57 protein-coding genes (1 of these 57 only partly in view) are annotated in these 54,303 nt (G+C 72.2%); 34 read left to right on the top strand and 23 right to left on the bottom strand.

Going from position 1 to position 54,303, the window contains the following annotated elements; translation table 11 throughout:
- The 3 genes from VQ02_RS21685 to VQ02_RS21675 form a co-directional block, all read left to right on the top strand.
- Positions 1–80: the final stretch of an aminotransferase gene (locus VQ02_RS21685; protein WP_048446292.1), read on the top strand. The gene continues 1,078 nt to the left of window position 1, outside the view; only the last 80 of its 1,158 coding nucleotides appear in the window; its start codon lies beyond the left edge, outside the window; it ends in the stop codon at positions 78–80.
- 81 nt (positions 81–161) lie between these two features.
- On the top strand, positions 162–683 hold the full coding sequence (locus tag VQ02_RS21680; protein ID WP_083469355.1) for a DUF4112 domain-containing protein: 522 nt from the start codon (positions 162–164) through the stop codon (positions 681–683).
- A 34-nt stretch (positions 684–717) separates the two neighbouring features.
- A complete protein-coding gene (locus tag VQ02_RS21675) occupies positions 718–1,908 on the top strand; it encodes an ABC transporter permease (protein ID WP_048446291.1) in 1,191 nt (396 codons plus the stop codon).
- Between the two features lie 310 nt (positions 1,909–2,218).
- Here the strand turns inward: VQ02_RS21675 and VQ02_RS21670 are convergent, their stop codons facing one another.
- The gene (locus tag VQ02_RS21670; RefSeq protein WP_048446290.1) at positions 2,219–2,674 is read right to left on the bottom strand and encodes a cupredoxin domain-containing protein; all 456 of its coding nucleotides are present in this window, start codon (positions 2,672–2,674) and stop codon (positions 2,219–2,221) included.
- 288 nt (positions 2,675–2,962) lie between these two features.
- Between VQ02_RS21670 and VQ02_RS21665 the strand changes: the two genes are divergently transcribed.
- From VQ02_RS21665 to VQ02_RS21645, 5 genes are all read left to right on the top strand, one after another.
- Positions 2,963–4,588: an ABC transporter substrate-binding protein gene (locus VQ02_RS21665; RefSeq protein ID WP_048446289.1), complete on the top strand. Its 1,626-nt coding sequence runs from the start codon at positions 2,963–2,965 to the stop codon at positions 4,586–4,588.
- Positions 4,589–4,847: 259 nt separating this feature from the next.
- Positions 4,848–5,825: an ABC transporter permease gene (locus tag VQ02_RS21660; RefSeq protein WP_048446288.1), complete on the top strand. Its 978-nt coding sequence runs from the start codon at positions 4,848–4,850 to the stop codon at positions 5,823–5,825.
- Positions 5,826–5,829: 4 nt separating this feature from the next.
- Positions 5,830–6,681, top strand: coding sequence for an ABC transporter permease (locus VQ02_RS21655; protein WP_048446287.1), 852 nt, complete (start codon positions 5,830–5,832; stop codon positions 6,679–6,681).
- Entirely contained in the window at positions 6,678–8,309 is a 1,632-nt protein-coding gene (locus VQ02_RS21650) for an ABC transporter ATP-binding protein (RefSeq protein ID WP_048446286.1), read from the top strand. The genes VQ02_RS21655 and VQ02_RS21650 overlap by 4 nt, the downstream gene beginning before the upstream one ends.
- A 12-nt stretch (positions 8,310–8,321) precedes the next feature.
- Positions 8,322–9,113, top strand: a complete 792-nt coding sequence (locus tag VQ02_RS21645; RefSeq protein WP_048446285.1) for a VOC family protein — start codon at positions 8,322–8,324, stop codon at positions 9,111–9,113.
- Between the two features lie 153 nt (positions 9,114–9,266).
- Here the strand turns inward: VQ02_RS21645 and VQ02_RS21640 are convergent, their stop codons facing one another.
- Both VQ02_RS21640 and VQ02_RS37405 read right to left on the bottom strand, forming a co-directional pair.
- Entirely contained in the window at positions 9,267–9,548 is a 282-nt protein-coding gene (locus VQ02_RS21640; RefSeq protein ID WP_048446284.1) for a hypothetical protein, read from the bottom strand.
- A 68-nt stretch (positions 9,549–9,616) separates the two neighbouring features.
- Positions 9,617–9,772, bottom strand: coding sequence for a hypothetical protein (locus VQ02_RS37405; protein ID WP_157080742.1), 156 nt, complete (start codon positions 9,770–9,772; stop codon positions 9,617–9,619).
- Positions 9,773–10,063: 291 nt separating this feature from the next.
- On the opposite strand from VQ02_RS37405, the gene VQ02_RS21635 reads away from it, so the two are divergent.
- Positions 10,064–10,375, top strand: a complete 312-nt coding sequence (locus tag VQ02_RS21635) for a hypothetical protein (RefSeq protein ID WP_245239808.1) — start codon at positions 10,064–10,066, stop codon at positions 10,373–10,375.
- Positions 10,376–10,558: 183 nt separating this feature from the next.
- Here the strand turns inward: VQ02_RS21635 and VQ02_RS37400 are convergent, their stop codons facing one another.
- From VQ02_RS37400 to VQ02_RS21625, 3 genes are all read right to left on the bottom strand, one after another.
- Positions 10,559–10,768, bottom strand: coding sequence for a hypothetical protein (locus VQ02_RS37400; protein ID WP_157080741.1), 210 nt, complete (start codon positions 10,766–10,768; stop codon positions 10,559–10,561).
- Positions 10,769–10,888: 120 nt separating this feature from the next.
- Complete coding sequence (locus VQ02_RS21630) at positions 10,889–11,392, bottom strand: Ros/MucR family transcriptional regulator (RefSeq protein WP_048446283.1); 504 nt, start codon at positions 11,390–11,392, stop codon at positions 10,889–10,891.
- 570 nt (positions 11,393–11,962) lie between these two features.
- Positions 11,963–12,547 carry a DUF2147 domain-containing protein gene (locus VQ02_RS21625; protein ID WP_048446282.1) on the bottom strand — a complete coding sequence of 195 codons (585 nt, stop codon included), beginning with the start codon at positions 12,545–12,547 and terminating at the stop codon, positions 11,963–11,965.
- Between the two features lie 210 nt (positions 12,548–12,757).
- Here VQ02_RS21625 and VQ02_RS21620 point away from each other — a divergent pair, with 210 nt between their 5' ends.
- From VQ02_RS21620 to VQ02_RS21605, 4 genes are all read left to right on the top strand, one after another.
- On the top strand, positions 12,758–12,955 hold the full coding sequence (locus VQ02_RS21620) for a hypothetical protein (RefSeq protein WP_048446281.1): 198 nt from the start codon (positions 12,758–12,760) through the stop codon (positions 12,953–12,955).
- Positions 12,956–13,116: 161 nt separating this feature from the next.
- Positions 13,117–14,940: a cation:proton antiporter domain-containing protein gene (locus tag VQ02_RS21615; RefSeq protein WP_048446280.1), complete on the top strand. Its 1,824-nt coding sequence runs from the start codon at positions 13,117–13,119 to the stop codon at positions 14,938–14,940.
- A 99-nt stretch (positions 14,941–15,039) separates the two neighbouring features.
- Positions 15,040–15,285, top strand: a complete 246-nt coding sequence (locus tag VQ02_RS21610) for a hypothetical protein (RefSeq protein ID WP_048446279.1) — start codon at positions 15,040–15,042, stop codon at positions 15,283–15,285.
- Between the two features lie 74 nt (positions 15,286–15,359).
- Positions 15,360–15,572 carry a hypothetical protein gene (locus tag VQ02_RS21605; RefSeq protein ID WP_048446278.1) on the top strand — a complete coding sequence of 71 codons (213 nt, stop codon included), beginning with the start codon at positions 15,360–15,362 and terminating at the stop codon, positions 15,570–15,572.
- 78 nt (positions 15,573–15,650) lie between these two features.
- On the opposite strand, the gene VQ02_RS21600 is transcribed toward VQ02_RS21605, so the two are convergent.
- From VQ02_RS21600 to VQ02_RS21585, 4 genes are all read right to left on the bottom strand, one after another.
- A complete protein-coding gene (locus tag VQ02_RS21600) occupies positions 15,651–15,908 on the bottom strand; it encodes a hypothetical protein (protein ID WP_048446277.1) in 258 nt (85 codons plus the stop codon).
- Between the two features lie 161 nt (positions 15,909–16,069).
- Positions 16,070–16,852: a MetQ/NlpA family ABC transporter substrate-binding protein gene (locus tag VQ02_RS21595; protein ID WP_048446276.1), complete on the bottom strand. Its 783-nt coding sequence runs from the start codon at positions 16,850–16,852 to the stop codon at positions 16,070–16,072.
- Positions 16,853–16,890: 38 nt separating this feature from the next.
- Entirely contained in the window at positions 16,891–17,556 is a 666-nt protein-coding gene (locus tag VQ02_RS21590; protein ID WP_048446275.1) for a methionine ABC transporter permease, read from the bottom strand.
- The gene (locus tag VQ02_RS21585; protein ID WP_083469354.1) at positions 17,546–18,733 is read right to left on the bottom strand and encodes a methionine ABC transporter ATP-binding protein; all 1,188 of its coding nucleotides are present in this window, start codon (positions 18,731–18,733) and stop codon (positions 17,546–17,548) included. The genes VQ02_RS21590 and VQ02_RS21585 overlap by 11 nt, the downstream gene beginning before the upstream one ends.
- A gap of 278 nt (positions 18,734–19,011) precedes the next feature.
- Here VQ02_RS21585 and VQ02_RS21580 point away from each other — a divergent pair, with 278 nt between their 5' ends.
- Positions 19,012–19,851: an aldo/keto reductase gene (locus VQ02_RS21580; RefSeq protein WP_048446274.1), complete on the top strand. Its 840-nt coding sequence runs from the start codon at positions 19,012–19,014 to the stop codon at positions 19,849–19,851.
- A 30-nt stretch (positions 19,852–19,881) separates the two neighbouring features.
- On the opposite strand, the gene VQ02_RS39360 is transcribed toward VQ02_RS21580, so the two are convergent.
- Positions 19,882–21,813: a Hint domain-containing protein gene (locus tag VQ02_RS39360; RefSeq protein ID WP_048446273.1), complete on the bottom strand. Its 1,932-nt coding sequence runs from the start codon at positions 21,811–21,813 to the stop codon at positions 19,882–19,884.
- A gap of 666 nt (positions 21,814–22,479) precedes the next feature.
- On the bottom strand, positions 22,480–22,959 hold the full coding sequence (locus VQ02_RS21570) for a MarR family winged helix-turn-helix transcriptional regulator (RefSeq protein ID WP_048446272.1): 480 nt from the start codon (positions 22,957–22,959) through the stop codon (positions 22,480–22,482).
- 188 nt (positions 22,960–23,147) lie between these two features.
- Between VQ02_RS21570 and VQ02_RS21565 the strand changes: the two genes are divergently transcribed.
- Complete coding sequence (locus VQ02_RS21565) at positions 23,148–23,573, top strand: organic hydroperoxide resistance protein (RefSeq protein ID WP_048446271.1); 426 nt, start codon at positions 23,148–23,150, stop codon at positions 23,571–23,573.
- Between the two features lie 86 nt (positions 23,574–23,659).
- On the opposite strand, the gene rdgB is transcribed toward VQ02_RS21565, so the two are convergent.
- The 4 genes from rdgB to VQ02_RS21545 form a co-directional block, all read right to left on the bottom strand.
- Positions 23,660–24,292, bottom strand: coding sequence for an RdgB/HAM1 family non-canonical purine NTP pyrophosphatase (gene rdgB / locus VQ02_RS21560; protein WP_048446270.1), 633 nt, complete (start codon positions 24,290–24,292; stop codon positions 23,660–23,662).
- Positions 24,292–25,005 carry a ribonuclease PH gene (gene rph, locus VQ02_RS21555; RefSeq protein ID WP_048446269.1) on the bottom strand — a complete coding sequence of 238 codons (714 nt, stop codon included), beginning with the start codon at positions 25,003–25,005 and terminating at the stop codon, positions 24,292–24,294. Before rph ends, rdgB begins: the two co-directional genes overlap by 1 nt.
- A 180-nt stretch (positions 25,006–25,185) precedes the next feature.
- Positions 25,186–25,569: a hypothetical protein gene (locus VQ02_RS21550; RefSeq protein ID WP_245239807.1), complete on the bottom strand. Its 384-nt coding sequence runs from the start codon at positions 25,567–25,569 to the stop codon at positions 25,186–25,188.
- Positions 25,570–25,649: 80 nt separating this feature from the next.
- Complete coding sequence (locus VQ02_RS21545) at positions 25,650–26,306, bottom strand: hypothetical protein (RefSeq protein ID WP_048446268.1); 657 nt, start codon at positions 26,304–26,306, stop codon at positions 25,650–25,652.
- 269 nt (positions 26,307–26,575) lie between these two features.
- Between VQ02_RS21545 and hrcA the strand changes: the two genes are divergently transcribed.
- From hrcA to VQ02_RS21505, 8 genes are all read left to right on the top strand, one after another.
- Positions 26,576–27,679: a heat-inducible transcriptional repressor HrcA gene (gene hrcA / locus VQ02_RS21540; protein ID WP_048446267.1), complete on the top strand. Its 1,104-nt coding sequence runs from the start codon at positions 26,576–26,578 to the stop codon at positions 27,677–27,679.
- Positions 27,680–27,800: 121 nt separating this feature from the next.
- A complete protein-coding gene (locus VQ02_RS21535) occupies positions 27,801–29,627 on the top strand; it encodes a DEAD/DEAH box helicase (protein ID WP_083469353.1) in 1,827 nt (608 codons plus the stop codon).
- Between the two features lie 69 nt (positions 29,628–29,696).
- Positions 29,697–30,497 (top strand): tellurite resistance TerB family protein, encoded by an 801-nt coding sequence (locus VQ02_RS21530; RefSeq protein WP_048446266.1) that lies wholly within the window; start codon positions 29,697–29,699, stop codon positions 30,495–30,497.
- Positions 30,498–30,571: 74 nt separating this feature from the next.
- Positions 30,572–31,276 (top strand): septum site-determining protein MinC, encoded by a 705-nt coding sequence (gene minC / locus VQ02_RS21525; protein ID WP_048446265.1) that lies wholly within the window; start codon positions 30,572–30,574, stop codon positions 31,274–31,276.
- Positions 31,277–31,391: 115 nt separating this feature from the next.
- Positions 31,392–32,207, top strand: coding sequence for a septum site-determining protein MinD (gene minD, locus VQ02_RS21520; protein ID WP_048446264.1), 816 nt, complete (start codon positions 31,392–31,394; stop codon positions 32,205–32,207).
- Positions 32,204–32,473 (top strand): cell division topological specificity factor MinE, encoded by a 270-nt coding sequence (gene minE, locus VQ02_RS21515; RefSeq protein WP_048446263.1) that lies wholly within the window; start codon positions 32,204–32,206, stop codon positions 32,471–32,473. The genes minD and minE overlap by 4 nt, the downstream gene beginning before the upstream one ends.
- A gap of 93 nt (positions 32,474–32,566) precedes the next feature.
- Positions 32,567–33,130: a hypothetical protein gene (locus tag VQ02_RS21510; protein ID WP_048446262.1), complete on the top strand. Its 564-nt coding sequence runs from the start codon at positions 32,567–32,569 to the stop codon at positions 33,128–33,130.
- A gap of 367 nt (positions 33,131–33,497) precedes the next feature.
- Positions 33,498–33,941 (top strand): DMT family transporter, encoded by a 444-nt coding sequence (locus VQ02_RS21505; RefSeq protein WP_048446261.1) that lies wholly within the window; start codon positions 33,498–33,500, stop codon positions 33,939–33,941.
- A gap of 8 nt (positions 33,942–33,949) precedes the next feature.
- Here VQ02_RS21505 and VQ02_RS21500 read toward each other — a convergent pair whose 3' ends face one another.
- Positions 33,950–34,186: a hypothetical protein gene (locus VQ02_RS21500; protein WP_048446260.1), complete on the bottom strand. Its 237-nt coding sequence runs from the start codon at positions 34,184–34,186 to the stop codon at positions 33,950–33,952.
- 232 nt (positions 34,187–34,418) lie between these two features.
- Here VQ02_RS21500 and VQ02_RS21495 point away from each other — a divergent pair, with 232 nt between their 5' ends.
- From VQ02_RS21495 to VQ02_RS21480, 4 genes are all read left to right on the top strand, one after another.
- Positions 34,419–35,411: a Gfo/Idh/MocA family protein gene (locus VQ02_RS21495; protein WP_048446259.1), complete on the top strand. Its 993-nt coding sequence runs from the start codon at positions 34,419–34,421 to the stop codon at positions 35,409–35,411.
- 420 nt (positions 35,412–35,831) lie between these two features.
- Positions 35,832–36,101, top strand: coding sequence for a hypothetical protein (locus tag VQ02_RS21490; RefSeq protein WP_048446258.1), 270 nt, complete (start codon positions 35,832–35,834; stop codon positions 36,099–36,101).
- Positions 36,098–37,297: a glycosyltransferase family 4 protein gene (locus VQ02_RS21485; protein ID WP_048446257.1), complete on the top strand. Its 1,200-nt coding sequence runs from the start codon at positions 36,098–36,100 to the stop codon at positions 37,295–37,297. The genes VQ02_RS21490 and VQ02_RS21485 overlap by 4 nt, the downstream gene beginning before the upstream one ends.
- 4 nt (positions 37,298–37,301) lie before the next feature.
- Positions 37,302–38,132 carry a WecB/TagA/CpsF family glycosyltransferase gene (locus VQ02_RS21480; protein WP_053080486.1) on the top strand — a complete coding sequence of 277 codons (831 nt, stop codon included), beginning with the start codon at positions 37,302–37,304 and terminating at the stop codon, positions 38,130–38,132.
- On the opposite strand, the gene VQ02_RS21475 is transcribed toward VQ02_RS21480, so the two are convergent.
- The 4 genes from VQ02_RS21475 to VQ02_RS21460 all read right to left on the bottom strand — a co-directional run bounded on the left by VQ02_RS21475 (position 38,062) and on the right by VQ02_RS21460 (position 45,215).
- Positions 38,062–40,035: a right-handed parallel beta-helix repeat-containing protein gene (locus VQ02_RS21475; protein ID WP_048446255.1), complete on the bottom strand. Its 1,974-nt coding sequence runs from the start codon at positions 40,033–40,035 to the stop codon at positions 38,062–38,064. The two genes, VQ02_RS21480 and VQ02_RS21475, sit on opposite strands and share 71 nt — an antisense overlap.
- An 81-nt stretch (positions 40,036–40,116) precedes the next feature.
- A complete protein-coding gene (locus VQ02_RS21470; RefSeq protein ID WP_048446254.1) occupies positions 40,117–43,215 on the bottom strand; it encodes an efflux RND transporter permease subunit in 3,099 nt (1,032 codons plus the stop codon).
- 105 nt (positions 43,216–43,320) lie between these two features.
- On the bottom strand, positions 43,321–44,562 hold the full coding sequence (locus tag VQ02_RS21465) for an efflux RND transporter periplasmic adaptor subunit (RefSeq protein ID WP_425339916.1): 1,242 nt from the start codon (positions 44,560–44,562) through the stop codon (positions 43,321–43,323).
- Positions 44,559–45,215, bottom strand: a complete 657-nt coding sequence (locus tag VQ02_RS21460; RefSeq protein WP_048446253.1) for a TetR/AcrR family transcriptional regulator — start codon at positions 45,213–45,215, stop codon at positions 44,559–44,561. Before VQ02_RS21460 ends, VQ02_RS21465 begins: the two co-directional genes overlap by 4 nt.
- 138 nt (positions 45,216–45,353) lie before the next feature.
- Between VQ02_RS21460 and VQ02_RS21455 the strand changes: the two genes are divergently transcribed.
- The 4 genes from VQ02_RS21455 to VQ02_RS21440 all read left to right on the top strand — a co-directional run bounded on the left by VQ02_RS21455 (position 45,354) and on the right by VQ02_RS21440 (position 49,547).
- Positions 45,354–45,533, top strand: a complete 180-nt coding sequence (locus VQ02_RS21455) for a hypothetical protein (RefSeq protein WP_048446252.1) — start codon at positions 45,354–45,356, stop codon at positions 45,531–45,533.
- A 642-nt stretch (positions 45,534–46,175) separates the two neighbouring features.
- Positions 46,176–46,829, top strand: a complete 654-nt coding sequence (locus tag VQ02_RS21450; RefSeq protein WP_048446301.1) for an ABC transporter ATP-binding protein — start codon at positions 46,176–46,178, stop codon at positions 46,827–46,829.
- Positions 46,830–46,908: 79 nt separating this feature from the next.
- The gene (locus VQ02_RS21445) at positions 46,909–48,150 is read left to right on the top strand and encodes a KpsE/RkpR family capsule polysaccharide export protein (protein ID WP_048446251.1); all 1,242 of its coding nucleotides are present in this window, start codon (positions 46,909–46,911) and stop codon (positions 48,148–48,150) included.
- A 170-nt stretch (positions 48,151–48,320) separates the two neighbouring features.
- Entirely contained in the window at positions 48,321–49,547 is a 1,227-nt protein-coding gene (locus VQ02_RS21440; protein ID WP_048446250.1) for an MFS transporter, read from the top strand.
- Between the two features lie 189 nt (positions 49,548–49,736).
- Here VQ02_RS21440 and VQ02_RS21435 read toward each other — a convergent pair whose 3' ends face one another.
- Positions 49,737–51,128 carry a TAXI family TRAP transporter solute-binding subunit gene (locus VQ02_RS21435; protein WP_048446249.1) on the bottom strand — a complete coding sequence of 464 codons (1,392 nt, stop codon included), beginning with the start codon at positions 51,126–51,128 and terminating at the stop codon, positions 49,737–49,739.
- A gap of 105 nt (positions 51,129–51,233) precedes the next feature.
- Between VQ02_RS21435 and VQ02_RS21430 the strand changes: the two genes are divergently transcribed.
- Together VQ02_RS21430 and VQ02_RS21425 are read left to right on the top strand one after the other, a co-directional pair.
- A complete protein-coding gene (locus VQ02_RS21430; protein WP_083469358.1) occupies positions 51,234–51,755 on the top strand; it encodes a RecX family transcriptional regulator in 522 nt (173 codons plus the stop codon).
- A gap of 92 nt (positions 51,756–51,847) precedes the next feature.
- Positions 51,848–52,273, top strand: a complete 426-nt coding sequence (locus tag VQ02_RS21425) for an OsmC family protein (protein WP_048446248.1) — start codon at positions 51,848–51,850, stop codon at positions 52,271–52,273.
- A gap of 46 nt (positions 52,274–52,319) precedes the next feature.
- Here the strand turns inward: VQ02_RS21425 and VQ02_RS21420 are convergent, their stop codons facing one another.
- Positions 52,320–53,324, bottom strand: a complete 1,005-nt coding sequence (locus VQ02_RS21420; protein WP_083469352.1) for a 2-hydroxyacid dehydrogenase — start codon at positions 53,322–53,324, stop codon at positions 52,320–52,322.
- Positions 53,325–53,609: 285 nt separating this feature from the next.
- Between VQ02_RS21420 and VQ02_RS21415 the strand changes: the two genes are divergently transcribed.
- Positions 53,610–54,209 (top strand): SH3 domain-containing protein, encoded by a 600-nt coding sequence (locus VQ02_RS21415; RefSeq protein ID WP_048446246.1) that lies wholly within the window; start codon positions 53,610–53,612, stop codon positions 54,207–54,209.
- Positions 54,210–54,303 lie beyond the last annotated feature (94 nt).

The raw sequence follows: 54,303 nt of genomic DNA, 5'->3' as shown, positions 1-54,303 counted from the left end.
TCTGCTTCGCCAAGCGGGACGACACCCTCGACCGGGCCCTCGACCGCTTGCGCGGCCTCGCGCCGGGGCGCGCGGCCTGATGCGGGGCCTCCTTGTTGAACCGGGGCGCCGGGGCCACATCCTCGAGCATGAGCACCACGCACACGCTCCGGAGCCCCGGGATGACCTCTTCGCAGACGGCCGGCCGCGTCCCGCCCTTCGGGGCCGGCTCCTTCGGCAAGGGCAGCGACTTCAAGGACACCCGCTTCCAGGACGAGGCCCTCGGGCTTCGCGCCAAGGCGGGCGACGCCCTGGCCGGCTCCTCGCCCGAGCAGGTGATGGCGCGCCTGGAGCTGCTCGCCCACATCCTCGACACCGCGATCATGCTGCCGGGCAACCGCCGCATCGGCCTCGACGCGATCGTCGGCCTGATCCCGGTGATCGGCGATGCGATCACCACGGCGATCTCGTCCTACATCGTCTGGGAGGCCCGCCGCCTCGGCGCGCCGCGCTGGCTGATCGCCCGCATGGCGGCGAACGTGGCGATCGACGGCGTGGTGGGCGCTGTGCCGCTGGTCGGCGACCTGTTCGATGCCGCCTTCAAGGCCAACCGCCGCAACGTGCAGCTGCTGCGCCGCCACCTCGAGCGCAGCGGCGCCCTGCGGCCGAGCGTGATCGACGGCGTCGCGACCCGGCTCGACTGAGCCGACTTGTGCCGACCCTGCCCGGGGGCGCCGCATGAACGAGCGCCCCCGCGGTCCCGAGCTCGACGCGATTCCCGTGACCTCGCCAGCGGCCGCGCCGGTGAGCCTGCCGCTGCCCGGGCCCACGGGCACCGGGCGGCTGTCGCCGCTCAACCGCCGTCGCCTCGCGAATTTCCGGGCGAACCGTCGCGGCTACTGGTCGTTCGTGCTGTTCTGCCTCCTGTTCGTCACCAGCCTGTTCGCCGAGTTCATCGCCAACGACCGGCCGATCGTCGCGTCCTACAAGGGCGAGATCCTGTTTCCCATCGTGGTCGACTATCCGGAGGAGAAGTTCGGCGGCTTCCTGGCCCGGACCGATTACCGCGACCCTGTGATCGCCAAGGAAATCGCCGAGCACGGCTGGGCCCTGTGGCCGCCGATCCGCTTCTCCTACAACACCCACAACCTCGACCTGCCGGTGCCCGCCCCCGCCCCGCCGACCTGGCGCCTCACGGACGCGCAGTGCCGGGCGATCGCGGAGAAGACCGGCGGCACGACCTGCCGCGACATCGAGTGGAACTGGCTCGGCACCGACGACCAGGGCCGCGACGTCGTCGCCCGGCTGATCTACGGCTTCCGGCTCTCGGTGCTGTTCGGGCTCACCCTGGCGCTGGTCTCCTCGGTGATCGGGGTGCTGGCCGGGGCGGTGCAGGGCTATTTCGGCGGCTGGGTCGACCTGGTGTTCCAGCGGGTGATCGAGATCTGGACCGCGATCCCCTCGCTCTACCTGCTCATCATCATCTCGTCGATCATCACGCCGAGCTTCTTCGTGCTGCTCGGCATCCTGCTCCTGTTCTCCTGGGTGTCGCTGGTCGGCGTGGTGCGGGCGGAGTTCCTGCGGGCGCGCAACTTCGAGTACGTGCGCGCCGCCCGCGCGCTCGGGCTCTCGAACGCCCGCATCATGTTCCGCCACCTCCTTCCCAACGCCATGGTGGCGACGCTGACCTTCCTGCCGTTCGTGCTGAACGGCTCGATCACGACGCTCACCTCCCTCGACTTCCTCGGCTTCGGCCTGCCGCCGGGCTCGCCATCCCTCGGCGAGATGCTGGCCCAAGGGAAAGCCAACCTGCAGGCGCCCTGGCTCGGGCTCACCGGCTTCGCGGTGATCGCCGTGACCCTGAGCCTGCTGATCTTCGCCGGAGAGGCGGTGCGGGACGCGTTCGATCCGAGGAAGACGTTCCGGTAAGGGCAGCGCCTGCGCCGGCTTGGCTCGGGAGGATGATGTGGCCAGGGGAGATGATACGTCTGCTCCCCTGAGCGCCTGTTTGGCTTGCTGGACAGTATGAACCACCCTCTTCGTCATTCCGGGGCCGCGAAAGCGGAGGCCGGAGTGCCGAGGGCACGCCCAGAAACTCAGGTGGTGTCGAATGAGGCGAATTGCGTACCGCTCTATTCTGAACATCCTGCGGTTCTGGATTCCGGGCTCCGCTTTCGCGGCCCCGGAATGACATGCAGGGTGTCAACTCTGTGAAATACGATCAAACAGGCTCTGATACTCACTTCGCCGGGTCGACCAGCGTCAGCTTGCCGGTGAACGGCTTGTCCTGCTTCGACGTGGCGGTGCAGCCCCAGGTGTACTCGCCCGGCGCGATGGTGCGCAGGCGGATCTCGCCCTTGCCGTTCGGCTTGATCAGGTAGGCGTCGTTGCTCGCGACGTGAACCACGTCGCCGTCGTGGTGCAGCACGTTCTTGTTCTGGAAGATCTGCGGCGCGGTGAGCGAGACCTGCTCGTTCGACTGGTTGGTCACGTGCAGGTCGACGTTGCTCTGGGCCGGGAGGCGCAGCTCGGCCGGGGCGCAACGCGGCACGCCGTTCTCGGACGTGATCGTCACCTCGACCGGGGGCATGGCGTCGGTCTTCGGCGGCGGCAGGTCGTTGGCGGCGCGGGCCCCGCCCGACAGGGCGGCGGCGAGGAGGGCGGCGACTGTGGCGGCGCGGATGGAGATCGTCATCGAGGGTCGGGCTCCTGTCGAGGGGGACGGACGGCGTGAGGCGAGAACGCCAGGTCGCGCCCGATGTTTCCTTGCCCGCCCCCATCAGCCCGCGGCGCGATGCCCGCCGCGATGGATCCGGAGGCTCACGGTCTCGCGCAGGGCGAGCAAGGGACGACAATTCTCTCCGGTGGCGGCCTGCGGGAGACGAAGCATCTCGGGACGAAGCGGAATTTGCCACGCTTCGTCCATTGCGCCGGCGCTGCGTTGCAGCAAGGATGGCGCCCGAACGACGACAGGGACCCACCGATGATCATCGACCGCCGCGAAGCCCTCAAGCGGGCCGGCCTCCTCGCGCTCGGGACTGCGGCCTGGACGCCAGCGGCGCTGACGCGGGCGGTCCTCGCCCAGGGGGCTGCCCAGGCGCCGCGGCGCGGCGGCGTGCTGACGGTGCAGCTCAACGGCGAGCAGCGAGTGCTCAACCCGGCGATCCGCGCCTCGACCGGCGTCTACGTCATCACCTCGAAGATCGTCGAGCCGCTGGTTGACCTCGACCAGGACGGCAAGCCCGCGGGCGTGCTCGCGACCTCCTGGGAGGCCGCACCCGACGGCAAGACCGTGACGTTCCGGTTGCGCCAGGGCGTGACCTGGCACGACGGCAAGCCCTTCACGAGCGCCGACGTGCAGTACACGGCGATGGAGCTGTGGAAGAAGTACCTGAACTACGGCACCCAGCTGCAGCTCTACCTCGAGGCCGTCGACACGCCCGACCCGCACACCGCGGTCTTTCGCTATTCCCGGCCGATGCCGCTCAACCTGCTGCTGCGGGCCCTGTGCGACCTCGGCTACGTCGCGCCCAGGCACGTCTTCGAGGGCACCAACGTGCTCGAGAACCCGGCCAACACCGCGCCGATCGGCACCGGCCCGTTCAAGTTCGTGTCCTACGAGCGCGGCCAGCACGTCATCGCGGAGCGCAACCCGAGCTACTGGCGCGAGGGTTTTCCGTACCTCGACCGGATCGTGTGGCGCTTCATCATCGACAAGGCCGCGGCGTCCGCGGCGCTCGAGACCGGCCAGGTCCAGCTCTCGACCTACAACGCCCTGGCGCTCGCCGATCTCGACCGGCTGAAGTCCGATCCGCGCTTCACCGTGTCGAGCAAGGGCCTGGAGGCCAACGCCTTCAACAACACGCTGGAGTTCAACACCCGCCGCAAGGAGCTCGCCGACGTGCGGGTGCGCCGGGCGATCGCCCACGCCATCGACGTGCCGTTCTTCATCGAGAACTTCATCTACGGCCTCGGCAAGCCGGCCACCGGCCCGATTCCGTCCTCCTCGACCGCGTTCTACCCGAACAACCCGGCCCCCTACGCCTTCGATCCGAAGAAGGCGGCCGCCCTCCTCGACGAGGCCGGGTTCAAGCGCGGGGCCGGGGGCACCCGTTTCTCGCTCAAGCTCGTGCCGATCATGAACGGCGAGGACGTGCCGCTGCTCGCCACCTTCATCCAGCAATCGCTCCAGGCGGTCGGGATCAAGGTCGACATCGTCAACCTCGACACGGCAGGCGCCCTCTCCACCGTCTACCGCGACTGGAACTTCGACCTCGCCACCGGCTGGCACCAGTACCGGGGCGATCCGGCGGTCTCGACCACCGTCTGGTACCGCTCCGGCTCGCCGAAGGGCGCGCCCTGGACCAACCAGTACGGCTGGCAATCCGACCTCGTCGACCGCCTCACCGACGAGGCGGCGAGCGAGCTCGACCCGGAGAAGCGCAAGGCGCTCTACGCCCAGTGGGTGAAGGCGGTGAACGACGAGATCCCGGTCTGGATGATGACCGAGCGCACCTTCCTGTCAGCGACGAGCAAGCGCGTGCACGGCGACCACAACACCCCGCGCTGGGGCTCGGGCGACTGGCACGACGCCTGGATCGAGGCGTGATGGGCTGGCCCCCTCTCCTCTCCCCGCAAGCGGGGAGAGGGCTGCGTCCCCGTCCAGGGGATGAAGCGAGCCGCGAACCGCAGGTTCGCCGCGAGGGTGAGGAGGAGGTGCCGGAGATGTCTCGTCCGGAGAGCCCCCCTCACCCTCGCTTCGGCTCTGCCTCTGGTGGCTTCACCCCCGACAAGGGGGGTGAAGCCCTCTCCCCGCCCGCGGGGAGAGGAGAAGGGCGGAGTGTTTCGTTCGATCTCCGCTCGACTCCATGACCATCCTCCTCCTCGCGCTTCGCCGCCTCGCTGCCAGCCTGCCGACGCTCCTCGTCATCCTGGCGGGGCTCTTCCTGCTGCTCCAGCTCGCCCCCGGCGACACCGTCGACGCGCTGATGGCCCAGATGGGCGGCGGCGATCCGGCGACGGCGGAAGAGCTGCGGCGCTATTACGGCCTCGACCTGCCAGCCGCCGCCCAGCTCGCCCGCTACCTCTGGCGGCTGGTGCAGCTCGACCTCGGCCAGTCGGCGATCTACGGCAAGCCCGTCGCCACGGTGATCGCCGAGCGGCTGCCCGTGACCCTGCTGCTGATGGGCGCCTCCCTCACCCTCGCCTTCGCCGGCGGGACGCTGCTCGGCATCCTGGCGGCGCGGCGGATCGGGCAGTGGCCCGACACCCTGATCTCGACGTTGGGCCTGATGTTCTACGCCACGCCCTCGTTCTGGTTCGGGCTGATGGGGATCGTGCTGTTCGCGATCCGTCTCGGCTGGCTGCCGGCCGGCGGGTTCGAGGAGGTGGGCGCCGGCTACATGGGTCTCACCCGGATGCTCGACATCGCCCGCCACCTCGTGCTGCCGACCCTGACCCTGGCCCTCGTCTTCCTCGCCACGTACCTGCGGATCATGCGCGCCTCGATGCTGGAGGTGATGAGCCTCGACTATGTCCGCACCGCCCGGGCGAAGGGCCTTGGCGAGACCGGCGTGATCGTCCGCCATGCCCTGCGCAACGCGCTCCTGCCGATGGTGACCCTGGTGGGGCTCCAGGCCGGCACGATGCTGGGCGGCTCGGTGGTGGTCGAGAGCGTGTTCGCGCTGCCCGGCCTCGGGCGCCTCGCCTACGAATCGGTGGTGCAGCGCGACCTCAACACCCTGCTCGGCATCGTGTTCGTCTCGGCGCTCCTCGTCATCACGGTGAACTTCGTGGTCGACCTCGTCTACGGCCGGCTCGATCCGCGCATCGCGGCGGGGCGCTGACGCGATGGCGGCCCTTCGGCGGTACCTGCGCAACCCGGCGGCGCTCCTCGGCGCGCTCCTGCTCCTCCTCGTCGTCGCGGTGGCGCTCGCCGCGCCGGTGCTGTTCCCGAAGGATCCCCTGAGCCTCGCCGGCCGGCCGCTGCAATGGCCCTTCGCCAATCCCAAGGTCTGGCTCGGCACCGACGCCAGCGGCCGCGACATCGCCGCCCAGGTCTTCCATGGCGCCCGGGTGTCGCTGCTGATCGGCCTCGTGGCGGCGGTGATCGCCATCGCGATCGGCATCGCGGTCGGCGCGGTGGCGGGCTTCTACGGCGGGATCGTCGACGACGCCCTGATGCGGGTGACGGAGGCGTTCCAGACCCTGCCGAACTTCCTGCTGCTCCTCGTGCTCGTGGCGGTGTTCGGCTCGGACATCACCACCGTCACGGTGGCGATCGGACTCGTCTCCTGGCCGGCCCCGGCCCGGCTCACCCGGGCCGAGTTCCTGACCTTGCGCAACCGCGAGTTCGTTCAGGCCTGCCGGGTGCTCGGCATGGGCGACGCCCGCATCATCGCCCGGGAGATCCTGCCCAACGCCCTGCCGCCGGTGATCGTCTACGCCAGCGTGGTGATGGCGGTGGCGATCCTGCTCGAGAGCGCGCTGGCCTTCCTCAACCTCTCCGACCCGAACGTCGCCTCCTGGGGCAACCTGATCGGGGCCGGCCGGGGCGTGCTGCGCACGCAATGGTACGTCTCGGCGATCCCCGGACTGGCGATCCTGCTCACGGTGCTGGCGGTGTCCCTGGTCGGCCAGGGCCTCAACGACGCCCTCAACCCGCGCCTGCGCGGCCCCGCCCCGGTGAAGGCCGCACCATGACCGAGCCCCTCCTCTCGATCGAGAACCTCTCGGTCCGCCTGCCGCAAGGGGCCGACCGCAGCCACGCGCTCTCCGGCGTCTCTCTGTCGCTCGCCGCCAACGAGATCCTGTGCGTCGTCGGCGAGAGCGGCTCGGGCAAGTCGGTCCTCGCCAACACGGTGATGCGCCTGCTGCCGCCGGGCGTCACCCCCGACGCCGGTCGGGTGCTGTTCTCCGGCCGCGACCTCGTCGGCGCCTCCGAGGCCGAGATGCGGCGCCTGCGGGGCGCGGCGATCGGCATGGTGTTCCAGGAGCCGATGACGGCCCTGAATCCCCTGCGCCGGGCCGGCGACCAGATCGCCGAGACCTTCCGCATCCACACGAAACTCGGCGCCCGCGAGATCCGGGAGAAGACCCTGGCGCTGCTGACCGAGGTGCGGATGCCCGACCCTGTCGCGGCGCTCCGGGCCTACCCGCACGAATTGTCGGGCGGGCAGCGCCAGCGGGTGATGATCGCCATGGCGCTGGCGCTGGAGCCGGCGCTCCTCATCGCCGACGAGCCGACGACGGCCCTCGACGTGACGACGCAGGGGCGCATCCTGGCGCTGATCCGCGACATCCAGCGCCGGCGCGGCATGGGCGTCCTGTTCATCACCCACGATTTCGGGGTGGTGGCGGAGATCGCCGACCGTGTCGCGGTGATGCAGGCGGGCCGCCTCGTCGAGGAGGGACCGGCCGACGCCGTGCTCAACCGGCCGCAGGCGCCCTACACCAGGACGCTGATCGCCGCGGTGCCGCCGCTGCTGCCGCGCCCAGGCCGCGGCACGGAAGCCCCCGCGATCCTGGCGCTCGACGGCGTGTCGAAGACCTATCGCACCGGCGGCGGCCTGCTGCCCGGCCGGGCCCGGGTCACCCACGCGGTGAAGGACGTCAGCCTGTCCCTGCCCCGGGGCACGACGCTCGGCATCGTCGGCGAATCGGGCTCCGGCAAGTCCACCCTCGCCCGCTGCATCGTGCGCCTGCTCGACCCGGACGCGGGCGCGATCCGCCTCGGCGAGACGGATCTCGCCGCCCTGTCGCGGCGGGCGATGCGGGCCCAGGCGCGCAGGGTGCAGATGGTGTTCCAGGACCCCTTCGCCTCGCTCAACCCGCGGCGGCGGGCCGGCGAGCTCGTCGCGCAGGGGCCGATGCTCCAGGGCGCCTCCCGAGCCGAGGCGATGGCCAAGGCGCGGGAGCTGTTCGGCCTCGTCGGCCTCGATCCGGCCGCGATGGACCGCTTCCCGCACGAGTTCTCCGGCGGCCAGCGCCAGCGCATCGGCCTCGCCCGGGCGCTCGCCCTCGAACCCGAGGTGCTGGTCGCCGACGAGCCGGTCTCGGCCCTCGACGTCTCGGTCCAGGCGCAGGTGCTGGCGCTCCTCGACCAGCTCCGCGACCGGCTCGGCCTGTCGATGCTGTTCATCACCCACGACCTGCGGGTCGCAGGCCAGATCTGCGACCGCATCGCCGTGATGAAGGACGGCGTCGTGGTGGAGGCCGGTCCGACCGCCGCGGTCTTCGCAGCCCCGCAGGCCGCCTATACCGGCGCCCTGCTGGAGGCGGTGCCCGGCCGCTCCTGGATTCCCGGGCGTCCGCACGCCCCCGCCGCCTGACACGGAGTTCCCATGCCCCTCACCCTCGATCATCTCGTCATCGCGGTCGCCGACCTCGACGCCGCCTTCGCGGACTACTCCGCCCTCGGCTTCACGGTGATCCGCGGCGGCGAGCACCAGAACGGCATCACCCACAACGTGCTGGTGGTGCTGGAGGACGGCGCCTATCTCGAGCTGATCGCGTTCAAGAAACCCGAGCCGGGCAACCGCTGGTCCGAGGTCTATCACCGGGCCGGCGAGGGCTTCCTCGACCACGCGCTCCTGCCCGGCGACATCGACGCCGACGTGGCGGCGGCGCAAGCCCGCGGGCTCGACATCGCCGATCCGGTGCCGGGCGGCCGCTTCCGGCCCGATGGCGCCCGCCTCGACTGGAAGACCGCCCGGGCGCCTGGCTCGGACGTGCCGTTCCTGTGCGGCGACGTCACGCCCCGGTCCCTGCGGGTGCAGGAAGGCGACGTGCGCCGCCACGACAACGGCGTCACCGGGGTCAGGGCGCTCACGGTGGCGGTGCGGGACGTCGAGGCCTCACGCGCCCGCTACGCCGCCCTCCTCGGCACCGGGGCCGACGCGCCGGTCGTCGAGGCCGAGATCCTGGGGGCGCCGGCCCGCGCCTTGACCCTGCCCCTCGGGCCCGCGACCACCGTCACCCTGGCGAGCCCGGCGGGGACGGAAGGCGCCCTGGCCGAGGCGCTGGCGGCGCGGGGCGAGGGTCCGGTCGCGGCGGTGTTCCGGGCCGGGAAGACCGTGGGCGACCTCGACCTCCGGCTCACCCACGGGGCGCGGCTCGCGATCGCGGCTGCCTGATCCCGCCGGCGGTGCCGGTTTCCGGACGACGGCGTCCGGAGCCGGCCTCACCAGTCGGCATCGAGCAACGCTCCGCGCGCATCCCGGCAGAGCGGGCTTCCGCACGGCGGACGCGATCCCTCGCGCACGCAGGAGGTCCTGGCGCGGGGCCCTCTAGCGGCTGCAGCCGATGCAGATGCCGGTGTCGATCTGGTCGTCGATGCGCTCCTGGCGGGTCCGGTCGTCGATCCGGCGCTCCAGGGTCGCGTCCGTGCCGCCGGACGGCGGCTTGGTGCGGCCGACCGAACTCGTGTTCGGCGCCGTGATGGTGGAACGGGGCCCGCCTCCGGTGCCGGTCTGGTCGGGCAGGCTCTGCGCCAGCGCCGCGGATCCGGCTGCGCCGACGAGGAGCGCACCGGTGAGGAGGACGCGGGTGAACGGAGGCGATGCGGGCATGGTGGGCTCCTGTCACAGAAGAACCTGCAAGGAAACCGTGGGGCCGGACGCGCGGCCGCCCGCTCGATCTAACGCGACAGGTCCGCGGTCGTTGCGCCGCGCTGCGCCGGGTCCGAGGCGCGTCGCCGGGGAGCCGGGACGGCGCGGTGATCGGGATGGCGACCGAACACACCGACGGCGACCAGAACGACGACGAGCCCCAGGGCGATCAGGAACACCTGCATCTCAACTCCTTCGCGCGGGACAGTCCGCAACCTGACCCCGCGCACTCCCTACAAGATCCGCGCCACCTTCTGCGGGTGGCCATAGCCGCCGTCCCGTGACGAAGGGACGACAGGATCCGTAATCTGCATGCAGAACAGGCGGGTTGCCAAGACGTCTATCTGCCCGGTGCCCTCGTCCTTTCATCCGGTATCCCCGGCCCGGTGAGGGCCGGCTTCCCGCGCAAGGGGAACGCCGGACCGCTCCTGCCGTTGCCCCGGTCCGAGAACGACCCGAACCGACAGGGCTCCCCCATGCTGACGCGATCCTCCCTCCTCGCCCTCGCACTCGTGGCCGGCACCGCCGCCGGTGCCGCCGCGCAGGGCATCAACAACGGCGTGGGGACCGCCCCGTCGTCGAGCGGCAACACAGGCTCCGGCATGTCGAGCCAGCCGCCGGGCACCGGCATCGGCGGCAACAATCCGGGGAGCATGGGCTCGACCGGCAGCCAGGGCTCGAGCGGCGGCAACATGGGCCCTGGCCCGACCGTGCAGCGCGACGGCCCGACCGGCAGCGGCGCTCCTGGCACCGGCCCGGGCTCGCAGAAGAACGGCACGGCGCGCTGAGGGCGCCCGCGGCGCCGGGAGGCCGGCGCCCCTGCGCAGCGGCCTCGACGAGGACGTCACCCGGAGCCGGGTTCAGGCGCGTCCCCGCCGACTGCGATGCGCCCCTCTGATGTCAACGGCCCCAGCGGCGGGCACACGTTCGCTGGCGGCCCCGGCGATAAATGGGGGCGACTCGCGAGCTCTTCATCCCGGCAGTGACGCCGACTGCGACACAATCCCGATTGGGGAACAGCCGGGCTCGGGCCGCACGAAGATCGCAGCGCCTTCTGCGGCAGCCCACGGCCGGAACTCAGGTGACGGGAATTCTTTGAAAATCCTGCCCGCTGGCAGGAGCCAGCCAAGCAGATACTCGCCGCGCTGACCGGCTTCATCTGAGATGAGCACCAGGATCATGCCCGCTCGCAGCATCGGCATGCGGAGGGCGCCGGCTCATCGCGCGGCGCCCCGAGGATCACGAGCGACGGACCGGGAGCAGCGGCCGATCGCCGGGCGACCGGCCGCTGCTCCGGCGCCTCACTCGCCCTTGCGCGGGCGGCCCCGGCGGGCCGGAGCCTTCTCGCTCTCGCCCTCGCTGGTGCTCTCGGCGGCGAGCCGGGCGGCGGCCGCACGGTCGCGCCGGATCTGGCCGAGGCCGAGGCTCTTGGCGAGTTCGGAGCGCTGGGCAGCGTAGTTGGCCGCGACCATCGGATAGTCGTGCGGCAGGCCCCACTTCTGACGGTACTGATCGGGCGTCAGGCCACGGGTCGTCAGGTGGCGCTTGAGCGACTTGTAGGGCTTGCCGTCTTCCAGAGAGATGATGTGGTCCGGCGTCACGGTCTTGCGGACCGGAACCGGAGGCGTGGGCTTCTCGGGCTCGGGCGCGGGGGGCGAGGCGACGCGCTCGAGAGAGGCATGAACGGCGGCGATCAGGTTGCCGAGGTCCCCGACCGGCACCGAGTTCTTCGACACGTATGCCGACACGATGTCCGCCGAAAGACTGATCAGCTGCGGCGTCGGAGCCTGGTCGTCAACACTCATGAGGGTCCCCTTTTTGGAATACTTCTTTGCACATGTCGCCAAAAATCCTAACAGTCAATGAAAATTTTTCTCATGCGAGTAGATCGGGACGGATGAGACCGGTCGGCAACGGTTTGCGCCACGACCTCTGCTTTTCCTGCAAGTTCTGCCGCGCCTATGGGCGGTTGCAAAAGGAATATTTGCTCAATCTTTGGTCGCCCGATTCACTTGCGCGGACGGCATAAGTTTTGACCGGCAGCGACGGGACAGGAGGACAACCGGGTACGCGACGGCCCGGAGCGAGCGGGGCGGCCGGTTGTATGATGTGGTGCATTTCCCTGCGGCAGCGCCGCGGGTGCCGTTGCGACGGGTCGGGTGACGCAACCTTCGGATGTAAAATCGCCTCGTGCAGCCGGCACGAAAAAGGGCACCCGCCGTGACCGGCGGGTGCCCTTGCGAAGCCTGCACCGCAGGTTGCGGCGGGCGATGATGTCTCTCTCGGGCTGCCCGAGGTGGCCGGTCCCGCCGCATCGTCTGCGGCGAACCGGGATCCGTCGCGCCGGGAAACGCCCGGAGCCTTGCGCCGCCCTGTTATGGCTTGGGCGGCGCGCCCGTGGCGGGGGCAGCCGGCTTGGCTGCGGCGGCCGGCGCGGCTTTGGGCGCAGCGGCCCATTCCGCGTCGGGCCGCGGCCCGGTCGGGCTGCCGGTCGGGCCGGTGAGCTGGCCGGGCGCGGTGTCGTTGACGCGGGTCCAGGTCTGGGACCCGCACAGGAAGCCCATCAGGCAGCCGCGGACGTTGAGCTCGCCCGGCTCCTCGGTCCAGATCGACACGTCATAGAGCTTGCCGTCGTCGGCGTTGTAGATCTGGCCCTCGTAGCGGTTATCCGCGTTGGGCTTGAGCCCCATCATGAGCTGGTGGCCGAGGGAGGGGCGGGTGCGCTTCTTCGCGTCGGAGTTCTTGAAGTCGACCCTGGGCTGGCCCTTGTCGTCGTTGGGCGTCTTGAGCCACACGGCGTAGCCGCAGACGCGGTCGGTGCGGCTCGGACACTTCTCGATGCGGATCCGGGCCCGGCCGTCCTCGGTCAACCAAGTCCCGCTCGGGTCTTTCGGAGTGGCGAGAGCCGTGCCCGACGACAGGCCGAGGGCCACGAGCGCCCCGGTCAGGACCTTCTTCATACTGTACACCCTCGTCTGGCGGTGCGGTGCGCGCACAACATTGCCCTTCGCTGATGCCGCATCGCGCGGCCGGACGCCAGAGGCCGGCCCATTGCGTCGGAATCGTGGGCAGCCGACGCGGACATGCTGCCTCACGGCGGGATGTCACATGGCCGGTCGCTCCCGCGGCGAGCTAGAGCAGCGACGCCGGGGGGCAATCGTCCATCCGGCATGACCGGTAAGATTTTCGACTGCCGCACCGCGGCGTTCGCTCACCGCCAGGGCTGCCGCATGTTCACGACCGAGATCCTCGTGATGACCTCCGCCACCCTCGGCGCGATCGTCATCGTGCTCGCGGCCCGGCCGGGCGCGAGCCTGCCACGGCTGCCCCGTGCCGCTGGCGCGGCCCGCCGGCCTGCCGGGCGCTGACCCGGACGGGCCGCCATCCGGCTGACGGGCCGGAAGGTTTCGCGGCGTAGCACCGGTTTTCGTGCGGTGCAGCACGGCGGGAACCCGGAAAGGCTGCTAGACTTCGGGATAGGTATTGCCCATGCGGCGACAACACCGATTCCCGAGGAGCTGACCCGACCGTGCCGCACGCCTCCGAGCTGATTGCCATCATCGCCCTCGGGCTCGTTTTCGCGTTCATCGGCGGCATGCTCGCGCAGCGGTTGAAGCTGCCGCCCCTGGTCGGCTACCTCCTGGCCGGCATCGCGGTCGGGCCGCACACGCCGGGCTTCGTCGGCAATGCCGAGCTCGCCGGCCAGCTCGCCGAGATCGGCGTGATCCTGCTGATGTTCGGCGTCGGCCTGCACTTCTCTATCGGCGACCTCATGTCGGTGCGCACCATCGCCCTGCCGGGCGCCGTGGTGCAGATCGCCGTCGCCACCCTGATGGGGTTGGGCCTCAGCGTCGCCTGGGGCTGGAGCATCGGGGCCGGCCTCGTCTTCGGCCTCGCCCTCTCGGTCGCCTCCACGGTGGTGCTCCTGCGGGCGCTGGAGGAACGCGGCCTGCTCGATTCCGACAAGGGCCGCATCGCGGTCGGCTGGCTCATCGTCGAGGATCTGGCGATGGTCCTGGCGCTCGTGCTGCTGCCGGCACTTGCCGGGGCCCTCGGCGGCGAGAGCGCCGGGGCGGTGCACGGCATCGCCGGCGACGGCAACATCTGGCTCACCCTCGGGCTGACCCTCGCCAAGGTGGCGGCCTTCGCCGGGCTGATGCTGGCCGGCGGCCGGCGGGTGGTGCCCTGGCTCCTCGACCAGGCGGCCCGCACCGGCTCGCGCGAGCTGTTCACCCTGGCGGTGCTGGCGCTGGCGCTGGGCATCGCCTACGGCTCGGCGGAGCTGTTCGGCGTCTCCTTCGCCCTGGGCGCGTTCTTCGCCGGCATGGTGCTGGCCGAATCGGACCTCAGCCACCAGGCGGCGGCCGATTCGCTGCCGCTGCAGGACGCCTTCGCGGTCCTGTTCTTCGTCTCGGTCGGCATGCTGTTCGACCCGACCATCCTCCTGCGCCAGCCCCTCGCGGTGCTCGCCACCCTGGCGATCATCCTGGTCGGCAAGTCCCTCGCGGCGGTCGCCATCGTGCTGGCCTTCCGCCACTCGCTCTCGACCGCGCTCACCATCGCGGCGAGCCTGGCGCAGATCGGCGAGTTCTCCTTCATCCTGGCGAGCCTCGGCATCGGTCTGAAGCTGCTGCCGCCGGAGGGGCGTGACCTGATCCTGGCCGGCTCGCTCCTCTCCATCACGCTCAACCCGCTGATCTTCGCGGCCCTCAGCCGCCTCAACGGCTTCGTCGAGACGCGGCCGGGGCTGGTCGCCCGGTTCGAGCGCGGGGCCGGGCCGCTCTCGGTCTCCGCCCACGACAAGCGTCGCGAGGGCCACGCGGTGGTGGTGGGCTACGGCCGGGTCGGCAGCGCCATCGGCAAGGCGCTCTCCGCGTGGGAACTGCCTTTCGTGGTGGTGGAGCGCGACCGCCGCCGGGTCGAGGAGCTGCGCGCCGCCGGCATCGCGGCGGTGTTCGGCGATGCCAGCGCGCCCGGCATCCTCGAGGCGGCGGATATCGGGCGGGCGCGCCTGCTCGTGGTCGCGAGCCCCGACGCGCATCAGGCGCGCCGCCTGATCGGAATCGCCCGCGAGGCCAATCCGGGGATCGACACGGTGGTGCGCACCCATAGCGACGTCGAGCGGCGCAACCTCGAGGAGGAGAAGGTCGGCCTGGTGCTGATGGCCGAGCGCGAGGTCGGCTTCGGCATGGCGCTCTACGCCCTGCGCAGCCTGGGGCTCAGCGAGGGCGAGGCCCGCCTGTTCATCGACACCAGCCGGGCCGAGAGCCGGGCGGAGCCCGTCGCCGAGGCCGAGCCCGAGGTCGGCGCCCCGGAACTGCGGCCGCACCGCGAGGCGCCTGCGGAATCGTGAGCGGGCGAGCCGCGATCGTTACCGAACCTCAACCTTCCGGTAAGCGTCGCGACAGCCCGCCCGCGCCATCCTCGCCCGGTACGCAGGAGGAATCCAACGATGCCGCTGCCGCAGATGGAGCGTCCGGCCGAGCTGATGGTGTGGCACGGGGCGCAGGCCGCGCCCGGGCCGCGGGAGGTGCGCCGCTTTCCCACCCTGCGCGCCGCCCTCGCGGCGGCGGCGAGTGCGGACGATCCGGACGCCCTGCCCTGGATCGTGACCGAGGACGGCGACGTGCTCAGCCCGCACTGGATCGACGGTCACGCGCCCCGGCGCGCGACGCGCTGGGTCCGTCTCTCGTCCTGACGAGCTTGCGGCGTTCGGCCGGCTCACTTTCGCGCTCGGCGCGTGCTATCACGGTCCGACGAGCACGATTCGCCATGACGAGCCTGCGCAAGACCGCCACCGCCCGCCCGGCCACGATCGCGGCAGCCACCCACGGCTACGACGCTGCGGCCCTGCGGCTGCGCCGCGCGGCCAACGACAACCGCCCGGTCGCGGGCCGGCGGCGCCACGTCGCGCTGATCGCTGGCGCCTGGCTCGCCGGCCTGGTCGCGGCGGCGGTCGCCCTGTGGCGGACCGGGGGCTTCTGACAGCAAGGCGGCGCGCTCGCCGGGCGGATCGAACCGCCGGACGAACGCGCCGGAATGATCGTCCCTGCGGAGGGCGTCTCAGCGGGCGTGGTGGTGCCGGTGCATGCGGCGCTGCTTCATCATCCGCTTCTTGCGCATGGTCGGCTGCATGGTCGTGCGCGGCGCGGCACCCATCGACGGCGCGCCGCCCGGGGCGCCCATCTCGCGCTGCGCGCCGCCGAGCGGGCCGCCGGCCTGCGAGCCCGAGTTGTTGTAGGGCGAGCCGCCCTGGGCGAAGGCAGGAACGGCGGCGACGGTGAGGACGGCCGCGACCAGGCAGGAATTCAGGATCTTCATCGGGGCACCTCAGGGGAAAGGCCAGCCCGCCACGCGGGCCGTGCAGAGAAGACGCGCACGGCCGCGTTTGGTTTCACGGCTCCGCTCCATTCTGCGTCGCCGCTGTGGACAAGGTCCGGCGCGGAGGCCCGACCCTGCCTGCCCTTGGGTCCGCTGATGGCTCACCAGCTGGTGAGGACCGCACCCGAGAACTTGCTCTCGATGAAGGCCTTCACCTCCGGCGAGCGGTAGGACTCGACGAGCGTCGCGACCCAGGGCTTGTCCTTGTCGGCGCTGCGCACCGCGATCACATTGACGTAGGGGCCCTTCGGCTCCTCCTTCAGGATCGCGTCGGCAGGCTTCAAGCCCGCCGCGGTGGCGTAGTTGGTGTTGACCGCCGCCGCGTCGACGTCGTCGAGGGAGCGCGGGGTCTGGGCGGCGTCGACCTCGATGATGCGCAGGCGCTTCGCGTTCTCGGTGATGTCGGCGACGCTTGGCTTGAAGCCGACATTCGACTTCAGCTTGATGAGGCCCTTGTCCTGCAGGAGCAGCAAGGCGCGGCCGCCGTTGGTCGGGTCGTTCGGGATCGCCACCGTGCCGCCCGCCGGCACCGCGTCGAAGCTCTTGTGGCGCTTCGAGTAGACGCCCATCGGGAAGTTCACCGTCTGGGCGACGCTCTCGATCTTGTAGCCGCGGTCGGCCTTCTGGTTGTCGAGATAGGGCTGGTGCTGGAACGAGTTCGCCTCCAGCTCGCCCGACGACAGGGCCTCGTTCGGCACGACGTAGTCCGAGAACTCCACGACCTGCAGGTCGAGGCCGCGCTTGGCGGCGATCGGCTTCACCGCCTCGAGGATCTGGGCGTGCGGGCCCGGCGTGACGCCGACGCGCAGGCGCTGCTGGCTCTGGGCCAGGGCCGGCAGGCCGGCGGTGGCGAGAAGGACCGCCAGGGTGAGGGTACGCAGCATCGAGTTCACGCTCCGAGGGAAGGGACGAGTGGGGAGGGTCAGCCGTGGCGCAGGCGCTTGTTCATGCGGCGCGCCAGGCGGTCGCCGAGGGTCTGGACCAGCTGCACCAGGACGATCAGCACCACCACCACGGCGAGCATCATCTCGGGCATGAAGCGCTGGTAGCCGTAGCGGATGCCGAGGTCGCCGAGGCCGCCGCCGCCGACGGCCCCGACCATCGCCGAGAAGCCGATCAGCGACACCACCGCCAGGGTGAGGCCGAGCACGATGCCGGGCAGGGCCTCGGGGATCAGCACCTTGAGGACGATCTGCAGCGGGCTCGCGCCGAAGGCCCGGGCGGCCTCGACGAGGCCGCCATCGACCTCGCGGATCGCGCCCTCGACCAGGCGGGCGATGAAGGGGGTGGCCGCCACGGTCAGCGGCACGGTGGCGGCGGCGGTGCCGATCGAGGTGCCGGCGATCAGCCGGGTGAACGGGATGATCGCCACCACCAGGATGATGAACGGCGTCGAGCGGGTGGCGTTGACGACGAGGCCGAGCACCCGGTTGAGCCAGGGGGCGGCCAGAAGCTCGCCCCGGCCGCTGGTGGCGAGGAAGACGCCGAGCGGCAGACCGATCAGGGTCCCGAGGCCGGCCGCGACCGCCACCATCTGCAGCGTGTCGAGGGTGGCCTGGACGAGGAGGCGCAGGAGCTCAGGCGACATGACGGGGATCCGTTTGGCGGGCATCCTGGGCTCGGGGGGCGGCGGTCTGCTGCCAGCCGGCGACGTCGAGGGTGCCGAGCAGCTCCACGTCGAGGCCGCGGGCGCGCAGGAACGACAGGGCCTGCTCCACCGTGCCGGCGTCGGGGGCGATCCCGACCACCAGGGTGCCGAAGGGGCGGCCGGCGATCTCGTCGACGGTGCCCGAGAGGATGCCGGCCGGGATGCCGGCGTCGCGGGTGAGCTGGGCGAGGACCGGATCGGTGGCGTGTGGTCCCCGGAAGGTGATGCGCAAGACCGCCTGCCTGCCCTCCCCGCCCGTCGCCGGGCCGGGGGTGAGGCGAGCCGCCAGGGCCGGCGGCAGGGTCCGGCCGGTCTCCTCGTCGAGGAAGGTGCGGGTAATCGCGGCCTGCGGCCGGGTGAAGACCTCGAACACGTCGCCGCTCTCGGCGATGCGGCCGCCGTCGAGCACCGCGACCTCGTGGGCGATCGCCCGGATCACCGCCATCTCGTGGGTGATGAGCAGGATCGTCAGGCCGAGCTCCCGGTTGATCCGGCCGAGGAGGTCGAGGATCGAGCGGGTCGTCTCCGGGTCAAGGGCCGAGGTCGCCTCGTCGGAGAGCAGCACCTTCGGGCTGGTGGCGAGCGCCCGGGCGATGCCGACGCGCTGCTTCTGGCCGCCCGACAGCTCGGCCGGGTAGCGGTCGGCCTGGGGGCCAAGCCCGACGAGGTCGAGGAGCTCGGCCACCCGCGCCGGGATCGCCGTGCGGTCGTAGCCCGCGACCTCGAGGGGGAGCGCCACGTTGCCGGCGGCGGTGCGGGCCGAGAGCAGGTTGAAGTGCTGGAAGATCATGCCGATGCCGCGGCGCTCCCGCCGCAGGGCCGCCTCCGGCAGGGCGGAGATCTCGGCACCATCGACGATCACCCGGCCGCGGCTCGGCCGCTCAAGCCCGTTGACCAGGCGGATCAGCGTCGACTTGCCGGCCCCGGAGCGGCCGATGACGCCGAGCACCCGGCCGCGCGGCACTGCGAGGTCGATGTCCTCGAGCGCCGTCACGGCGGCGGCGCCCTTGCGGGCGGTGTAGGTCTTGGCCACGCTCTCGAGGCGCACCAGCGCCTTGGGCGCGTCGAGCCGGCCGCTCAGGTCCGCCGGCACCGGCACGCGGACGGGGGCCGTCATGGCGCGCGGCTCCGGGCGGGCGGGGAGACGTGAGCGGTCATCGGGATCCTTCGGCTGGCGGTCGGGCCGGCACAAAACCTCACAAACGGACTTTCTGTCAATCAGAATGTTCTTTTTGAAGAACGTGCGTGGGGAGAAGGCTCTTCTTCCTATCCGCGGGCCTGGCCGGAGGCGCCCGGGGACCGCGACGAGATGTGAAAAACCGTGCATTCTCCGGGATCTGGCCTTGCCCTTCCGGGCCTGCGCGGCCCAGGACGGCGGGATCGCAGGAGCACGCCATGCGACGGCAACCCTTCGGACGCACCGGGCCCGCGGTGCCGGTGATCGGGCAGGGAACCTGGTATCTCGACGAGGGCGAGCCGACCGTGGCGGCAGCGGCCCTGCGGCGGGGGCTCGACGTCGGCATGAGCCACGTCGACACCGCCGAGATGTACGGCGAGGCCGAGCCGCTGATCGCAGAGGCCATCGGCGACCGACGCGACGAGGTCTTCCTCGTCTCGAAGGTTCTGCCCGGGAACGCCTCGCGCCAGGGCACGGTCGCGGCCTGCGAGCGCTCGTTGCGGCGGCTGCGCACCGACCGGCTCGACTGCTACCTGCTGCACTGGCGCGGGCCGCACCCCCTGGAGGAGACCTTCGCGGCCTTCGAGGACCTGGTGCGCGCGGGCAAGATCCTGTCCTGGGGCGTCAGCAACTTCGACGCCGACGACCTCGACGAAGCGCTCAGCGTGGCCGGTCCCGACCGCATCGCCTGCAACCAAGTGCTCTACCACCTGGAGGAGCGGGCGATCGAGCATTCCGTCCTGCCCTGGTGCCGCCGCAACGGCGTCGCGGTGGTGGCCTACAGCCCGTTCGGCCACGACAGCTTCCCGGGTCCCGCCACCCCGGGCGGCCGGGTGCTGGCGGAGATCGCGCAAGGCCACGACGCCACGCCCCGGCAGGTGGCGCTGGCGGCGCTGACCCGCGACGCCGGGCTCCTGGCGATCCCCAAGGCCTCGAGCCCCGCCCACGCGGCGGAGAATGCCGGCGGCGGCAGCTTGGTCCTGAGCGAGGCCGAGCTGGCCCGGATCGACGCCGCCTTCCCGCGCGGGCCGGAGCCGCGCCAGCTGCCGATGCTGTAGGGGCGGTTCGCGCCGGGCGGGGCTCGGCGCTCAGGCGAGGAGCCAGCTCTCCTCCTCCGCAGCCGACCAGGCGCATTGCGCGGTGAGCCACGCGGTCCAGAGACCGTCGAGACGCCGCCGCTCGGCCTCGACCAGCGGCCCATCCACCGCCACGGGCCGGCAGCGACCGGTCTCGCCCGGGGGCACGAAGTCCGGATTCGCGAGGGCGTCGTCGGTGCCGGCCTCGAACCAGGGCCGTGAGCCCATGTCGTGGTAGCTCTCCGCCGGCAGCCCCTCGGCGAGCAGGACATCGTGCCGGTCGAGCTCGACGTGCCAGTAGGTGATCTCCTCCACCGCCACGCGGGCGACCGAGGTCCCGTTGATCAGGCACATGACCGGCACCAGCACGCCGCCCTGACCGTCCTCGTGGCCGACCAGGACGGGGTGGCCGGGGGACAGCAGGAGGTCGCGGGCCGGAAGCCCGCCTCCGAAGGCGCCTTGGCGAACCCGCACGGGCCAGGATCCGGGCGAGACCGGCCGGCCCGCGGCCCCGAGGGTGCGGCGCCCGATCCAGCGGATCGGCCGGGCCGGGCCGGCGGCGGTCACCGCGCGGTCGCCCACGGCCAGTCTCTCGACCGGCACGTCGCCGCGTGTGGTGCGGATCCGGGTGCCGGTCGTGAAGCAGACCGGCGCGCCGTCGAAGAAGAGATCGACCCCGCCGGCACCGTCGGGCCGCTGCAGCAGGTTGCCGCTGAAGGTGCCTCCCGACACGTCGATGGTGTAGGTCTGGACCGAGTCGGCCGCCAGGCGAAAGGACAGGCTCGTCCCGCTGTAGCGCAGGCCGTAGACCGCCGCGACCGCGTCGGTGACGTGGATGACGTCGCTGTTCGACAGGTCGGTGATGCTGTCGCCGTCATGCCCGGCGGCAGTGCCGCGGAAGACGTTGGCGCCGCCGCCGCCCGTCAGCACGTTGTTGGCCTGGTTGCCGACGATCGTGTCGTTGCCGGAACCGCCGACGGCGTTCTCGATCAGCGAGCGTGCGTCGCCGTTGCTCTGCAGGGCGTTGAAGACGTTGCCGCTGGCCCGGGTGCCGGTCGTGGTGTCGGTGACGGCGAGCTGGTCGGTGGAGAAGGTTGAGGAGGCGCCCGGGCGCAGGTCGATCCGCAGGTTGGTCGTGTAGTTCGACAGGTCGTAGGTGTCGTTGCCGCCGCCGTCCCACACCGTGCGGTAGATCCGGTTGGTGCCCGGCGCCGTCAGGCCGACGCCATTGACGAATTGCTGTCCGGTGGTCGGGTTCCAGGTGTAGACCGTGTCGCCGGACTGCGAGGCGTAGTTCGCCCCGTACATCCGCTGCAGGGCCGCGATGTCGTACATCATCGGGGTCTGCGGGTTGCTGTCGACCTGCTGGTTCGTCCCGCTGATCGGGCCGCCCTCGGTCCGGCGGTACGACATGAGCGAGTAGTCGTTGTAGTCGTGAGCGGTGGTCATCGCCGTGTTGGCGGGTCCGCCGGTCTCGTGCGCGTGCTTCAGGCCGAGGGCGTGACCGAGTTCGTGCATGGCGAGCCGCCAGGTCCCGCGCCCGACGACCTGGACGTCGCCGACCTGCGCGGTCGAGGTCGCGAACCAGACGTCACCGGCGACGGGAGCCGAGCCCGGATAGTAGCCGTAGCCGTTGAAGCCGCCGAGGCTGCTCGTGCGCGCCACGCTGATGTTGGCCGGGTCATTGGCGCCGACCTCCGTGAAGGTGACGTTGGCGACCGCCGCGTACTCGGCGAGGGCGTTCCGGATCAGGCTCTGGAAGCTCGCCGACGCCGCCTGGAAGCCCGAGGGCTCGTTGTTCACCCCGCCGTAATTCGCGCCGTAGTAGCTCGCGCTGGTCGGGACGTTGTAGGTGATCGACCCGCTGTTCCACCGCAATCCGGACAGGACCCCGTCGATGTCCTGATCGCCCGTCGCGCCCTGGTTCAATGCCCCCGTCGCCATCGTCCGTCCCCCTGAGCTCCGCTTCCCGTGGCTCACCCGAAGACGCCTGTGCCGTGGCGCAGGCTGATCCGGCCGAGATCGACGGATTTGACGCGCTGGCCTCGCCCAACCTGCCTCGTTAAGGTTTCTACGGCCGGTGCCTCCCGAGTCGACTACCCGAGCGAGTAGTCGTACCTGGTTTTGCGGCAGTATGGCAGAAGCACCACAGGTGGACCGATTCCGGCGCGAGCCCCATGAGAAGATCGTAGATGCAATTCATGGCATGGTGTTAGGCATGGGAGCCATTCTCATTCGTCGGAAAGACGATTGAATTGATATTTCAAAAATAAATCCCGCAGCTTAATCTAGATGAATATGCAAATATTATTTAAAAATATCGGACAGATGCGACCGTCGTGCAGTTTTGGTCTCTCCCGCACACGGAGTGGAGAATCCGCTCGACTTGATCGTGGAACCGACTCGGTCCGCGGCCTCATCGGTTAACGGCGAGCGTCGAACCTGACCTCGAGGCTTCTCTGCGCGTCCGGAAGGCCTCCTGCGAGGCCCGCTACCGTGCGATCGTCGATCGCGAGCGCCCCGAGAGGAGATCTTCGGTCGAACCGGCGCGCGGAGGTGCGGAGCCGAGGCTCCGCCCCCGCTTCCGGCGCGCATCCGCCGGACGCAGGATCATACGGTGCCGACGCTCGCGTGCAGGCTGTCGCGCAGGGCCAGGATCTCGTCGCGCAGGGCCATCAGCCGCTCGGCCGACCGGCCGGAGGCGCAGACGACCTCGTGGGGGAACGGGATCGCCTTCGCCCGCAGGGCCGCGCCGGTCTCGGTCAGGTTGATGCGCACCAGCCGCTCGTCCTCCGCGTCGCGGGCCCGGCGCACCAGGCCCGCCGCCTCGAGGCGCTTGAGCAGCGGCGTCAGGGTGCCGGAATCGAGGTAGAGGCGCTGCCCGAGGGCCTTCATCGTCTGCCCGTCCTGTTCCCAGAGCAGCAGGAGCACCAGGTATTGCGGGTAGGTCAGGCCGAGCCGGTCCAGGAGGGGTTTGTAGATGCGGTTGAAGGCGTGGGCTGCCGAGTAGACCGCGAAGCAGATCTGGTTGGAGAGGTGCAGGTCCGCCGGAGTGCCGGCACCCTCCTCACGCGCGTCGGGCTCGGACATGTGCCACTCCTCGCAGGGGTGTTTCCCGACCGGGCGAACTCCCGGCCGCTCTGGTCCAAGACCCTGAACAACCATAGGGTTACGAACATAGTCCCGGCGGGGCACAAAAACAAATTGCGCGCAATCGAACCGTGGTCTATGACGGTGCCGCGGCGCGCTAAGGCCGCCCTGACACCAGGAGAGCCCCCATGTCCGTCGACGTGAAGTACACGACCCAGGCCACGGCGACCGGCGGTCGCGACGGCCGCGCCCAGACCCAGGATGGCAGCCTCGATGTCAAGCTGTCGACCCCCAAGGAGCTCGGCGGCGCCGGCGGCGCCGGCAACAACCCCGAGCAGCTCTTCGCGGCCGGCTACGCCGCCTGCTTCCTCGGCGCCATGAAGTTCGTCGGCGGCCAGGAGAAGATCGCGGTCCCGGCCGACACCACCGTGACGGCGAAGGTCGGCATCGGCCCGCGCTCCGAGGGCGGCTTCGGCATCACCGCCGACCTGACCGTCAGCCTGCCGGGCCTCGACAAGGCGACCGCCGAGAAGCTGGTCGAGAAGGCCCACCAGGTGTGCCCCTACTCGAACGCCACCCGCGGCAACGTCGACGTCGGCCTCACCCTGGCGTGAGCCGGCCGATGGGGCGGCCCGGCCGCCCCCACCCCGCCATACGACGGCGCCCCTCCCCCAGGAGCGGGCGCCTGTCTCGTCAAGCCTTACGCGGGGCGGCGCAGGCACGTGGCGGCCAGCGCCAGGAAGGCCCGGGCGCGGTGCGACAGGGCCCGGCCGGCCTCCCAGTCGATGCCGTGCTTCTCCTCCGAGCCGAGTTCGCCGAAGGTGAGCGGGCTCTCGTCCGGCTTGAACATCGGGTCGTAGCCGAAGCCGCGGTCGCCGCGGGGCGGCCAGACCAGCTCGCCGAACACCCGTCCCTCGAACAGCTCCTCGTGCCCGTCGGGCCAGGTCAGGACCAGGGCCGAGACGAAATGCGCCCGCCGGTTCGTGGCACCGCGGGTGGCCAGCTCGCGCTCGATGCGCGCCATCGCGGCGGAAAAGTTTTTCGAGCCGCCGGACCAGCGGGCCGAGAACAGGCCGGGCGCGCCGTCGAGGGCATCGACGCACAGGCCCGAATCGTCCGCGAAGGCCGGCAGGCCGGTGGCGTCCGTCGCCGCCCGCGCCTTGATGGCGGCGTTCTCGGAGAACATCGTGCCGGTCTCCTCCGGCTCGGCCAGGTTCAGCTCGCTGGCCGAGACCGCCTCGACGCCGAAGGGCGCCAGCAGCTCGCGCATCTCGCGCAGCTTGCCGGCGTTGTGGGTCGCGATCACGACCCGCCCGGTGAGGAGCCGCGCCATCAGGCGATCGCCTGCTTCTGGAGCGCCACCAGCTCGGCGACGCCCGCCTTGGCGAGGCGCAGGAGCCCGAGGAACTCCTCCTCCGAGAACGGCGTCACCTCGGCGGTGCCCTGCACTTCGACGATCCCGCCGCTGCCGGTGATGACGAAGTTGGCGTCGGTCTCGGCGCCGGAATCCTCGGCGTAGTCGAGGTCGAGCACGGGCGTGCCCTTGTGGATGCCGCAGGAGATCGCCGCGACGTGGTCGCGCATCGGGTCGACCGAGATGATCGAGCGGCCGCGCATCCAGGTGAAGCACTCGTGCAGGGCGACCCAGGCGCCGGTGATCGCCGCCGTGCGGGTGCCGCCGTCGGCCTGGAGCACGTCGCAATCGACCACGATCTGGCGCTCGCCCACCGCCGGCAGGTTCACCACGGCGCGCAGGGAGCGGCCGATCAGGCGCTGGATCTCCTGGGTGCGGCCGGAGGGCTTGCCGGCATTGACCTCGCGCCGGTTGCGCTCGTGGGTCGCCCGCGGCAGCATGCTGTACTCGGCGGTGATCCAGCCCTTGCCCGAGCCGCGCAGCCAGGACGGGCCGCGCTCCTCGAGGGAGGCGGTGCAGAGCACCTTGGTTTCCCCGAAGGCGACGAGGCAGGAGCCCTCGGCGTAGCGCGAGACGCCGCGCTCCAGCGTGACCTTGCGCAGCTCTTCGGGGGCGCGCTTCGAGGGGCGCATCGGCAACTCCTGTCCAGAGCGCCGCGCCGGGAGCGGCGCGGCGCGGGATCCGCGGGGGCCGCGCGCTCTTAGGCGCTGCCGCCGGGGGCGGCAAGGGGAGCCGCGCAGGCCTGTCGCCGCGCGGAAAGGCCCGGGCGCGCCAGCGCCCGGACCGTCGAACGTCCGGCGATCGAGCCTCGATCAGTAGCCGTTGTGGTACCGCCAGGCATGGCCGCCGTGGCGGTGATGCCCGCCGTGATGGTGACCCCAGCCCCGGTGATGGTGGTGGTGGCCCCAGCCCCCGTGGTGGTGGTGACGGTGATGATGGCCCCAATGGCCGTGATGGTGGTGGTGATGGCGGCGGTGGCCCCAGCCGTGGTGATGGCCGTACTGGACCTGCACCAGGCCGGCGTCGGGGGCGGTCGCCGCACCCGGCACGAACGGCGCCGCCTCGGCGGCCCCGGCCGTGAGGAGGCCGCCTGCGACCAGCACGGCCGCCGTGAGCAGCCGCCGCCCGGCCGTCATCGGATTGCGCATCGTCAGCATCGTCGCCTCCAGGATCTCGCCGCGCGACGGCGCGGCCATGAAGGGGACGATGCCGCCGGAGGGTTGAACGAGGTCTGACAGGCCTGGTCGGTCGCCGTTCAGGCAGCGGCCTCCCGCAATCAGCAGGCCCGGTCGATCTTGTAGCTGCGCGGCCCGACGGCGCCGCTGAAGCGGCAGCCGCCGAACGTGCCGGTGAAGGCGCGCGCATCCGGACCGGTCTTCCACACCGCCCCCTCGCCGCCGGACCACTTGGCAGTGCGGACCTCGGCGGTGCGTCCGCCGTCGCGGGGCTGAGCCCGCGCATCGCCGACGACCGGCTCCGGGGCGCGAGGGCGCTGCGCGGACGCGTTCCGCTCCGGGGCGGCCTCCGCGCCGAAGCGCAGCCGGTCCGGCGCGGTTGCGGTGCCGGCTGCCACCCGTTCGGTCTCGGGCCGGGTCAGTTCGGCCGTGCGGGGCATCGGCTTGGCCGCGTGGGGCGGCGTTCCTGCCTCTTCGGACGAGGGCAGCGCCACGTAGCTCCGGCTGGTCGCCTCGGCCCGCGGCAGGTCGATCACCCGCGGCGCCGGCTTGCCCGGCTGGAACGCGGCGGGCGCCTCCGCCTGGGGGGCAGACGCCTTGATCGCGGTGTCAGGGCGGCGCACCGCCATGTCCGCGGGTGCCGGCGCGTCGCCCTGCGGGGCTGGCGGGGCGGCTGGACTCGTGATGAGGCTCGCGTGGGCGACGGTGGCCAGGACTACCGTGACGGCTGCGGCAGGGATGATTGAGCGCTTGAGCATGGTCGGCTCCACCGGGCAAGGTGACCAGAAGCAGGCATCGCGATGCTAGCGGAGCGCCGGACGGCGGCTGTGCCCGAGCGCACGCGGTGGGCGCCGCCCTGGTGCGGGCCGGACGATCCCGCCGCGCGCCGGCCCGGCCTGCGACCGCAACGCGGACTGTACAACGGGGCCGCCGCGGTGCATGCTCTTCGAATCTTGTCACAAGCACTTGAAATCCTTAGGCATCAAGCACTCGGCGCCCCTCCGCGGCGCCCGAGCCAAGTGGGTTGATGAACACGCGCGATCTCCCACACCTGCCGGCCGGTTCCGGGCAGGCCCGTGCCATTGCCGAGCTCAACGAGCGCTCGCGGGAAATCTTTCGCCAGATCGTCGAGAGCTACCTCGCCACCGGGGAGCCGGTGGGGTCGCGCAACCTCGCCCGCATCCTGCCGATGGCGCTCTCGCCGGCCTCGATCCGCAACGTGATGTCGGACCTCGAGCAGGCCGGGCTGATCTACGCCCCGCACACCAGCGCCGGACGGCTGCCGACGGAGCACGGGCTGCGCTTCTTCGTCGACGCGCTGCTCGAGCTCGGCGATGTCGGCCAGGAGGAGAAGGGGCGCATCGAGGCGCAGATGCGCGCCGCCGCCTCGCGCCACACCTTCGAGAGCGCGCTGACCGAGGCCTCGGTGCTCCTGTCGGGGATCTCCCGGGGCGCCGGGGTGGTGGTCACCGCCAAGCAGAACCCGCGCCTGCGCCACATCGAATTCGTGCGCCTCGATCCCGGCCGTGCCCTGGTGGTGCTGGTCTCCGACGACGGCTCGGTCGAGAACCGCCTGCTCGACCTGCCCGCCGGCCTTCCGGCGGGCGCGCTGCAGGAGGCCTCGAACTTCCTCAACGCCCGCATCCGCGGCCGGACGCTCGGCGAGGTGCGCACCGAGATCGAGGCCGCCCGGGCGGCGATGAAGCGGGAGCTCGACGAGCTGACCGAGCGCCTGGTCGATGCCGGCCTCGCCCGCTCGGTGGGCCCGAGCGAGGAGCGCCAGCTCATCGTCCGCGGCCAGGCCAACCTGCTCGACGACCTGCGGGCGGCCGAGGACCTCGAGCGCATCCGCCTGCTCTTCAACGACCTCGAGAGCCAGAAAGACGTGATCGACCTGCTCTCCCGCGCCGAGGGCGGCGAGGGCGTGCGGATCTTCATCGGCTCGGAGAACAAGCTCTTCTCGCTCTCCGGCTCGTCGATGATCGCCGCCCCGTTCCGGGACGGCAGCCAGACCATCGTCGGCGTCGTCGGCGTGATCGGCCCGACCCGGCTCAACTACGCCCGCATCGTGCCGATGGTCGATTTCACCGCCCGGGTGGTGTCGAGGATGCTGGAGCGCGGCCGGGGCTGACGGCGAGGCCGGCGCAAGCGGTTTCTCGTGTGGGGAACGCGGAAATCCTGTTTGTCCCCCGGATTCACAAGGGAGGCGGCCTCCGGCATGGTCCGGTCATGGTTCGCGATTCCCTCAGCCCGTGAGCGCCCCGTCCCGTCCCCTACGCAGCCACCAGCGCAGCCTGTTCGAGCTCGTGGCCTCCCTCGCCCGCGGCGAGGCCTCGGGCATCGCCGACATCCTGGCGGCGGTGACGCCGGGGGGCGGCAAGTCGCTCCTGCCGGTCATCGCCGCATCAAAGCTGATCGCGGCGGGCCTCGTCGACCGGGTGGTCTGGATCGTGCCGCGGGATTCCCTGCGCCTCCAGGCCGAGGAGGCCTTCGCCGACCCGGCCTGGCGGGCGGCCCTCGGCCACGCCCTCTCCGTGCGGGCGGCGGACAACACGCCCGACCCGAGCCGGGGGCTCGCCGGCTACGTCACCACCTACCAGGCGGTGGCCGCCGCCCCCGCCCTGCACCTCGCCGAGATGCGCCGCCACCGCACGCTCCTCGTCGTCGACGAGGTGCACCACCTGCCGGCCATCGCCGACGGGGAGACGGGCAGCGAGGCCGCCGCCTGGAGCCAGGCGCTGCTGCCGCTGTTCCGCGAAGCGCACCTGCGCCTGCTCCTCTCCGGCACCCTGGAGCGGGCGGACGGACGGCGCATCCTGTGGCTGCCCTACCGCACGGAGGGCGGCGCGCCGGTGCCGGACATCGAGGCGCCGGGCTGGGCGGTGATCGGCTACTCCCGGGCCGAGGCCCTGGCCGAGAAGGCGGTGCTGCCGGTCAATTTCGGCGCCCTCGACGGCGAGGCGAGCTGGCTCGAGGGCGGGAGGACGAGCGGCCAGGCCCGGGTCGGCCCGCACCGGCTCTCGGGCCCGGGGCCGAGCGCCACGACGCGGCCGGCCCTGTTCACGGCGCTGCGCACGGGCTTCGCCCGCGACCTCCTGCGCGAGGCCTTCCACGCCACCCGCCGCCTGCGAGCGGAGCGCCGGCGCCTCCGCGGGCTCCTGCCGGCCCAGGCCGTGCGCGGCCTCGGCAAGCTCCTGGTCGTCGCTCCCGACCAGGCCAGCGCCCAGAGCTACCACGCCATGCTCCAGGGCTGGATGCCGGAGGGACAGGCGAGCCGGGACGTGCGCATCGCCACCTCGGCGGAGGCCGACGCCCACGCGGCGCTCGCCGCCTTCCGGCTCACGCCCGAGCCCGCCGTGCTGGTGACGGTCGCGATGGCCTACGAGGGGCTCGACGCCCCCGAGGTCGCCGTCGTGGCGGCCCTCACCCACATCCGCTCCCGGCCCTGGCTCGAGCAGATGATCGCCCGGGCCACCCGGGTCGATCCGCATGCGGGCGACTACGCCGACCAGCACGCCCTGGTCTTCCATCCGGACGACCCGCTCTTCGCCCGCTTCCGCGCCCGGATCGAGACCGAGCAGGCGACCGCGACCCGGCCGCGCAAGCGCCCGACGGGTGCCGCCTCGCCCGAGCCGCGGCCGCTGGCGCGGGAGACCGACGAAGGCATCGTGCCGCTCGAGAGCAACGCGGTGGGCCTGCGCTACGCGATGCTGCGGCCGGGGCCCGCCTTGGCGCTGGCCCGGCCGGAAGCGGTGGAGCCGGCCCCGGTGCCGCCCTCGCGGGCCGAGCGGGCCCTGCGAGCCCGGGTCGCCGCCATGGTGACGGCCCAGGCGGTGGAGGACGAGGCCGAGCTGCGCTTGGCCCGCGGCGCCCCCCTGCCCCACCGCTACAACGCGGTGCTCAAGCGCCTCTTCGGCAACAAGAGCCGCGCCGCCATGACGGCCGACGAGCTCGAGGCCGCGCTCGCTTGGCTCGAGCGCAACCGCCTGCAGGATCACCTTCACCTGCTGGAGGGCGACGCCCGCTACGCCTGGAGCGTGCGCCGGCGCTGGGCCGGGGCGGAGCGGCGGCCGGGCTGACGGGCTTCTCCCCTTGCGGGAGCACCTCGGCGCACCATCTCGTCGGCTCGTGCCGAAGGAGCCTCGCCCATGTTCGACGCCAAGCGCCTGCTTGACCAGTTCCTCGGCGGCTCGTCGCGAGGCGGCGGCTTCGGCGGCAGCCATCCCGGTCAAGCCCCGTACGGGCACGCGCCCTCCCCGCTCGAGCAGGTCGCCCGCTCGCTCGGCGGCGGGGGCGGCAAGGCCGCGGTGCTGGGCGGCCTCGCCTCCCTAGTCCTCGGCGGGCGGCGCAGCCGTGGCGGCTTCGGCTCGGGCTTCGGGACACCTGGTCTCGGATCGACCGGCCGGCTCGGCGGTCTCGCCCTCGTCGCCACCCTGGCCTACCAGGCCTACCAGAGCTGGCAGGCGAACCAGGGCCAGAACCGCGCTCCGGCCGCGCCCGCCCGCGCGGGCGGCTTCATCCCCTCCGCGGACGAGGCGGCGGCGATGCTCGGCGGCTCGCGCTTCGCACCGGCCTCGGCGGCCGACGAGCAGGACCGCAGCCGCGCCCTTCTCATCGCGATGATCACCGCCGCCAAGGCCGACGGCCACATCGACGCCGAGGAGCAGCGCCGCATCTTCGGTGAGATGGACCGCCACTCCCTCGACGCGGACGACAAGGCCTTCCTGATGGACGCACTGCGTGCGCCGGTCGACGTCGAGGCGGTGGCGCGCCTCGCCCGCAGCCCTGAGCAGGCGAGCGAGCTCTATGCCGGCTCCCTGATGGCGATCAGCGTCGACACGCCGCAGGAACGGGCCTATCTCGACCACCTCGCCCGGCGGCTCGGGCTCGATCCGGGGCTGGCGCGCCACATCGAGGCCACGCTGGCCGCGGCCGCGTCGCAAAGGTGAAGACTTCGTTACGCTCGTTAACCAATCGCTAACCATCGGGCGCGCCTGATGGGCTGGTAACGAGTCGTAAAGACGTGACCAGCCAGACCCAAACCCGCCCGCCGATCCGCTTCCGTGGCCGCTCGTTCCTGGCGGTCGTGTTAGCCCCCGAGGCGCCGATCGAGGATTGGCTCGCCGACCTCGACGCCCTTGCCAGGCGCTCTCCGGCGTTCTTCGCCGGCCGCGCCGTGATCCTCGACGTGACCGCCCTGGCGCCGAGCCGGGAGGCGCTCGCGGGCCTGGTGGCCGCCCTCACCGAGCGCGACATCCCGATCATGGGGATCGAGGGCGCCGGCAGCGGCTCCCTCGGGCCCGGGATGCCCCCGCCCCTGAACGGCGGCCGCCCCTCCGGCGAGGTGGCGATGCCCGGCGAGACGCCCGCGGCGCCGACCGCCGAGAAGGCCACGGGCGCGAAGTCGCTGATGCTCGAGAGCCCCGTCCGCTCCGGCCAGTCCGTCTTCTTCCCGGAGGGTGACGTGACCGTCATGGGCTCGGTGGCGTCGGGCGCCGAGATCCTGGCCGGCGGCTCGATCCACGTCTACGGGGCGCTGCGCGGCCGGGCCATCGCGGGCGCCGGCGGCAATCCCCGGGCCCGCATCTGCTGCCGCAAGTTCGAGCCCGAGCTGCTGGCGATCGACGGCCTCTACCGCATCGCCGACGACATCGACCCGGGCTTGCGCGGCCGCGCCGTGCAGGTCTGGCTCGACGGCGACGCGATGCGCACCGCCGCCCTCGACTAGAGTCTTCCGCCTCGGGGGCCCGCGGCAACGCATCCGCGGACGGGGCTAAGGTTCAAGAAAACACACGCAGCGGCCGCGCCGGCCGCGACTTCGATCCAGTGCTCAAGGGGTTCCAATGGCCAAAGTCATAGTGGTGACGTCCGGCAAGGGCGGGGTGGGCAAGACCACCACGACGGCGGCGCTGGGGGCCGCCCTCGCCCAGGCCGGCCAGAGCGTCTGCGTCGTCGACTTCGACGTGGGCCTGCGCAACCTCGACCTCATCATGGGCGCCGAGCGCCGCGTCGTCTACGACCTCATCAACGTCGTCCAGGGCGACGCCAAGCTCACCCAGGCCCTCATCCGCGACAAGCGCCTCGATACCCTCTCCCTCCTCCCCGCCTCCCAGACCCGCGACAAGGACGCCCTCACCGACGACGGCGTCGCCCGCGTCATCGGCGAGCTGCGCGAGAAGTTCGACTGGGTGATCTGCGACAGCCCCGCCGGCATCGAGCGCGGCGCCACGCTCGCCATGCGCCACGCCGACATCGCCGTGGTGGTCACCAACCCGGAAGTCTCCTCGGTGCGCGACTCCGACCGCATCATCGGGCTGCTCGACGCCAAGACCGAGCGGGCCGAGAAGGGCGAGCGGCTGGAGAAGCACCTGATCCTGACCCGCTACGACCCCGGCCGGGCGGAGCGGGGCGAGATGCTGAAGATCGACGACGTTCTCGAGATCCTGTCGATCCCGCTCCTGGCGGTGGTGCCGGAGAGCGAGGAGGTGCTGAAGGCCTCGAACCTCGGCAGCCCGGTGACGCTGAACGCGCCCCAGAGCGCGCCGGCGCGGGCCTACGCGGACGCGGTGCGGCGCCTGAAGGGCGAGACGGTCGCGATGATCGTGCCGTCCGAGAAGCGTTCGCTGCTGGGCAAGCTGTTCACCCGGAGGGCGGCATGAACCTGCTGAGCTTCCTGTCGCGGCGCGGGACGGCGCCGGTGGCGCGCGAGCGTCTTCAGATCCTTCTGGCGCATGAGCGGACGGCGTTCGGGCGTTCGGACCTGGTGGCGGTGCTGCGGGAGGAGATCCTGGCGGTGATCGCCAAGCACGTCGCGATCGACCAGGAAAAGGTGAAGGTGACGATGGAGCGGGGCGACGCCGTCTCGACCCTCGGCGTCGACATCGAGCTGCCCGACAACAAGGTCGCCCGGCTTGCCAGCGCCTGACCCCTCGCGGCGGTCGCCTCCGGGACGGCCGCGCGGTATAGGCCCGGCCGGCGCGAGGGGCTTCCTCCCGCGCCTGCCGCAGAGGTCGAGGTCATGCCGGACGCGCCCACCATCTACGCCAACACCCTGATGGCCCTCAGCCTGCGCCGGCCGGGCATCCTGCAGGTGACCCTCGGGACCGCCGGCTTCAGCGGCGAGGACATCGAGGTCGCGGTGCGGCTCGCCGTGCCGGAGGACACCGCGGTCGAGATCGTCGAGGCCCTGGTCGAGGGCCTGCAGGCCGCCGCCGAGGAGGACGAGGACGACGACGAGGCCCCCGAGCCCTACGAGGCCTCGGTCGGCGACGTCGCCACCGCGGGACTGCTCGCCACCACGCTTGCCACCGCCATGGGCGACGCCCTCGATCTCCTCGCCTCGCGGCCGGACTTCCTCGAGCGCCTGACCGAGATCGAGGAGCGCGCCGTGCTGACGACGCGCAACTCCGTCTCCGAGGGCGTCTCGGTCGACGACGAGGCCAAGGCGGTGCGCGACACCGTCGCGGTGCTCCAGAGCCTGTTCGCCCAGTGGCGCAAGGACCACGTTCCCCCGGCTCCTCCGCCGCCAGAGCCCCCGCCCCCGGCACCTCAGCCGCCCGAGGACGAGGCGCCGAAGGCCTGATCGTGGCTCAGCCGGGACGGTCGCGGGGCGCGTGCGGGCGCTCCGCCTTCCGGACATGGCCTCTGCGTTCTCGGGGAAGGACGCCGCAGCGGGCGGATAATGGTTCGTGTCCGACGATTTCGGCCGCTGGCAGCCGACCTCCGGGGCGATGCCCCGTGTCGTCATGCGTCCGGAAGTCCGGTCCGTGGTGATCCACGCGCAACCGGTTGGCTGAAACCCCGCCTGGATCGGCCCGGGCGCAAGCAGGGCTCCCGCACGAAGCGGAAGGCTGTCCTCGGCACAGCCGGTCCGACCGGATACGGCGAGGGACGCCGAGACCCTCGGGCGCGAGCGGTGTTGACTGTGCTCGAAAGTGGAGCCGCGCCCCATGCCAGTCCTCGCCGCCCTGATCGCCATCGTCGCCGGAATGCTCAACACCGTCCAGGCGGGGGCGAACGCCACCCTGAACAAGGCCCTGGGGGAACCAATCCTGACCGCCCTCGTCGTCTCGGCCGCCAACGCGGTGGTCTACCTCGCCGCCGTGCCCTTCGTCGGCCTGGGCTGGCCCGGAGGCGGGCGTCTCGCGCAGGTACCGTGGTGGGCCTGGCTCGGCGGCGCGATGGGCGGTGCCTACGTGCTGGCGATGATCGTCCTGGCGGGGCGGCTCGGGGCGGCGGTCTTCACCGGCCTCACCGTCACGGCCGGCCTCGTTACCTCGGTCCTGCTCGACCATTACGGCTGGGTCGGTTTCGCGCAGCATCCGGCCGGCCTGTGGCGGATCCTCGGCTGCGGGCTGATGGTCGGGGGCGTCGCGCTCATCTCGCTGTTCTGAGCGCCAGCTCAGCGCCAGGCGCGGGCGTCCCGGCCCGGGACCGGCGCCACCTGCTCGGTGAAGGACGGCGCGCGGCTCTCACGGGGATCGACCATGTTGGCATCGGCGAGGAGCAGAGTCGCGGCCGAGGCCCCGAGCCCCGTGATGATGAACCCGTAGGTCACGGCGCGCGGCGCCCCGAAGTGCCGGACGATGACCGCGACCGCCACGGCCACGGCGAGAAATCCAACGGCGCTGTGCCACATGAGAACATCTCTCCCGCTGCGGGACACCCGGTCCCTCTCGGGGGAGTGCACTGCGACCGGCGTGCCGGAGGCCGCGGATCTCGTCCTGCGGGCGGCTGAGGCTGGAGAGGTTGCACCGGCGCCGATCCTCGCCCCTGCCCGACATCGCGACGATGGCGGACGCCGCGCGAGCCGCGTTCCGCTGGCGCCTGTTAGGCTCTATGAGGGGCGCGTCGGCCACCCGGGATCCCAGATGCACCCCACCCCCGCTCCCCTCGCCCTCGGCATCATCGGCGCCGGCATCATGGGCGAGCGCATGCTGAACGCCGTTCTGGGGCAGGACGGCGCCCCCGTCCGCGTCGCCGCGATCTGGGACCCGAGTCCGGCCGCCCTCGCGCGCATCGCGGCCGCCTTCCCGGACGTGCCCCGGGTCGCGGACGCCGCCGCCGTCGTGGCGGCGAGCGAGTGCGTCTACGTCGCCTCCCCGCCCGCCTCGCATCTGGGCCACGCCCGGGCGGCGCTGGCGGCGGGGCGGAGCGTCTTCTGCGAGAAGCCCCTCGCCGTCGACCTCACCGAGGCGCGCGATTTCGTGGCGCGGGCGGGCGGCCGCGGCGCAGTGAACTTCCCGTTCGCCTCGTCCCTCGGCGTCGCCGCCCTGTCGCAGTGGATCGCCGAGGGCGCGGTCGGCGCGCCGCGCCGCCTGACGATCGAGGTCGCCTTCGCCCGCTGGCCGCGGCCCTGGCAGGCCGACGCCGCTCGCTGGCTCGACGCGCCGCAGGAGGGCGGCTTCACCCGCGAGGTGGTCTCGCACTTCCTGTTCCTCAGCCGCCGCCTGCTCGGGCCCCTGCACGACCTGACGGCGCGGGCGGAGTTTCCCGAAGCCGGCCGCTCCGAGCGGGCGGTCGCGGCGGAGTTCAGGGCCGGCGACGTGCCGGTGGTGCTGCGGGGCCGGGTCGGCGACACCGCACAGGACGACCACAACACCTGGACCCTCAATGGCGAGGCCGGCACCGTGCGCCTGCGCGACTGGGCGATCGCCGAGCGGCGCCGGCCGGACGGCGGCTTCGAGGCCGCGCCCGATGCCGTGCCGAACGAGCGCGCCCGCCCGATCGCCCTCCGGCGCCAGCTCGAGGGCGTGGTGCGGATGACCCGCGGCGAGCCGCACCACCTCGCCACCCTGGCGGAGGCGCTGGAGGTCCAAGAAATCGTCGAGGCCATCGTGACCCGGGGCGACGCCGGCCGCTGAGGCCGCCGACCCGGACATCGCGTCACACCCCGGTCGCGCTCGGGACCCCGCAGGTCGCGGGGGGCACCCGGGCGCGGTCGCGAGCGCGCGTCGGCAGCAGGTGGCTGCGATTGCAGCCGAATCCAGCTTGCAACTGTTTTCCGGCGGTGTTCCAGCACAGACGTCGGCGTCATCTCACGTGTGCGCGAAGAATTTCATCCGCTCGTCCTTCTGCGTGCGGATCGGTAGTTTTCCGCAACTGAATATTACCACCTCACGCGTTATGTCTTCGCAAGATCGTCGACCGCCACCCGAATGCTCTCGGGCACCGTCGCCGGTCAGGGTCGGCAGATCCCGGCGCAGATCCGGAAGGCCCGGTACGACGAACGATAGACTTCGGGGTGATCGCGCAGATCAGCCACAGGCATCGGGTTGCGAGAGATGGCATCCAGGAAGGCACCGATCACCGGCGTCACCGGCCAGGACGGCGCGCGCTCGTCCGAGCGTCTCCTCGCCGAAGGCTGCGGGATCCGTCGCGACGGGCGCCGCCCGTCGCACGCCGGCGCGGCACGGGTCGACCTCGCGCACCAGGATCCGCACGAGGGGACCGCCCGCGTGCGCCCGCATTCCCGCGGCGTGGCCGGCACCGGCGCGCCGCTGCGTGCGTGCCTCTCCGCCGGCGGCCGCACCGGCGGCGGGCGGCACCCGTGAGCGCCGGCACGCCCCCGCTCCGGATTCTCATCGCCCACAACCGCTATCAGGTCCGCGGCGGCGAGGATGCGGCGGTTGCCCGCGACCTCGCCGCACTCGAGCGGGCCGGCTGCGCAGTCGAGGCGGTCTATCTCGACAACGAGGCGATCGATTCCGGCCTCGCCCGGCTGCGGACGGCCCGGGAAGTGGCGTACGCGCCGCGGGGCATCGCCCGGGTGATGGCGGTCGCGCGCCGCTTCGCGCCGGACGTGGTCCACGTCCACAACTCCTTCCCGCTGCTCTCGCCGGGCATCCACGCGGTGGCCCGGGCCGCCGGCCACGCGACGGTGCAGACCCTCCACAATTACCGGCTGATCTGCCCCGGCGCCCTCCTGATGCGCGACGGGACGCCGTGCGAGATCTGCGTCACCGGCTCACCGTTCCAGGCGGTGCGGTTCGGCTGCTACCGCGGCTCGCGGGTTGGCACCCTCGCGGTCGCCCGGATGGTTGACAGCCATCGCCGGGCTGGGACCTGGCGGCGCGACGTCGACCGGTTCGTCGCGCTCACGCCCTTCGCGCGGGAGCGCTTCGTCGCCGCCGGCTTCCCGGCCGAGCGGATCCGCATCCGGGCGAACGGGCTGCCCGACCCGGGTCCCCCCTCGGACGCCCCCCGTGACGGGATCCTCTACGTCGGCCGGCTCAGCCTGGAGAAGGGCGTGCTCGTCCTCGCCGAGGCCGCCGCGCGGAGCCGGGCCCGGATCACCGTGATCGGCGAGGGGCCGCTCGCCGGCGCCCTCGCCGGGCATCCGGGCCTCGACCTGCGCGGACCCTGCGCCCCGGACGCCGTCCAGGCCGCGATGGCGCAGGCCGTCGCCGTCGTCATCCCATCCGTCTGCTACGAGGGACTGCCGATGGCGATGGTGGAGTCCTTCGCGGTCGGCACCCCGGTCGTCGCCTCGCGGATCGGATCCCTCGCGAGCCTGGTGACCGACGGCACCACCGGGCTCCTCGCCGAGGCGGGAGATCCCGCCGACCTCGCCCGGGCGCTCGACCGCATCCACAACGACCCGGCGGCCGCGACGATGGGGCGGGCCGCCCGCGCCGTCTACGAGCGCGAATGGCGCGAGGACGTCACGACGCGCGCGCTCCTCGAGATCTATCGGGAGGCCGTCGCCGCGCGGGCGGCGGACGTGCCCCATGCCAGAACGGGAACCTGACAGCGTGGCCCACGATCCGACCATCCCCTCCTTCGAGATCGGCGGCATCCCGGTCTCGGCCACCGGCATGGCCGGGCTGGTCGAGGCGGTGGGGCGGCGCCTCGCCGCCGGCCCGGCCCAGCCCGGCAGCTTCGTGGTGTTCCGCGACGCCCATGGGGTGGTGCGGGCGCAGACCGACGCGGCCCTGCGCGCCGCCCACCACGACGCCCTCCTCGTCTGCGCCGACGGGCGGCCCCTGAGCTGGATCGGCCGGTGGCGGGGCCTCTCCACGCTGCAGCAGGTGCCGGGGATCGAAGCCGTCGAGGCGGTCTGCCGGGCCGGCGCCGCCGCGGGCTGGCGGCACTACTTCCTCGGCGGGGCCGAGGGGGTCGCGGACCTGCTCGCCACGACGATGCGCGCGCGGATCCCCGGGCTGCGGGTGGCGGGCGTCGAGACACCGCCCTTCCGCCCCCTCGACACGGCGGAGATCGAGGCGATGCGCGCGCGCATCCGGGAATCGGGGGCGCAGATCGTCTGGGTCGGCCTCGGGACGCCGAAGCAGGAGCTGTTCATGGCGGCCCATGCCCCCCACCTGCCCGGCACCATCGCGATGGGCGTGGGCGCCGCCTTCGACGTCGCGACGGGGCGCATCCCGCGGGCGCCGCGCCTGCTCCAGATCGCCGGGCTCGAATGGGCCTACCGCCTCGCCCGGGAACCCCGGCGGCTCTGGCGGCGCTACCTCGACACGATCCCGCGCTTCCTGCTCATCGCCGCCCGCGACGCGCTCAGCGCCCGAACGGCGCCCCGGCCGTCCGCTCCCGGCGCATCCGGGCGAACGGGATCGTCGGCAGCCTGAGCCCGGTGCCCTCCGTCAGGGCGGAGAAGTCCATCGGGTCGACCGAACTGCGCGCCAGCGCCGGCAGGTCGCCGCCGGCGCGAGATCCCGCCGGCCCGCGGTTGCGCGCGACGGTCTGTTCCGCCTCCCGGCCCCCGTCGGTGAAGCGGAACGGGTCGCTGAGCGCCAGGAGGTTGTCGGCGAGCACGTTGCCGGTCGCGACCGCCGGGCGGTCGTAGAGGATGCCGGCGAGGGCCGGGTAGCGCGCCCGCCACGGGGCCGACCCGACCGGCATCGCCGCGTAGGCGCCGCGCAGCTCCGATTGCGGATCGCTCACGGAATCGCGGGCCCAGGTCTCGCCGCGGGAATCGACGTGGACCGCCGGGCTCGTGGCGACGAAGACGTTGCCCTCGATCCGGTTGTCGCGCCCGCCCCCGATGAAGACCGCCTGATCGACCCGCAGGAACAGGTTTCCCGTTACCGTGAAGCCGCTCGCCATGTCGTCGAGGTAGACGCCCTTGACCTCGCGATCGGTGCTGGCGCGGATGTCGTGCAGGAAGTTGCCGGCGATCACGGTGCCCCGCGCGGTCCAGTCGCGGCCGGCATAGATCGCGCCGTTGTCGGTGGCCCCGGCCAGCAGGTTCGCGATCTCGTTGCCGGTGACGCGGTGGTCGTTGCCCCGGATGTGGAGCGCGTAGGCCGGCGAATCGTGGATGTAGTTGCCGGCGACCTCTGCGCCGACCCCGTCGATGGCGACGGCCGGGTGCTGCGTCAAGCGCAGGCGGGCGTAAGCAGTGAGGCGGCTGTCGCGCAGGAACAGGCCGCCGGGAGTGAGCGCGCGGCGGTCGCCCCCCGAGAGCACCACCGCCTCGGCGCCGGTCCCTGTGATGTCGCACCGCTGGAGGCCGCCCGACTCGGCCCCCGTGAACGCCGCGCCGCGCCCGCCGGCGAAGGTCAGCACGCTGTCGGAGACCACCACGTCCCGTCCGCCGCGCACGCTCACGAGGTCGCCGCGGGCCATCGCGAGGCGCAGGCTCTCGATCCGCACATGCGCGGCACCGTCGAGGGCGAGCAGCGCGTCGGCCACCGACACCTCGACGGCCGACCCCCCTCGGGGCCAGGCGAGCAGGATTCCGCTCCTGCCGTCGCGCCACCAGGCGCCGGGCCGGTCGAGGGCGGCCAGGGCATGGACGAGGCGGACGGGCGCGCCCGGGCGGATGCCGTCGTAGGGCGCGGGGTCCACGGTGAGCCGCACGCCGCTCCCCGTCCGGGCCGTCCGCGCCACCGGGAGCGTTTCGAACAGCCAGCCCCAGCGCCAGTAGCCCTCGGCCCAGAGGTCAGGCTCGTCGCGCAGGCTCGATGCGAGGCTTTGCGGCAGGCCCGTCAGGGTGAAGCTCGACGCGTCGCCCTCCGCGACCCCGGCGAAGTCCTCCGCGGGCCAGTGCGCCGGGTGCATCGCGCCCTCGCCGTCGAAGACCTCGAAGGCGGGGGGCGACGGCGGGCCGTTGAGGACCAGGGGGACCTGGATCCGGGACGGCGCCCGCGCCGGAGCCGGCAGACGATAGGCACGGACATGGCCCCGCGCCGCCGGCGGCAGGCGGGCCGCGAGGGCGGGGTCGAGGGGGACCGGGTCGAGGCGGACGCTGCCGACGAGCCGCGCCGACCCGTCGGCCGGGCCGCGGATCACCAGGGGCGACCCGGCACTGCCGCCGTCGCCCGGGCCGAGACGCACGGCGTCGGCGAGGCGGTGGGTGCCGGGCTGGAGCGCGATGACGATCGCCGCCCGGGGATCGCGCGCGCGCCGCCGCCGGGCCTCGGCTATCGCTTCGCCCAGGCCGGCGACCCGGATCTCGGACGGGGCCGCGGCGGCCGGGCCTTGCGCCCAGCCGAGCAGAATCACGCCGAGGAGGAGCGGGACACGCATGGGCGAGCTCCGTTCAGCGCCGGTTCGGCCGCCTGACTTGCGCCGACGGGAGGGATCTGGGCGGCGCCACGCTTGAGGCCCCTACTCCGCCGCGACCGGCCGGTGCGGGCCCTCCGCCTCCGGCTCGTCCACCGTCCCGATGAAGCGGCCGAACAGGCGGCCCATCAGGCGCGACAGGTCGTCCATCAGGATGAAGATGGCGGGCACGAAGAGCAGCGAGAGCAGCGTCGAGACGATCAAGCCCGAGATCACCGCGATCGCCATCGGCGAGCGGAACTCGCCGCCGATGCCGAAGGCCATGGCGCTCGGCACCATGCCGGCCGCCATCGCGATCGTCGTCATCACGATCGGCCGGGCCCGCTTGGCGCCGGCCTCGGTGATGGCGGTGATGCGGTCGACGCCGCGGGCCATCTCCTCGACCGCGAAGTCGACCAGCATGATGGCGTTCTTCGTCACCACGCCCATCAGCATCAGGATGCCGATCACCACCGGCATCGAGATCGGCCGGTTGAAGATCAGCAGGCCGAGGATGGCGCCGCCGATCGAGAGCGGCAGCGAGAACAGGATGGTGAGGGGCTGGAAGAACGAGGCGAAGAGCAGGATCAGCACGCCGAGCACCATCATCAGGCCGGCGCCCATCGCCATCGCGAAGCCCTCGAACACCTCGCCCATCACCTCGGCGTCGCCGGTCTGGCGCAGGGAGACCCCGGGCGGCAGGTTCTTCGCCGCCGGCACCTCCATCGCCTGCTTGATCATCTCGCCGAGCGCGTCCGAGCCCTGCATGTTGGCCTCCAGCGCCACGCGGACAGCGCGGTCGTAGCGGTCGATCGCGGTCGGGCCGCGGCCGAGGCTGATGTCGGCGACCGCCGCGAGCGGCACCGAGGCGCCGTTCTTGGCCGGGACCTTCAGGCTCTCCAGCGCCGAGAGGTCGCCGCGCAGGGCCATCGGCAGCTGCACCCGGATCGGGATCTGCCGGTCGGTGGCGTTGAACTTCGCGAGGTTCTGGCCGATGTCGCCGATCGTGCCGACCCGCACCGTCTCGGCGATGGTGTCGGTCGAGACGCCGAGGTCGGCGGCGACACCGGCTTTCGGGCGGATGCGGACCTCGGTCCGGTCGAGGGGCGCCGTCGACATCACGTTGACGAGGTTCGGCAGGGCCGCGACCTCGCGCTGCATCCGCTCGGCGACGTCGGTGACGGTCGCGGTGTCGGCGCCGGCGACGATCAGGCTGAAATCGCGCTGGCCGCCCTCGCGCAGGGACCAGTAGCGCACGTCGGGCTCGTCGCGCATCAGGTCCATGATCGCCGCCTCGACGTCGGCCTGCTTGCGGACGCGGGCGTTCTTCGGCGTCAGGTTGATGGTGAGGGTGGCGAGCCGCACCTCCTTCTTGCCCGGCAGCTGGCGGCCGCCGTCGACGAAGACCGAGGCGACCTCCGGCAGGGTGCGGATGCGCTGGGCGATCCGGTCGGTGACCGCGATCGTGTCGTCGAGGCGGGCGCCCGGCGGCAACTCCACCACCATCAGGGTGCGGGCGGCATCCTCCTTGGGCAGGAAGCCGGCGGGCAGGAGGCTCGTCGACATGATCGAGGCGGCGAAGAGCGCGAGGCCGACCACCAGGGTCACGAACTTGTGCCGCACCGACCACCGCACGACGCGGTTGTAGGTCCGCATCACCGGCCCCTCGCGCTCCTCGTGGTGGCCATGGTCGCGCAGGAAGTAGGCCGCCATCATCGGGGTGATGAGGCGGGCGACGAGCAGCGACATGAAGACGGCGGCCGCGATGGTCAGGCCGAACTGCTTGAAGTACTGGCCTGCGATGCCGCCCATGAACGACACCGGCGCGAAGATCGCGACCAGCGTCGCGGTGATCGCGATGACGGCGAGGCCGATCTCGTCGGCGCCCTCGATGGCGGCCCGGTAGGGCGACTTGCCGAGCCGGATGTGGCGGACGATGTTCTCGATCTCCACGATCGCGTCGTCGACCAGGATGCCGGTGACGAGGGTGATGGCGAGCAGGCTCACCGCGTTGAGCGAGAAGCCCATGGCGCTCATCGCCCAGAAGGTCGGGAAGACCGAGAGCGGCAGCGCCACCGCGGCGATCAGCGTGGCGCGCCAGTCGCGCAGGAACAGGAACACCACCAGCACCGCGAGGGCCGCGCCCTCCATCAGGCTGTGCATGGCGGATTCGTAGTTGCCGATGGTGTTGGTGACGGAGCTGTCGATCCGGTCGAAGCGCACGCCCGGATAGGCCTTGGCGAACTCGTCGATCTTCTTCGCCACCACCTCGGCGACCGAGGCGTCGCTGGCGCCGTTCGCCCGCGAGATCGCGAAGGCGACCACCGGCTCGCCGTTGAGGCGCGCGAAGGTGCGGGGCTCCTCGGCCCCGTCGCTCAAGGTGGCGAGGTCGTCGAGGCGCACCTTGCGCCCGCCCGGCAGCACGATCGAGGTCGCGGCCAGGGTCTCGAGGGTCGAGGAGGCGGCGAGCGTGCGGATCGACTGCTCCTGGCCGCCGACCTCGGCCCGGCCGCCGGCCATGTCGGCGGAGGTCAGGCGCAGCTGCCGGTTCACGTCCGCCGCGGTGATGCCCAGCGCCAGCAGCCGGTCGGGCTTCAGGGTCACCCGCACCTCGCGGGCGACGCCGCCGAGGCGCTCGACGCCGCCGACGCCGCGCAGGCCCTGGATCTGGCGCGCCACCACGTCGTCGACGAACCAGGACAGGTCCTCCGGCGTCATCGCGGGGGCGGACGCCCCGTAGACCATGATCGGCAGGCCGGCGATCTCGACCCGGGTGATGATCGGCTCGTCGATCGTCCGCGGCAGGTTCATCCGGATCTTGGCGATCGCGTCCTTGACGTCGTTGACCGCGCGGTCGGTGTTCACCTCGAGCCGGAACTCGATCGTGGTGGCCGAGGTGCCCTCGGTGATCGACGAGATGATGTGCTTGACGCCCTTCACCCCCGCCACCGCGTCCTCGACCCACTTGGTGACCTGGGTCTGCAGCTCGCTCGGTGCGGCGCCGGCCTGCGTCACCGTCACCGAGACGATCGGGATGTCGATGTTGGGAAAGCGGGTGATCGGCAGGCTGCGGAAGCTCACGAGGCCGAGCAGCCCGAGCACCAGGAACAGCACGATCGAGGGGATCGGCTTGCGGATCGCCCAGGCGGAGACGTTCAGGCGCATCTGGCGGGCCCGGTCAGGAGAGAACGAGAGCATCGTCGGCGACGATGCGGCATGAGAATCGCGCTGCGAGGCCCGATCGCGTGACGGTCGGATCGCGCAGCGGCGTCAGGGACGTCCGGCCTCGGCGGTGGCCGGGAGCGCGGGGTAGATCGGGCGCACCCGGTCGCCGTCGCGCAGGAAGCTGCCGGCCCGGGCCACCACGGCGTCGCCGGCCCGGACCCCGTCGCGGGCCTCGATGAAGCCGCCGGCCGAGAGGCCGGTGCGGATGGCGCGGGCCTCGACCCGCTCACCATTCACCACCAGCACGGTCGGGCCCGACGGCCCGTAGACCACGGAGGCCAGCGGCACGGCGACGCCGGTGCGGCGCGCCGCCTCGACGGCGCCGCGGGCGAAGGCGCCAATGCGCAGGCGCGGATCGGCCTCGAGCCGGATCCGGACCTTGCCGAGGCGCGTCGCCCGGTCGATCTCCGGGTAGACCACCCGGACGCGCCCGGACACCGCGACCGGTCCTTCCGGCGTGTCGAGATCGAGGCTCGCGGGAGCGCCGGCGCGCAAGCGGGCGAGCCCGGTCTCCGGCACCTCGCCCTCGAGCTCGATCTCGCCGCGGGCGATCAGCCGGAACAGCGGCTCTCCCGAGGCGCTGGCGGTGGCGCCGACCCGGGCGGTGCGGCGGCTGACGATGCCACCCTCCGGCGCCCGGATCTCGGTGCGGGCGAGCTTCAGCTCGAGTTCGCTGCGCTGGGCCCGCGCCTGAGCGAGGTCGGCCTGCGCGATGGCGAGCCCGTTGCGGGCGGCGGAGAGCTTGCCCTCGGCCGCCCTCGCCGTCGAGACCCGCTGCTCCAGCACCGCGGCGGTGGCGTTGCCGGTCTTCATCAGCGCCTGGGCCCGCTCCAGGGAGAGCGCGGCCTCGACCTGCGCCGCCTCGACCTGCACGATGGTGCTGCGCGCCTGCTCGACCGCGCCCTCGGCCCGGGCGATGGCGGCGGCGTTCTGGGTGAGCTGGGTGTCGATCATCTCGCGGGAGAGCCGCGCCAGCACGGCGCCCTTGGCGACCCGGTCGCCCTCCTCGACCAGCAGCTCGGTGATGCGGCAGCCCTCGATCTCCGGCGAGACCAGGATCTCGTCCCGCGGCACCAGAGTGCCGGTGACGACGGCCCGCTCGACGATCTCGCGCTCGGAGGCCACCGCGACGGTGACGGCCGGGGCGGGCGCCGCCGCGACGACGGGACCGGCCGCGCGCGTGCCGTCGGCGGCACGGGCCGGAACGGGGAGGCAGGCCGCCATGAGGACCGGGAGGACGGCCGAGCGGATGGGCAGGCCGCCGGCGCGGCGATGGAGGCGGGTCATCGGGCGGGTTCCGGGTTGGACGGTGCGGCGCCCGTCGGGTCGAAGCGGCCCTCGAGCGCCGCCCCGATCAGGGTCAGCATGGCGTCGATGATCGGGCCGGGGGAGAAATCGGGAGAGAGGGCGCGCCGGACCATGATGCCGTCGGCCATCACCATCGCCAGCCGGGCGAGGAGCTCGGGGTCGGCCCGGAGCGCCCCGGGGCCGGAATGGCGAGCACCGGCCTGGCGGTAGAGGTCGGAGAGCCGCGCCGCGATCTCACGCTCGAAATCCCGGCAGATCGCCGCCATCGCGGGATTGCGGGTCGCCTCGGCCCACATCTCCAGGCAGAGCACCGCCTTCTCGGCCGGCGCATCGGCGAGGTGGCGCCGGGCGAGGCCCGCGAAGGCCTCCATGAGGTCGGGCGTTGCCTCGATACCGGCGAAATCCTCGGCCACGCTGGCCCGGTCGCGCTCCGCCAGGCCGGCGACGATCGCGTCCTTGGACGGGAAGTAGCGGTAGAGGTTGCCGGGGCTCATGCCGGCCTCCGCAGCCACGTCGTGCATCGTGGCGCGGTGAAAGCCGTGGCGGACGAAGCAGCTCTCCGCCGCGTCGAGGATGCGGGTGCGGCGCTCCTCGGTGGAGTCGAGCCGGGCGGTGGTGGGATGCGGAGGCAAGCGACGACGCCTTGAGAATGAACGTTCATTCTCTACACCCAAATGCGGAGTTCCCGCAACGTTCGATCCCGTGCAACCTCCCCCGACCGGCACGCGTTAGAAGTCCGGATATCAGTCTTCAGTGGGAGGACATGTTTCATGGCCATCTTCCAGGTCAGGCAGGCCGCGACGGGCGCGATCCTCTGGACCGGCGGCGCCGAGAACGAGCAGCAGGCCCTCGACGCGATGGCGCGCGAGGCGGGCTACTCCGACTTCTCGGCGATCCCGGAATCGCTGCGCGGTGCGGGCACCAAGGTCGACCGTCTCAACCTTGGCTGATCCAAGGGCCTCGGCGCGGCCGAGGCTCGCACCGATCTGCCGCCACCATGGAGGCCGGGTTCGCCCCGGCTTTTTTCATGCTTACGGGATGATCGGCACCGAATGGTTAAGGAAAGGTTGCCATACGGCGTCGCCCCGCGTTCGGTTACCGCATCACGCTCGCCCGCTACAAGGCGGATCTCGCGCGCCGACACGCCCGTCAGGAGAGGAAAGGCCGGGATCAGACATCGCGAGGTCCGCGGATCTGGACGGTCCGCTCCCTGGGCGGGCTTCGGCAGGAGCAGTGGCCGTTTTGCCACGCAAACCTGCGGCAGACCGAAAAATTCTATGAGCGAAGCGTTGGCTTGCCAGCGCAAGGCCACTTCGGCCATCAAATCCTTCGCGCACCGAGATCGTGGGCCATCCTAGAGGAGCCTCGGAGAGGCCCGATCGCTGGGTGCCGCCGGCCTGCCGTGCCGTAGCGCGGGCGGGCCGTTTTCTCAGATTCGCCGCTTTTTCCGCCTACCTCCGACAGGCCGGCTCCCGCGACCGGCCTCGTTAACCGTGCGGATGGCGGCTCGGCGCATGATCGGACAGGCCTCCGGCCCGCCCGGCGCGCCCCCGGGCGGCCACCGCCATCCCCGCGAGCGCGTCTCACCGCCGATGATCCGCTTCGACAACGTCACCAAGATCTACAAGACGGACGGGTACCGCCGCACCATCCTCGACCGGGCCTCCCTGACCCTGAAGCCCGGTGTGAGCTACGGCATCCTCGGCATCAACGGCGCCGGCAAGTCGACGACGATGCGGCTGATGTCCGGCAGCGAGCTGCCGACCCGGGGGCGGGTGATCCGCACCATGCGCGTGTCCTGGCCGCTCGGCTTCGCGGGCGGCTTCCATCCGATGATGACGGGACGCGAGAACGTGATCTTCGTCGCCCGCATCCACGGCGAGGATCCGCGCAAGGTGCTGGCCTTCGTAGAGGACTTCGCCGAGCTCGGCGACTACATGAACGTGCCGATCCGCAACTACTCGTCCGGCATGGGGGCGCGGCTCGCCTTCGGCATGAGCATGGCGATTCCCTTCGACTGCTACCTCGTCGACGAGATCACCGGCGTCGGCGACGCGCGCTTCGCCAAGCGCTGCGAGGAGGTGTGGAGCAAGCGGCGGGCGAACGCCGACATCATCATGTGCTCGCACTCGATGGACACGATCCGCGACTACGCCTCGCAAGGGATCGTGCTGGCGAACGGCCGCGCCGTGATCTATCCAGACATCAACGACGCGATCGAAGTCTACCAGCGCCTCAACCAATGAGCGCCGCGCCTCCCTTCGCCGCCCCTGCCGGCCGGTGCGCCCCGCGCCCCGGCCCTGCCCGCAGCCGGAACCCCCTGTCATGACCATCGACGCCCGCAATCCGGAAGGCAAGGCGCTCAGCCCCGCCGACCGCTCCCGGCTGATCGGCGAGGCCCTGCGGCAGGCGGCCCGGGTGTCGCGCTTCTCGAACCCGAACAAGTCCACCATCCGGACGATCCGGGCGCAGCAGCGCCGGGACATTGTCACCCCGCTGCTGTTCCTGTTCCTGTTCGTGATCCCGGCCGTCGCGAGCACGGTGTTCTTCGGCCTCTACCTCTCGGACCGCTACGTGACCGAGGCGCGGTTCGCCCTGCGGCCGGCGATCGGCGGGGCCGAGAAGGCCACGCCGGACCAGGTCGGCACCACCTCGAGCATCCCGTCCCAGATGATCGCCCAGGATTCAATGATCATCGGCGAGTACATCAAGAGCCGGGCGATGATCGAGGTACTCGAGCGCGCGCTGCCGCTGCGGCAGATGTTCTCCCGCGACGACATCGACCACTATTCCCGCTTCGATCCGGAGAAGCCGATCGAGAAACTCGTCCGCTACTGGCACGATCGGGTCAAAGTCAACGTCGAGAACTCTGGCCTGATCGAGGTCGCGATCAACGCCTTCAGCCCGGACGATTCCCTGGCGCTGAGCCGGGTCGTGCTGGCCGAAAGCGAGCGGCTGGTGAACCAGCTCACGGCCCGGGCCCGCAACGACGCCCTGGCGGAGAGCGAGCGCGAGATGAAGCGCGCCGAGGAGCGGCTGACGAAGCTGCACCTGGCGGTGCGCGACCTGCGCAACCGGGACGGCGTCCTCGACGCCCAGAAGGCCAACGACACGAACTTGAAGATGATCGCGGAGATCCGCTCCCAGCGGATCGGCCTGGCGGTGAAGCTCAGCCTGCTCCAGCGCGACCTGCGGGACGACAGCCGCAGCATCCAGGACCTCAAGGCGCAGATCGCGCAGCTCGACGAGACCATCGCCCGCATCGAGCGTGAGGCGGTCAACCAGGACCCGGAGCAGCGTCGGGTGCTCTCGGCCACGCTCACCAAGTTCGAGGAGCTCGACGCCGAGCGCAAGACCGCCGAGAAGTACTATGCCGCGACGATCTCGGCCCGGGAGCGTTCCCGGATGATTGCCGACCGTCAGATCGAGTTCTTCAGCATGATCGTCGAGCCGGTGCGGGCCGAGTCGTCCCAGCAGCCGCGGCGCACTCTCTACATCAGCATCTCGGTGGCCCTCTCGGCCCTGGCCTTCGGCCTCTCCGTCCTGTTCCGCAAGCTCCTCGCCTGACCGAAGCAGACCTGCACGGCGCGATTCTGCTTCGGCTTTTGTTTCTGCGTCGTTGTCTCCGCCGGACCGGTCACCAGTCCGGCGGAGACAACGACGCTCGGCGCCCGCGCGCGGGCGCGCCGTCGATCTCGAAAGCCCCGCCGGCGGACCTGGTGGGGTACGGAACTGCCATGCACGCCCCCGCCCCGTCCGGCTGGACGCTCTTCCGCAACCGTGACTTCCGGCTCTTCGGCGGCGCCCGCTTCCTTTCCGGCCTGGCCTACCAGATGCTGGCGGTGGCGGTCGGCTGGTTCGTCTACGACCTCACCCGCAGCGCGCTGGCGCTGGGCCTCGTCGGCCTGGCGAGCTTCGCGCCGGCGATGCTCGGGGCCCTCGTCACCGGCCACGTCGCCGACACCTACGACCGGCGCCGGGTCGCGGCCCTCGCCTACGGGCTCCTGGCGCTCGCCGGCCTCGGCCTGATGGCGCTGGCCGCCTCGGGCGCCGCGCCGGTCTGGCCGGTCTACGCCCTGATGGTCCTCGTCGGCACGGCCCGGGCCTTCGCCAACCCGGCGAGCCAGGCGCTGCTGCCGACGCTGGTGCCGCGCGAGCAGTTCGGCAGCGCCATCGCGCTCAACTCCTCCCTGTGGCAGAGCGCCTCCGTCACCGGCCCGGCGCTGGGCGGCCTGCTCTACGCCCTCGGGCCCGCGGTGGTGTTCGGTCTCGCGGCGGCGTGCTTCGGGCTCGCCGCGCTGAGCGTCGCCGGCATCCGCCCGCCGTCCGCCGCCGTCACCGCCCGGCCAGCCCTGACCTGGGGCACGCTGCTCGCCGGACTGACCTACATCCGCTCGCAGCCGGTCGTGCTCGGCGCCATCACCCTCGACCTCGTGGCGGTGCTGCTCGGGGGCGCCACCGCGCTCCTGCCGATCTTTGCCCAGGAGGTGCTCCTCGTCGGCCCCCTCGGCCTCGGGCTCCTGCGCAGCATGCCGGCCTTCGGCTCGGTCGCAATGGCGATCCTCCTCGCCCACCGCCCCCTCACCCGCGGGGTCGGGCCGCGGCTCCTCATCGCGGTCGGGGTCTTCGGCCTCGCCACGGTGGGTTTCGGCCTCTCGACCTCCCTGCCGCTGTCGATGGCCTGCCTGTTCGTCACCGGAGCTGCCGACATGGTCAGCGTCTACGTGCGCCAGAGCCTGGTGCAGGGCGAAACGCCGGACGCGATGCGGGGCCGGGTCGCTGCGGTCAACACCGTGTTCATCGGCGCCTCGAACGAGCTCGGCGAGTTCGAATCCGGCACGCTGGCGGCCCTGGTCGGTGCCGTGCCGGCGGTGGTGGTCGGCGGCGTCGCGACGGTGGCGGTGGCGGCGCTGTGGGGGCGGCTATTTCCGGCCCTGCGCCGGCGCGATCACCTGATCACCTAACGACCACGTCGCCCGGCCCGGATCCGGGCCGGAGGCTCGCCTGCGACAAGGAATGCCGACGCGGGCACGTCCGATGTCGAGCTCTTCGGAAGCCACGAAGCGGTCCGGCTCGCGTCGACGTGTCGAGCCGTGCCGGGAGATCGGGAATGGACCGCGACCGCTGGCGTCGCTCCCCGGACCGACGATCGATCAGGCTCCGCCTGCCGGGTGCAGCGACAGCACCCGCCCGACCCGCTCCCGCGGCGGAGCGCCGTCCCGCCGGCACTCGGCCACCGCCGCCCGGGCGGCATCGACCGCGAGGATGAGCGCACTCATCGTGCGAATGTCGGTGGAGTGGGCGCGGGCATGCCGCACGACGTCGATGACGAGGCCGTCGATCTCGACCGCGAGGGCGGTCAGCGCCGCCTCGTCCTGCGTCGCCCGGGCCTCGGTGAGGATCGCCAGCAGGCGGTCGAGGACGGCGTCGATGCGGGCGCGCTGCTCGCGGGCGAGGCGCTGGCCGAGCCAGGCCACCGCCGAGCCGAGGCCGCCGCCGAAGAACGCCACCAGGTAGACCCAGTCCTCGTAGCGCTGCAGGAAGGTCTGCTGCTCGCGCTCGTAGTAGTCGACCGCGCCGGGATGGATCGGCAGGCGGGCGCTGGTCGCCTCGGCGGCGCTGTCGAATTCCGGTGCCTTCATCAGGTTGGCAGTCGAGGACATCGCGGCGAGGCGCGAGCGCAGCTCGAACAGGTGCTGGGTCACGCTCGCGGCGGTGTCGCGGCTCAGGGAGGCCCGGGCCATCAGCCGGTAGGAGGCGCCGACGGTCTTGACGTCGTCGTCCGGCCGCTTCGGGCGGCCGCCGAAGGTGCCGGCCGCGATGGTGACGGATTGCAGCTCCGGCAGGCGCTGCACGATGGCCTCGCCGTCGGGAATCGCGACGATCACCGCGCCGCGGCCGGGCGAGGCGGATTCCACCGCCTGCACCACCCGGGCGGCGGATTTCGCCGAGGGGGCGGCGATCACCGCGGCGGCGTCGATCCGGTGCTCGGCGAGGGCCGCCGCCACCTCCGAGGCCCGCAGCGGCACCACGGCGACGCTGCCGGGGGCGGTCGGCGCCGTGTCGGCCGGGACCGGCGTCAGGGCGTAGTAGGCGAGCAGGCTCGCGACCAGGGGCTGGTCGGCGCCGTGATGGGCGACGAGGCCGAGGCGCTTGCCGGCGAGGTCCGGGAAGGCCTGGATGCCGGAATCGGGTGGAGCGGCCACCACCAGGGCCTCGTCGTGCAGCACCGCCAGCGTCAGCCCGTTCTCGGGCAGGCGCACGTCGGGCCGCACCACGGCGAGGTCGGCCCGGCCGCTCTGGAGCGCCGCGGCGCTGTCGCGCACGTCGTCGCACGGCACGACCTCGAGGCGTATATCCTCCCGGGCGCGGGCGAGCGCGTCGGCGTAGGCCTGGATCAGATGGGATTCCACCCGGTCCCGCGGGCCGACCGCGACCCGCAGGGTGGTCGGCCGCGACAGGTAGAGCACCGCGCCGGCCACGGCCCCGAGGACGAGGGCCGCCAGGAGGAAGAAGGATTCACGCTTGTGCAGAAACGCCGGCATCACCCCTCGCACGGGTCCGGGGCGGACGCCACCGCCGGGACGGAGGCGATCCGGGACGGGGACGAAGAAGCCGGCCGCGATGGCGGATTGAGGGCGGCGCGGCCGATCACCCCGGCCTATCTCGAGCGGGCGGCCCTGTACTACCTCGAACGCTACGGCGCCTCGGCCGAGATGCTGCGCCGCGTGCTGCGGCGGCGGGTCGAGACCCGCTGCCGGCTGCGCGGCGAGGCGCCGGGCGACTTTGCCGAGATGGTCGAGGCGGTGGTCGCCCGCGCGCTCGGGGCCGGCCTCGTCGACGACGCCGCCTTCGCGGCCGCCAAGGTGCGCTCCCTGCGCCGCCGCGGCGGCTCGGCCCGGGCGATCGGCGCCAAGCTCGCGGCCAAGGGCGTCGACCGCGACACCGTCGGCGCGGCGCTCGCGGAGGAGGCAGGAGCGGAGGGCAGCAGCGAGGACCAGGCCGCCCGCGCCTATGCCAGGCGCCGCCGCCTTGGCCCGTTCCGGCCGGAGGCCGCCCGGGCCGCCGCGCGGGAGCGTGATCTCGCCGCGATGGCGCGTGCGGGCTTCGCCCTCTCCCTCGCCCGCCGGGTGATCGATGGCGACCTGGAGGATGACCTTGCGATGCCGTGACCTACCTGAGGCCGGGACCGAGCGGGCGCCATGACGGCCCCGCCGCGTCCGGGGCCGGGATGCGGCCTCGCGCCAGTTCACGGGAGACGAGCATGAACCGCAAGGCGAGCGCCGTTTGGCAGGGCAGCGGCAAGGACGGCAAGGGTCAACTGACCACCCAGTCGGGGGTGCTGTCGAGCAATCCCTACGGCTTCAACACCCGCTTCGAGAACGAACCGGGCACCAACCCGGAGGAGCTGATCGCCGCCGCGCATGCGGGCTGCTTCACCATGGCGCTGGCCTTCCAGCTCCAGGGCGCCGGCTTCACCGCCGACGAGCTGCGCACCGAGGCGGTGGTGAGCCTGGAGAAGGACGGCGAGGGCTTCACCATCACCCAGTCGGCCCTGACCCTGACGGCCAAGATCCCGGGCATCGACCAGGCGAAGTTCGACGAGCTCGCCGGAATCGCCGAGAAGAACTGCCCGGTCTCGAAGGTGCTCAACGCCAAGATCAGCCTGAAGGCGACGCTTCAGGCCTGAGACGCATGACGGGTGCGCCCGGCACAAGGAGCCGGGCGCGTTCGCCTCACAGCATGCTGGGCAGGATGCGGTCCGGCGGCCGGTGGCCGTCGAGGAAGGTCTTGATGTTGATGATGACCTTCTCGCCCATGTCGACCCGGCTCTCGTGGGTGGCCGAACCCATATGCGGCAGGAGCACCACCTTGCCGGCCCGGGCGAGCTTGACGAGGCGCGGGCTCACCGCCGGCTCCTGCTCGAACACGTCGAGGCCCGCGCCCGCGATGTCGCCGACTTCGATCAGGCGGGCGAGCGCGGTCTCGTCGATCACCTCGCCGCGGGCGGTGTTGACCACCACGGCCTCGGGCTTGAGGAGCTTCAGGCGGCGGGCCGAGAGCAGGTGGTAGGTCGCCGGGGTGTGCGGGCAGTTGACCGAGACGATGTCGACCCGCGCCAGCATCTGGTCGAGGGATTCCCAGTAGGTCGCCTCGAGGTCGCTCTCGATCCGGGCGCCGACCCGGCGGCGGTTGTGGTAGTGGATCGACAGGCCGAACGCCTTGGCGCGGCGCGCCAGCGCCTGGCCGATGCGGCCCATGCCGACGATGCCGAGGCGCTTGCCGGTGATGCGGCGACCGAGCATCCAGGTCGGCGACCAGCCCCCCGTCCAGGCATCCTCGGGGATGATCCGGGCGCCCTCGGTGACACGGCGTGCCACCGAGAGGATCAGCGCCATCGTCATGTCGGCGGTGTCCTCGGTCAGCACGCCCGGCGTGTTGGTGACCGTGATGCCGCGCTGGAGCGCCACGCCGATGTCGATGTGGTCGACGCCATTGCCGAAATTGGCGATCAGGCGCAGGTTCGGCCCGGCCTGGGCGAGCAGCGAGGCGTCGATCTCGTCCGTGACGGTGGGCACCAGCACGTCGGCCTCCTGCAGGGCCTGCGCCAGGGCGCCGCCGGTGAGCGGCGTGTCCTCGTGGTTGAGGCGCGCGTCGAACAGCTCGCGCATCCGCGTCTCCACGACGTCCGGCAGGCGCCGGGTGACCACCACGAGCGGCTTGCGCTTCAACGACATGATCCCTCCCTCGCCCCCAGGCAGCTCGGCGTCCGGCCTGCCCGCGCGACACGCGACACGGCGCCCGCACCCCTACGATAGGCGACGCAGCGGCCCGGCGAAAAGCCCCGCCTTGGTGCGGCCCGGCCGAACTCGATACGTTCCGTTAACCACGTCCCGGCGATAGGGACCGGTACGCTACGCTCGAACCGGCCGGGGCGCCGCACCCGGCGGCCTCTCTAGCAGAGGTTGACCGGAAGACAATCCGCGCCGCGGCCCCGGCGCGGCCGGATGGGAGACCGACAGCCGATGCGCCACCCGCGCCTCCTCGCCACCCTGACGCACGCGGCCCTGCTGCTCGCGCCGTTGGCGGCTCCGAGCCCCGCCGCGGCGCAGGCGCCTGCCACCACCCCTGCCGGCCCCCCCGGCGTGGTCGGGATCAGCATCGGCCCGGCGACGAAGCTGCCGCTGCCGCGCTACGTCAGCCTGAAGACCGACCGGGTGAACCTGCGCGAGGGGCCGTCGAAGGACCACCGCACCCTGTGGGTGTTTCAGCGGGCGGGGCTGCCGGTCGAGATCGTGGCCGAGTTCGAGACCTGGCGCCGCATCCGCGATTCCGAGGGCACCGAGGGATGGGTGCTGCACTCGCTGCTCTCCGGCCGGCGCACCGCCGTGGTGCTGAACCGCGGGGGTGCCGACAAGAGCGCGCCGGTGCCGCTCTACGACCGGGCCGATGCCGGCAGCGGCGTGGTGGCCCAGCTCCAGGCCGGGGTGATCGGCAGCGTGAAGACCTGCGACGGCACCTGGTGCCGCCTCGTGGTGGCGCTGCCGCAGAAGCGCGGCGACGTCGACGGCTACATGCGCCAGGACCGGCTCTGGGGCGTCTATCCGAACGAGAAGGTGGAGTGACGCGAGAAGGGCCGCGTCCCTGCCGGGAGCGCGGCCCTCGAAGAACTCGCGTGTGCGGGTGGGGTCAGGCCCGGCCGCCGCGGCGGCCGGGCCT

The sequence above is a fragment of the Methylobacterium variabile genome, assembly GCF_001043975.1.
In the GTDB taxonomy this organism is placed as follows: domain Bacteria; phylum Pseudomonadota; class Alphaproteobacteria; order Rhizobiales; family Beijerinckiaceae; genus Methylobacterium; species Methylobacterium variabile.
Note: the sequence above shows the minus strand (reverse complement) of the source record. Positions and strands in the feature narration are given on the sequence as shown.

Excerpts from the sequence above, each read along its gene's own strand:
- VQ02_RS21680 (WP_083469355.1), top strand. The coding sequence starts at position 162 with ATGACCTCTTCGCAGACGGCCGGCCGCGTCCCGCCCTTCGGGGCCGGC.
- VQ02_RS21675 (WP_048446291.1), top strand. The coding sequence starts at position 718 with ATGAACGAGCGCCCCCGCGGTCCCGAGCTCGACGCGATTCCCGTGACC.
- VQ02_RS21670 (WP_048446290.1), bottom strand. The coding sequence starts at position 2,674 with ATGACGATCTCCATCCGCGCCGCCACAGTCGCCGCCCTCCTCGCCGCC.
- VQ02_RS21665 (WP_048446289.1), top strand. The coding sequence starts at position 2,963 with ATGATCATCGACCGCCGCGAAGCCCTCAAGCGGGCCGGCCTCCTCGCG.
- VQ02_RS21660 (WP_048446288.1), top strand. The coding sequence starts at position 4,848 with ATGACCATCCTCCTCCTCGCGCTTCGCCGCCTCGCTGCCAGCCTGCCG.
- VQ02_RS21655 (WP_048446287.1), top strand. The coding sequence starts at position 5,830 with ATGGCGGCCCTTCGGCGGTACCTGCGCAACCCGGCGGCGCTCCTCGGC.
- VQ02_RS21650 (WP_048446286.1), top strand. The coding sequence starts at position 6,678 with ATGACCGAGCCCCTCCTCTCGATCGAGAACCTCTCGGTCCGCCTGCCG.
- VQ02_RS21645 (WP_048446285.1), top strand. The coding sequence starts at position 8,322 with ATGCCCCTCACCCTCGATCATCTCGTCATCGCGGTCGCCGACCTCGAC.
- VQ02_RS21640 (WP_048446284.1), bottom strand. The coding sequence starts at position 9,548 with ATGCCCGCATCGCCTCCGTTCACCCGCGTCCTCCTCACCGGTGCGCTC.
- VQ02_RS37405 (WP_157080742.1), bottom strand. The coding sequence starts at position 9,772 with ATGCAGGTGTTCCTGATCGCCCTGGGGCTCGTCGTCGTTCTGGTCGCC.
- VQ02_RS21635 (WP_245239808.1), top strand. The coding sequence starts at position 10,064 with ATGCTGACGCGATCCTCCCTCCTCGCCCTCGCACTCGTGGCCGGCACC.
- VQ02_RS37400 (WP_157080741.1), bottom strand. The coding sequence starts at position 10,768 with ATGATCCTGGTGCTCATCTCAGATGAAGCCGGTCAGCGCGGCGAGTAT.
- VQ02_RS21630 (WP_048446283.1), bottom strand. The coding sequence starts at position 11,392 with ATGAGTGTTGACGACCAGGCTCCGACGCCGCAGCTGATCAGTCTTTCG.
- VQ02_RS21625 (WP_048446282.1), bottom strand. The coding sequence starts at position 12,547 with ATGAAGAAGGTCCTGACCGGGGCGCTCGTGGCCCTCGGCCTGTCGTCG.
- VQ02_RS21620 (WP_048446281.1), top strand. The coding sequence starts at position 12,758 with ATGACCGGTAAGATTTTCGACTGCCGCACCGCGGCGTTCGCTCACCGC.
- VQ02_RS21610 (WP_048446279.1), top strand. The coding sequence starts at position 15,040 with ATGCCGCTGCCGCAGATGGAGCGTCCGGCCGAGCTGATGGTGTGGCAC.
- VQ02_RS21605 (WP_048446278.1), top strand. The coding sequence starts at position 15,360 with ATGACGAGCCTGCGCAAGACCGCCACCGCCCGCCCGGCCACGATCGCG.
- VQ02_RS21600 (WP_048446277.1), bottom strand. The coding sequence starts at position 15,908 with ATGAAGATCCTGAATTCCTGCCTGGTCGCGGCCGTCCTCACCGTCGCC.
- VQ02_RS21595 (WP_048446276.1), bottom strand. The coding sequence starts at position 16,852 with ATGCTGCGTACCCTCACCCTGGCGGTCCTTCTCGCCACCGCCGGCCTG.
- VQ02_RS21590 (WP_048446275.1), bottom strand. The coding sequence starts at position 17,556 with ATGTCGCCTGAGCTCCTGCGCCTCCTCGTCCAGGCCACCCTCGACACG.
- VQ02_RS21585 (WP_083469354.1), bottom strand. The coding sequence starts at position 18,733 with ATGACGGCCCCCGTCCGCGTGCCGGTGCCGGCGGACCTGAGCGGCCGG.
- VQ02_RS21580 (WP_048446274.1), top strand. The coding sequence starts at position 19,012 with ATGCGACGGCAACCCTTCGGACGCACCGGGCCCGCGGTGCCGGTGATC.
- VQ02_RS39360 (WP_048446273.1), bottom strand. The coding sequence starts at position 21,813 with ATGGCGACGGGGGCATTGAACCAGGGCGCGACGGGCGATCAGGACATC.
- VQ02_RS21570 (WP_048446272.1), bottom strand. The coding sequence starts at position 22,959 with ATGTCCGAGCCCGACGCGCGTGAGGAGGGTGCCGGCACTCCGGCGGAC.
- VQ02_RS21565 (WP_048446271.1), top strand. The coding sequence starts at position 23,148 with ATGTCCGTCGACGTGAAGTACACGACCCAGGCCACGGCGACCGGCGGT.
- rdgB (WP_048446270.1), bottom strand. The coding sequence starts at position 24,292 with ATGGCGCGGCTCCTCACCGGGCGGGTCGTGATCGCGACCCACAACGCC.
- rph (WP_048446269.1), bottom strand. The coding sequence starts at position 25,005 with ATGCGCCCCTCGAAGCGCGCCCCCGAAGAGCTGCGCAAGGTCACGCTG.
- VQ02_RS21550 (WP_245239807.1), bottom strand. The coding sequence starts at position 25,569 with ATGGCCGCGCCGTCGCGCGGCGAGATCCTGGAGGCGACGATGCTGACG.
- VQ02_RS21545 (WP_048446268.1), bottom strand. The coding sequence starts at position 26,306 with ATGCTCAAGCGCTCAATCATCCCTGCCGCAGCCGTCACGGTAGTCCTG.
- hrcA (WP_048446267.1), top strand. The coding sequence starts at position 26,576 with ATGAACACGCGCGATCTCCCACACCTGCCGGCCGGTTCCGGGCAGGCC.
- VQ02_RS21530 (WP_048446266.1), top strand. The coding sequence starts at position 29,697 with ATGTTCGACGCCAAGCGCCTGCTTGACCAGTTCCTCGGCGGCTCGTCG.
- minD (WP_048446264.1), top strand. The coding sequence starts at position 31,392 with ATGGCCAAAGTCATAGTGGTGACGTCCGGCAAGGGCGGGGTGGGCAAG.
- minE (WP_048446263.1), top strand. The coding sequence starts at position 32,204 with ATGAACCTGCTGAGCTTCCTGTCGCGGCGCGGGACGGCGCCGGTGGCG.
- VQ02_RS21510 (WP_048446262.1), top strand. The coding sequence starts at position 32,567 with ATGCCGGACGCGCCCACCATCTACGCCAACACCCTGATGGCCCTCAGC.
- VQ02_RS21505 (WP_048446261.1), top strand. The coding sequence starts at position 33,498 with ATGCCAGTCCTCGCCGCCCTGATCGCCATCGTCGCCGGAATGCTCAAC.
- VQ02_RS21500 (WP_048446260.1), bottom strand. The coding sequence starts at position 34,186 with ATGTGGCACAGCGCCGTTGGATTTCTCGCCGTGGCCGTGGCGGTCGCG.
- VQ02_RS21495 (WP_048446259.1), top strand. The coding sequence starts at position 34,419 with ATGCACCCCACCCCCGCTCCCCTCGCCCTCGGCATCATCGGCGCCGGC.
- VQ02_RS21490 (WP_048446258.1), top strand. The coding sequence starts at position 35,832 with ATGGCATCCAGGAAGGCACCGATCACCGGCGTCACCGGCCAGGACGGC.
- VQ02_RS21475 (WP_048446255.1), bottom strand. The coding sequence starts at position 40,035 with ATGCGTGTCCCGCTCCTCCTCGGCGTGATTCTGCTCGGCTGGGCGCAA.
- VQ02_RS21470 (WP_048446254.1), bottom strand. The coding sequence starts at position 43,215 with ATGCGCCTGAACGTCTCCGCCTGGGCGATCCGCAAGCCGATCCCCTCG.
- VQ02_RS21465 (WP_425339916.1), bottom strand. The coding sequence starts at position 44,562 with ATGACCCGCCTCCATCGCCGCGCCGGCGGCCTGCCCATCCGCTCGGCC.
- VQ02_RS21455 (WP_048446252.1), top strand. The coding sequence starts at position 45,354 with ATGGCCATCTTCCAGGTCAGGCAGGCCGCGACGGGCGCGATCCTCTGG.
- VQ02_RS21450 (WP_048446301.1), top strand. The coding sequence starts at position 46,176 with ATGATCCGCTTCGACAACGTCACCAAGATCTACAAGACGGACGGGTAC.
- VQ02_RS21445 (WP_048446251.1), top strand. The coding sequence starts at position 46,909 with ATGACCATCGACGCCCGCAATCCGGAAGGCAAGGCGCTCAGCCCCGCC.
- VQ02_RS21440 (WP_048446250.1), top strand. The coding sequence starts at position 48,321 with ATGCACGCCCCCGCCCCGTCCGGCTGGACGCTCTTCCGCAACCGTGAC.
- VQ02_RS21435 (WP_048446249.1), bottom strand. The coding sequence starts at position 51,128 with ATGCCGGCGTTTCTGCACAAGCGTGAATCCTTCTTCCTCCTGGCGGCC.
- VQ02_RS21425 (WP_048446248.1), top strand. The coding sequence starts at position 51,848 with ATGAACCGCAAGGCGAGCGCCGTTTGGCAGGGCAGCGGCAAGGACGGC.
- VQ02_RS21415 (WP_048446246.1), top strand. The coding sequence starts at position 53,610 with ATGCGCCACCCGCGCCTCCTCGCCACCCTGACGCACGCGGCCCTGCTG.